General features: G+C 59.9%; 56 protein-coding genes and 1 pseudogene (2 of these 57 cut by a window edge). 38 read left to right on the forward strand and 19 right to left on the reverse strand.

Annotation, left to right across the window (positions count from 1 at the left end; all coding sequences use genetic code 11):
* The 18 genes from JNL86_02370 to JNL86_02455 all read left to right on the forward strand — a co-directional run.
* Positions 1–557, forward strand: the 3' portion of a protein-coding gene (locus tag JNL86_02370; GenBank protein MBL8041746.1) for a hypothetical protein. The gene continues 292 nt to the left of window position 1, outside the view; the window shows 557 of its 849 coding nt (coding positions 293–849); its start codon lies beyond the left edge, outside the window; the stop codon is at positions 555–557.
* Positions 554–1,249 (forward strand): hypothetical protein, encoded by a 696-nt coding sequence (locus tag JNL86_02375; GenBank protein MBL8041747.1) that lies wholly within the window; start codon positions 554–556, stop codon positions 1,247–1,249. Before JNL86_02370 ends, JNL86_02375 begins: the two co-directional genes overlap by 4 nt.
* Positions 1,250–1,415: 166 nt before the next feature.
* Positions 1,416–2,690 (forward strand): DUF4157 domain-containing protein, encoded by a 1,275-nt coding sequence (locus JNL86_02380; protein ID MBL8041748.1) that lies wholly within the window; start codon positions 1,416–1,418, stop codon positions 2,688–2,690.
* Complete coding sequence (locus JNL86_02385) at positions 2,687–4,732, forward strand: DUF4157 domain-containing protein (GenBank protein ID MBL8041749.1); 2,046 nt, start codon at positions 2,687–2,689, stop codon at positions 4,730–4,732. Before JNL86_02380 ends, JNL86_02385 begins: the two co-directional genes overlap by 4 nt.
* Before the next feature lie 38 nt (positions 4,733–4,770).
* On the forward strand, positions 4,771–5,421 hold the full coding sequence (locus JNL86_02390) for a hypothetical protein (protein MBL8041750.1): 651 nt from the start codon (positions 4,771–4,773) through the stop codon (positions 5,419–5,421).
* A 35-nt stretch (positions 5,422–5,456) separates the two neighbouring features.
* On the forward strand, positions 5,457–5,816 hold the full coding sequence (locus JNL86_02395) for a LysM domain-containing protein (protein MBL8041751.1): 360 nt from the start codon (positions 5,457–5,459) through the stop codon (positions 5,814–5,816).
* On the forward strand, positions 5,809–6,933 hold the full coding sequence (locus JNL86_02400) for a hypothetical protein (GenBank protein MBL8041752.1): 1,125 nt from the start codon (positions 5,809–5,811) through the stop codon (positions 6,931–6,933). Before JNL86_02395 ends, JNL86_02400 begins: the two co-directional genes overlap by 8 nt.
* On the forward strand, positions 6,930–7,445 hold the full coding sequence (locus tag JNL86_02405) for a baseplate assembly protein (GenBank protein MBL8041753.1): 516 nt from the start codon (positions 6,930–6,932) through the stop codon (positions 7,443–7,445). The genes JNL86_02400 and JNL86_02405 overlap by 4 nt, the downstream gene beginning before the upstream one ends.
* 159 nt (positions 7,446–7,604) lie before the next feature.
* Positions 7,605–7,928, forward strand: coding sequence for a hypothetical protein (locus tag JNL86_02410; protein ID MBL8041754.1), 324 nt, complete (start codon positions 7,605–7,607; stop codon positions 7,926–7,928).
* Between the two features lie 2 nt (positions 7,929–7,930).
* Positions 7,931–8,296: a GPW/gp25 family protein gene (locus JNL86_02415; GenBank protein MBL8041755.1), complete on the forward strand. Its 366-nt coding sequence runs from the start codon at positions 7,931–7,933 to the stop codon at positions 8,294–8,296.
* Complete coding sequence (locus JNL86_02420; protein ID MBL8041756.1) at positions 8,293–10,776, forward strand: putative baseplate assembly protein; 2,484 nt, start codon at positions 8,293–8,295, stop codon at positions 10,774–10,776. The genes JNL86_02415 and JNL86_02420 overlap by 4 nt, the downstream gene beginning before the upstream one ends.
* Entirely contained in the window at positions 10,773–13,586 is a 2,814-nt protein-coding gene (locus JNL86_02425; GenBank protein MBL8041757.1) for a putative baseplate assembly protein, read from the forward strand. The genes JNL86_02420 and JNL86_02425 overlap by 4 nt, the downstream gene beginning before the upstream one ends.
* Positions 13,583–15,664, forward strand: coding sequence for a hypothetical protein (locus tag JNL86_02430; protein MBL8041758.1), 2,082 nt, complete (start codon positions 13,583–13,585; stop codon positions 15,662–15,664). The genes JNL86_02425 and JNL86_02430 overlap by 4 nt, the downstream gene beginning before the upstream one ends.
* Before the next feature lie 52 nt (positions 15,665–15,716).
* Complete coding sequence (locus tag JNL86_02435; protein ID MBL8041759.1) at positions 15,717–19,034, forward strand: right-handed parallel beta-helix repeat-containing protein; 3,318 nt, start codon at positions 15,717–15,719, stop codon at positions 19,032–19,034.
* A 29-nt stretch (positions 19,035–19,063) separates the two neighbouring features.
* A complete protein-coding gene (locus JNL86_02440) occupies positions 19,064–19,390 on the forward strand; it encodes a hypothetical protein (GenBank protein MBL8041760.1) in 327 nt (108 codons plus the stop codon).
* Between the two features lie 30 nt (positions 19,391–19,420).
* Entirely contained in the window at positions 19,421–21,961 is a 2,541-nt protein-coding gene (locus tag JNL86_02445; GenBank protein ID MBL8041761.1) for a DUF4157 domain-containing protein, read from the forward strand.
* Positions 21,962–22,008: 47 nt separating this feature from the next.
* Positions 22,009–23,178, forward strand: a complete 1,170-nt coding sequence (locus JNL86_02450; protein MBL8041762.1) for a DUF4157 domain-containing protein — start codon at positions 22,009–22,011, stop codon at positions 23,176–23,178.
* Between the two features lie 51 nt (positions 23,179–23,229).
* Entirely contained in the window at positions 23,230–24,435 is a 1,206-nt protein-coding gene (locus JNL86_02455) for a DUF4157 domain-containing protein (GenBank protein MBL8041763.1), read from the forward strand.
* A 213-nt stretch (positions 24,436–24,648) separates the two neighbouring features.
* Here JNL86_02455 and JNL86_02460 read toward each other — a convergent pair whose 3' ends face one another.
* From JNL86_02460 to JNL86_02470, 3 genes are all read right to left on the reverse strand, one after another.
* Positions 24,649–25,713: a radical SAM protein gene (locus JNL86_02460; protein MBL8041764.1), complete on the reverse strand. Its 1,065-nt coding sequence runs from the start codon at positions 25,711–25,713 to the stop codon at positions 24,649–24,651.
* Positions 25,714–25,722: 9 nt separating this feature from the next.
* On the reverse strand, positions 25,723–25,998 hold the full coding sequence (locus tag JNL86_02465; GenBank protein ID MBL8041765.1) for a hypothetical protein: 276 nt from the start codon (positions 25,996–25,998) through the stop codon (positions 25,723–25,725).
* A 268-nt stretch (positions 25,999–26,266) separates the two neighbouring features.
* A complete protein-coding gene (locus JNL86_02470) occupies positions 26,267–26,455 on the reverse strand; it encodes a hypothetical protein (GenBank protein MBL8041766.1) in 189 nt (62 codons plus the stop codon).
* A gap of 372 nt (positions 26,456–26,827) precedes the next feature.
* Between JNL86_02470 and JNL86_02475 the strand changes: the two genes are divergently transcribed.
* A complete protein-coding gene (locus JNL86_02475) occupies positions 26,828–27,106 on the forward strand; it encodes a hypothetical protein (GenBank protein MBL8041767.1) in 279 nt (92 codons plus the stop codon).
* A gap of 332 nt (positions 27,107–27,438) precedes the next feature.
* Positions 27,439–27,873 carry a DUF1353 domain-containing protein gene (locus JNL86_02480; protein MBL8041768.1) on the forward strand — a complete coding sequence of 145 codons (435 nt, stop codon included), beginning with the start codon at positions 27,439–27,441 and terminating at the stop codon, positions 27,871–27,873.
* Positions 27,874–28,041: 168 nt separating this feature from the next.
* On the opposite strand, the gene JNL86_02485 is transcribed toward JNL86_02480, so the two are convergent.
* On the reverse strand, positions 28,042–28,500 hold the full coding sequence (locus tag JNL86_02485; protein MBL8041769.1) for a hypothetical protein: 459 nt from the start codon (positions 28,498–28,500) through the stop codon (positions 28,042–28,044).
* A 646-nt stretch (positions 28,501–29,146) separates the two neighbouring features.
* On the opposite strand from JNL86_02485, the gene JNL86_02490 reads away from it, so the two are divergent.
* Entirely contained in the window at positions 29,147–29,485 is a 339-nt protein-coding gene (locus JNL86_02490; GenBank protein ID MBL8041770.1) for a hypothetical protein, read from the forward strand.
* Positions 29,486–29,498: 13 nt separating this feature from the next.
* Here the strand turns inward: JNL86_02490 and JNL86_02495 are convergent, their stop codons facing one another.
* The gene (locus JNL86_02495; protein MBL8041771.1) at positions 29,499–30,512 is read right to left on the reverse strand and encodes an AraC family transcriptional regulator; all 1,014 of its coding nucleotides are present in this window, start codon (positions 30,510–30,512) and stop codon (positions 29,499–29,501) included.
* A gap of 191 nt (positions 30,513–30,703) precedes the next feature.
* On the opposite strand from JNL86_02495, the gene JNL86_02500 reads away from it, so the two are divergent.
* Both JNL86_02500 and JNL86_02505 read left to right on the forward strand, forming a co-directional pair.
* Entirely contained in the window at positions 30,704–31,525 is an 822-nt protein-coding gene (locus JNL86_02500) for a class I SAM-dependent methyltransferase (GenBank protein MBL8041772.1), read from the forward strand.
* Positions 31,526–31,558: 33 nt separating this feature from the next.
* Positions 31,559–31,906 (forward strand): carboxymuconolactone decarboxylase family protein, encoded by a 348-nt coding sequence (locus JNL86_02505; GenBank protein MBL8041773.1) that lies wholly within the window; start codon positions 31,559–31,561, stop codon positions 31,904–31,906.
* A gap of 215 nt (positions 31,907–32,121) precedes the next feature.
* On the opposite strand, the gene JNL86_02510 is transcribed toward JNL86_02505, so the two are convergent.
* On the reverse strand, positions 32,122–33,348 hold the full coding sequence (locus JNL86_02510; protein ID MBL8041774.1) for a PAS domain S-box protein: 1,227 nt from the start codon (positions 33,346–33,348) through the stop codon (positions 32,122–32,124).
* A gap of 146 nt (positions 33,349–33,494) precedes the next feature.
* Here JNL86_02510 and JNL86_02515 point away from each other — a divergent pair, with 146 nt between their 5' ends.
* Positions 33,495–34,400: a hypothetical protein gene (locus JNL86_02515; GenBank protein MBL8041775.1), complete on the forward strand. Its 906-nt coding sequence runs from the start codon at positions 33,495–33,497 to the stop codon at positions 34,398–34,400.
* A 54-nt stretch (positions 34,401–34,454) separates the two neighbouring features.
* Positions 34,455–34,850, forward strand: a complete 396-nt coding sequence (locus JNL86_02520; protein MBL8041776.1) for a hypothetical protein — start codon at positions 34,455–34,457, stop codon at positions 34,848–34,850.
* A gap of 85 nt (positions 34,851–34,935) precedes the next feature.
* On the opposite strand, the pseudogene JNL86_02525 reads toward JNL86_02520, so the two are convergent.
* A pseudogene (locus JNL86_02525) lies at positions 34,936–35,553 on the reverse strand (DUF2959 domain-containing protein).
* 351 nt (positions 35,554–35,904) lie between these two features.
* On the opposite strand from JNL86_02525, the gene JNL86_02530 reads away from it, so the two are divergent.
* Complete coding sequence (locus JNL86_02530) at positions 35,905–36,351, forward strand: SRPBCC family protein (protein ID MBL8041777.1); 447 nt, start codon at positions 35,905–35,907, stop codon at positions 36,349–36,351.
* Positions 36,352–36,354: 3 nt separating this feature from the next.
* Here JNL86_02530 and pyk read toward each other — a convergent pair whose 3' ends face one another.
* Entirely contained in the window at positions 36,355–37,779 is a 1,425-nt protein-coding gene (pyk, locus tag JNL86_02535) for a pyruvate kinase (protein ID MBL8041778.1), read from the reverse strand.
* Positions 37,780–38,265: 486 nt separating this feature from the next.
* Here pyk and JNL86_02540 point away from each other — a divergent pair, with 486 nt between their 5' ends.
* A complete protein-coding gene (locus JNL86_02540) occupies positions 38,266–39,474 on the forward strand; it encodes a threonine ammonia-lyase (GenBank protein MBL8041779.1) in 1,209 nt (402 codons plus the stop codon).
* A 65-nt stretch (positions 39,475–39,539) separates the two neighbouring features.
* Here the strand turns inward: JNL86_02540 and JNL86_02545 are convergent, their stop codons facing one another.
* The 4 genes from JNL86_02545 to JNL86_02560 form a co-directional block, all read right to left on the reverse strand.
* The gene (locus tag JNL86_02545; protein ID MBL8041780.1) at positions 39,540–40,226 is read right to left on the reverse strand and encodes a carbonic anhydrase; all 687 of its coding nucleotides are present in this window, start codon (positions 40,224–40,226) and stop codon (positions 39,540–39,542) included.
* 174 nt (positions 40,227–40,400) lie between these two features.
* Positions 40,401–40,682 carry an antibiotic biosynthesis monooxygenase gene (locus tag JNL86_02550; GenBank protein ID MBL8041781.1) on the reverse strand — a complete coding sequence of 94 codons (282 nt, stop codon included), beginning with the start codon at positions 40,680–40,682 and terminating at the stop codon, positions 40,401–40,403.
* Positions 40,683–40,761: 79 nt separating this feature from the next.
* Positions 40,762–41,280: a hypothetical protein gene (locus tag JNL86_02555; protein MBL8041782.1), complete on the reverse strand. Its 519-nt coding sequence runs from the start codon at positions 41,278–41,280 to the stop codon at positions 40,762–40,764.
* Positions 41,281–41,436: 156 nt separating this feature from the next.
* Positions 41,437–41,796: a VOC family protein gene (locus JNL86_02560; GenBank protein ID MBL8041783.1), complete on the reverse strand. Its 360-nt coding sequence runs from the start codon at positions 41,794–41,796 to the stop codon at positions 41,437–41,439.
* Positions 41,797–41,824: 28 nt separating this feature from the next.
* Here JNL86_02560 and JNL86_02565 point away from each other — a divergent pair, with 28 nt between their 5' ends.
* The 3 genes from JNL86_02565 (at position 41,825) to JNL86_02575 (ending at position 44,275) form a co-directional block, all read left to right on the forward strand.
* Positions 41,825–42,127 carry a hypothetical protein gene (locus JNL86_02565; GenBank protein ID MBL8041784.1) on the forward strand — a complete coding sequence of 101 codons (303 nt, stop codon included), beginning with the start codon at positions 41,825–41,827 and terminating at the stop codon, positions 42,125–42,127.
* A 21-nt stretch (positions 42,128–42,148) separates the two neighbouring features.
* Positions 42,149–42,412, forward strand: coding sequence for a hypothetical protein (locus JNL86_02570; GenBank protein ID MBL8041785.1), 264 nt, complete (start codon positions 42,149–42,151; stop codon positions 42,410–42,412).
* Positions 42,413–43,246: 834 nt separating this feature from the next.
* Positions 43,247–44,275 (forward strand): hypothetical protein, encoded by a 1,029-nt coding sequence (locus JNL86_02575; protein MBL8041786.1) that lies wholly within the window; start codon positions 43,247–43,249, stop codon positions 44,273–44,275.
* Between the two features lie 271 nt (positions 44,276–44,546).
* On the opposite strand, the gene JNL86_02580 is transcribed toward JNL86_02575, so the two are convergent.
* The 7 genes from JNL86_02580 to JNL86_02610 form a co-directional block, all read right to left on the reverse strand.
* Complete coding sequence (locus JNL86_02580; protein MBL8041787.1) at positions 44,547–45,065, reverse strand: hypothetical protein; 519 nt, start codon at positions 45,063–45,065, stop codon at positions 44,547–44,549.
* A gap of 159 nt (positions 45,066–45,224) precedes the next feature.
* The gene (locus tag JNL86_02585; protein MBL8041788.1) at positions 45,225–45,656 is read right to left on the reverse strand and encodes a DUF393 domain-containing protein; all 432 of its coding nucleotides are present in this window, start codon (positions 45,654–45,656) and stop codon (positions 45,225–45,227) included.
* 543 nt (positions 45,657–46,199) lie between these two features.
* The gene (locus JNL86_02590; GenBank protein ID MBL8041789.1) at positions 46,200–46,910 is read right to left on the reverse strand and encodes a phosphatase PAP2 family protein; all 711 of its coding nucleotides are present in this window, start codon (positions 46,908–46,910) and stop codon (positions 46,200–46,202) included.
* 332 nt (positions 46,911–47,242) lie between these two features.
* The gene (locus JNL86_02595) at positions 47,243–47,470 is read right to left on the reverse strand and encodes a hypothetical protein (GenBank protein MBL8041790.1); all 228 of its coding nucleotides are present in this window, start codon (positions 47,468–47,470) and stop codon (positions 47,243–47,245) included.
* Between the two features lie 198 nt (positions 47,471–47,668).
* On the reverse strand, positions 47,669–48,949 hold the full coding sequence (locus JNL86_02600) for a dicarboxylate/amino acid:cation symporter (protein ID MBL8041791.1): 1,281 nt from the start codon (positions 48,947–48,949) through the stop codon (positions 47,669–47,671).
* A gap of 193 nt (positions 48,950–49,142) precedes the next feature.
* Positions 49,143–50,438: a class I SAM-dependent methyltransferase gene (locus JNL86_02605; GenBank protein MBL8041792.1), complete on the reverse strand. Its 1,296-nt coding sequence runs from the start codon at positions 50,436–50,438 to the stop codon at positions 49,143–49,145.
* 83 nt (positions 50,439–50,521) lie between these two features.
* Positions 50,522–50,854, reverse strand: a complete 333-nt coding sequence (locus JNL86_02610) for a helix-turn-helix transcriptional regulator (protein ID MBL8041793.1) — start codon at positions 50,852–50,854, stop codon at positions 50,522–50,524.
* A 116-nt stretch (positions 50,855–50,970) separates the two neighbouring features.
* Here JNL86_02610 and JNL86_02615 point away from each other — a divergent pair, with 116 nt between their 5' ends.
* From JNL86_02615 to JNL86_02650, 8 genes are all read left to right on the forward strand, one after another.
* Positions 50,971–51,849 carry a pirin family protein gene (locus tag JNL86_02615; GenBank protein MBL8041794.1) on the forward strand — a complete coding sequence of 293 codons (879 nt, stop codon included), beginning with the start codon at positions 50,971–50,973 and terminating at the stop codon, positions 51,847–51,849.
* Positions 51,846–51,956, forward strand: coding sequence for a DUF2630 family protein (locus JNL86_02620; GenBank protein ID MBL8041795.1), 111 nt, complete (start codon positions 51,846–51,848; stop codon positions 51,954–51,956). The genes JNL86_02615 and JNL86_02620 overlap by 4 nt, the downstream gene beginning before the upstream one ends.
* 103 nt (positions 51,957–52,059) lie before the next feature.
* Positions 52,060–52,683 (forward strand): NAD(P)H-dependent oxidoreductase, encoded by a 624-nt coding sequence (locus tag JNL86_02625; GenBank protein ID MBL8041796.1) that lies wholly within the window; start codon positions 52,060–52,062, stop codon positions 52,681–52,683.
* A 49-nt stretch (positions 52,684–52,732) separates the two neighbouring features.
* On the forward strand, positions 52,733–53,194 hold the full coding sequence (locus JNL86_02630; GenBank protein MBL8041797.1) for a DUF5069 domain-containing protein: 462 nt from the start codon (positions 52,733–52,735) through the stop codon (positions 53,192–53,194).
* A gap of 46 nt (positions 53,195–53,240) precedes the next feature.
* The gene (locus JNL86_02635; protein MBL8041798.1) at positions 53,241–53,804 is read left to right on the forward strand and encodes a thioredoxin domain-containing protein; all 564 of its coding nucleotides are present in this window, start codon (positions 53,241–53,243) and stop codon (positions 53,802–53,804) included.
* Between the two features lie 286 nt (positions 53,805–54,090).
* The gene (locus JNL86_02640) at positions 54,091–54,801 is read left to right on the forward strand and encodes an SDR family oxidoreductase (GenBank protein MBL8041799.1); all 711 of its coding nucleotides are present in this window, start codon (positions 54,091–54,093) and stop codon (positions 54,799–54,801) included.
* 35 nt (positions 54,802–54,836) lie between these two features.
* Positions 54,837–56,030 (forward strand): efflux RND transporter periplasmic adaptor subunit, encoded by a 1,194-nt coding sequence (locus JNL86_02645; GenBank protein MBL8041800.1) that lies wholly within the window; start codon positions 54,837–54,839, stop codon positions 56,028–56,030.
* A protein-coding gene (locus tag JNL86_02650) for a multidrug efflux RND transporter permease subunit (GenBank protein MBL8041801.1) crosses the window boundary here: on the forward strand, positions 56,027–57,671 show its 5' portion. 1,538 nt of this gene lie beyond the right edge of the window; 1,645 of the gene's 3,183 nt are visible here — the first part of the coding sequence; it begins with the start codon at positions 56,027–56,029; the stop codon falls past the right edge of the window. The genes JNL86_02645 and JNL86_02650 overlap by 4 nt, the downstream gene beginning before the upstream one ends.

Here is a 57,671-nt window from a genome sequence, read left to right on the forward strand (position 1 = left end):
ACTATCGTCGTCGCCCCAAGCTTCATGAGGCCTTGAAGCTCGTGGCCCAATCGGCGGGGACCACTGTTGCGCTGGAGGATCTGCGTGAACTGGGCGCGCTGTTGGGAAAGGATACGGTTCACTTTGTGTCCGCCGTGATGCGGCCGGGAAGACCGATGTACTACAAACTCTATTTTTCTCAGTACGTCACGCCGGACTCGTTTCAAGCGGTTTTCATGCGATTGCAGCGGGCCCTCCACCGATTTGCCGGACAACCGGAGGCCGAGGCTCGGTGGGCGACTTATCACGATCGATTGTCGTCACGTCAACTCGCACATACGCTCTTTGTGTCTCTCGCGGTCTCCGAGGACGGGACGGATCCATCGTTGAAGATCGATTATCCGGGAGTCGTTCCGATCGTCGCGGCGGGCCTCCTCGATGGACCTCGTCTCCAGCAGGCGGAAGCCGGGTTGCGGAATCTCTGCGAGGCCGCCGGTCGTACGGACTTGTCCTATCTCGGGGTAAGAATTTGCTCCGAGGGAAATCCAGTGCTGAAAGGATATGCGGATTTCCGATGAGTCGCTGTGTTGTCCAACGGCTCCGTTGTCCCAACTGCGGTGTGGAGCAGGAGGAGAAGGTGTTTGTGAGCGTGAACGGGGCACGCATCAGGACCGCGGTGCAGCGGATCACCGAGGGGAACTGGGGTGAAGTGTCTTGCCTGGCTTGCGGACAACGCTACCTGGCGGATCCGCCACGGTTGTACAGCGATCTACCGGGCGGTGTCTGGCTGGTGCGATATCCGTTGGAGCAGCGAGGGCGGTTTAGTGGATTGGAAGCCGAGGCGGACAGGATTTTTTCACGCGAATTTCTCGAACGTCCACCTGCGGTGATTCGTGAACAGGCACAGGCCGTGCGCCGGCGGATTTGTTTCGGGCGGGAGCAATTTGTGGAGAAGCTGCTGGCCTTGCGCCATGCCATCGATGACCGTGCGTTGGAATGTCTGAAGCTGGGCCTCAGTCGCGATCTCATCGGACACCTCTTCATGCATGGACCCTGGGAGTGGTTGACGGTGGCGATCAATGAGCAGGGGATCGATCTGATCGCTGTGACGATGGCTGATCAGCGCCCCGTTCACCGCACCATCGTGCCGATCGATGCGGTACGACGCATAGAGGCGAATCTTCAACAGTATGCAGGGCTGTTCCCGGAGTTGTTCAATCAGCTCTACGTGAACGCTTCACGGTACGTGACGGAGCAGGTGCGTGCATGAACAGGCGGAACTGGAAGCTGGCCGCAGTACGATTGCCCGGGACACATCATGGGCAGGGCCAATGAGAACAGAAGCAAATCATCAGCAGGCTGACACTGTACGGAGCGGGGCAGGGCGTGTCGGTCTGCTGCAACGTCAGTGTGCCTGCGGTGGGACGAGCAGCCTCATGGGTACGTGTTCCGAATGTGAAAAAAAGAAGATGCTCGGCCAGCCGATGCCTGCCAAGTTGCAGATCAACGAATCGGGTGATGAAGATGAACGAGAAGCGGATCGGGTCGCGGCGCGGGTCATGGATATGCCGCACGGACAGCGTGAGGGCAGTACGGCACAGTCTCAGCCAGGTCCGCTCGCACTGCGTCGTACGGGCTGGTCATCCTCCGCTTTCGCAATTCCAGCGCCTCCGTTGGTGTCGAATGTGCTCGACGCATCTGGAGCGCCGCTCGATACGGCAACCCGCGCGTTCTTCGAGCCTCGTTTTGGTCATGATTTTGGAGGTGTGCGGGTTCATGCTGATCGGGAAGCGGCCGCGTCTGCCCATGCCGTCAACGCTCGCGCCTATACGATGGGCAACCACATTGCATTTGCTGACGGCCACTACAGGCCAACGACCAAGCCAGGCCAACGACTTATGGCCCATGAGCTCAGCCATGTCCTGCAGCAACGAGCATCCGCCGCAGTAGGAACCGTTCAGCGAAGTACCACTGAACAACCAGCAGCGGCCCCGGTAGAGCCGACTCATGCGCCACCGACAGATGCCGGTGCGAGGCAGGAGATCACGATCGGTGGGGAAACGTTCCGCCTCGTCGCGATCACCGAATCCTTGACTCCCCAGTCTGCAGCGTGGCGGTATCGCGTCGACGTACAAGATTACCTCAGCGCTTATCCGAATCTTGGAAGCGGTTGGTGGGCCGTGATCGTCAGGCCGGTGGATGGAGCGTTCTGTAACATCGGAGGCAACTGCCTGGGTTGGGCACTCGGCAACTTCGGTTTAGTCGATCCACCAGATCAGGTCTGGGGACTTGTGCCCACCTACCTGGAGTCGATCCGCCGTTCCGTCGCGGGACATCGATCCGCGCAGGAGACCTATCTGAAAGAAGTCGAAAGAGGGAAGATCGTCGCGCCGGCCATTTGGGACTATTTCATGGCTCAACAGTTTCAGGCCGTTCCCGTCGAAAGTGAGAGTGCCGCGAATTTGGCTCTCTATGGCAGTGGATTCAGCAGCCCGATGGATGGTCCCTCTCACATCGCGTTTCGCACTGCCGGCGGTGAGCTCTGGCTGTCCAAACCGAGTCCCTCGAAACCTCCCATCGTGCATGGGACCGCTGCGCAACTACGCGGAGGCCAAACGGGAGACGTGTTGCGACTCTATGCATGCGCTTCCGGTCCTCCGAACCAGATCGCGATCTCGCAGGGGCAGGGCCAAGGGAGTCCGACACCATGAGAAGCGTCGCGTCGGCTCTTAGCCGACCAACTCAACAGGGCGCCGGTTGCACGTCGGGCGAGACCAGACCCTCGTTGCTTCAGCGCACCTGCGCGTGCGGTGGCTCGGCAACGCTTGGCGGGGAGTGTGAGGCGTGCAAGACCAAGAAGTTGCTCGGTCAACAGGTCCAACCCAAGCTCACCATCGGGAGCCCACACGACGCCTATGAACAAGAAGCCGATCGTGTGGCCGAGCAGGTCATGCGAATGCCAGACCATGGTGCTCAGCTTCACGAGAAGGCACGTTCCGGCATTGCACCGCAAAGGGTGGCCAGGATGCCGCTCCTGCAACGGGAGAGCCAAGGGGACAGCCAGCCACCCGCCGAACCGGCCAAGCCGAAGGAAGAAGAGAGCTCATGCCCCAGCTGGCGCGCCGATCCTGACAGTATTTCGAAGCGCGCCGCCGAGTTCTACGCACGGAATCACCTGACGCCGCCGACGCAAGCCACCGTCGAACGCATCAACTGCGAGCCACCGGTGGCGAACGGGAACTATGGCTGCTACGTGCATTTTAGCGACGGCCTCGTGCTACGCGTGCTCGTTCGGCAGACCGATATCGTCGTCGGCACTGGTCCGGGCCCGATCACCACAGAGCATCCGCCGGCGGCCACTCCGCTGTGCTTCTACGACTACTCATGTCCTGAAGGAGCACTCGTCTTGACGGTGAAGCGCTGTCAAAGCGCCAAAGCCAGCCGCTCCGTCGGACCGCCCGCAGTGGCGCAACGGACTTCCGCTTCGGCATCGGCCGGCCCCCCCACGGCTCCGCCGGTGGTCCACGATGTGCTGGCGTCCGCAGGACACCCCCTCGATCACGCGACACGCACATTCTTTGAATCCCGGTTCGGCTTCGACTTTGGACACGTGCGCATCCATGCGGATCACAGCGCTTCGGAGTCGGCCCGCTCCGTCAAAGCCCTGGCCTACACCGTCGGGCACGACATCGTCTTTCGATCGGGACAATATGCGCCGACCTCACTGGCAGGCCGACATCTCCTCGCCCATGAACTGACTCACGTCGTGCAGCAGGGAGGCGCCGCGCATGCACTCCAACGTGACCCCGAGGACGAGGAGTCGTCGACTGAGAATTCCTCGAGTTGGACGGACACGGCCAAAGCCATTTGGGACAATCCCAGCGAAGAATTGGGCAAGCGCGCCGAAGAGGCTGCACTCAATCAATTGGATCGACTCGCGAACTCCCCCAGCACTCAATCTGCGCGATGGTCCGAGCCGGGCTGTCCCGCGACGTTTTGCCAGCCCTTCGCAGACGTGAATCGTGCCAAGGCGGAGTTGCTGTGGGCTCGACCAGTGTTGCTCGAAGGGATCAAACGCAAGGTCGATGCGCGAGTGGTTCCATTGTGGGAGACGTATCTCAACGGCGGGTCTCCACCGGTGGACCTCACCGCTTCTTTTGGGGCAGATTTTCAAGGAGCAGGCGTGACGATGTCCTCTGCCCAATACCTTGTTGGCGCGCTCCGCCGCCATCTCGAGCAGGCCCCTGCTTCGATACCGGCTGGCCCATCACGCGCCGTCGATTTCACCACACAACTATCATCCGAACGGCAAGATCTTGACCGGCCCAAGGGCGCCAGGGAGATGAACTTTGTGTCAGGCATACCGGGCAACCTGGCGGGCGGAGTGGGAAAAGACCAGCTCTCCAACCCAATCGGAGCGACGGCCTCGCCGCAAAACGATGCTCGGGATGCCACGATCCATGCCGATCTGGCAACCAATCCCGACGGAACGATCACGGTGACTCCTTCCGTTCGATTCACGGTGAAGGATACGGTCGACCTCTGTCCCGGCCATTGCGGCGGCATTCCCGAACAAGTCGCCACGGTTCCACTCTCTCGCTTTGAAGCCACGGCACTCACGGGGGATGTGCCCTTTGTCGTCGAATTCGACGCGCCGGCCATGGCGCAACTTTCATTTTCGATTCAAGGCCCGGCTGCTGGACAGACACCCGCCGGACAGGGGCAACCGCAACCCTCCAATGGAATGGGCTGAACGATGATGGGCGACAGACGAGAAAGGATCGGCCAGGGATGAGCAGCTTTCCCGGTTCCCCAAGACTTCTGAAGGGTGGCATCGTGTTGATCGACTCGGCCACGGCGCAGGTGCAACGGATCATCGCCCTACAGTACAACCCGGAGTCGCTTAGCCGGACGTTGCAAGTACAGGGGGCAAGCGAAGGTGGAGACCGGTCTGAAGCGCTCCGGCTGAAGGGGCCGGCGGTGGAGACCATCAAGCTGGATGCGGAAATCGACGCGACCGACGAGATGGAAGCCGGCGATCGCACGGTCGGAGAAGCCGGAATTTCTCCTCAGCTCGCGGCCCTCGAAACGCTGCTGTATCCCAGCACGGGACAATTGACCACGAACCATACGCTGTCCAGCCTGGGGACGCTCGAAATTTTGCCGATGGAGACCGCGTTGCCGCTGTTTGTCTTCGGGCAACATCGTGTCATCCCGGTCCGGTTGACTGATTTCAGTGTGACCGAGGAGGCCTTCGATCCGAACCTCAACCCCATTCGCGCGAAAGTCAGCCTGGGCATGCGGGTGCTGTCCGTCGACGATGTGGGGTTTACGCATAAGGCGGGCAGCTTGTTCATGAGTTATCTGCAGCAGAAGGAAGGGCTGCGCGCGAAGGCGCAGAGCGGCACCCTTGGTGCGCTCGGGCTGACGGGGATTCCGTGACGACTCACGCGCGCAGAGGATAGGAGGCTGAAGGAATGGCCGATCCATTACAGACACTCTTAGACAGTGCACTCAAGCCCAATCCCTTTCCGCCGACGAGCCGGTATTACGGGGTGAAGACCACGTCGGTCGTCGGGAGCGACGGGACCATGGTGGTGCATTTGCGGCGGCGCTTTGTGCCGGCGAGTGACCGATTTACCGTCGTCCAGGAGCATCGGGTGACGGCCGGCGAGCGGCCGGACCATCTCGCCAACACGTATCTCGGCGATCCGGAACAATATTGGCGCTTGTGCGATGCGAACGATACGGTGCGGCCTGACGCGCTCGTTGAACGGTTGAACGCGGTCGTGCACATCGCCTTGCCGGAAGGCGTCACGGGGGTTTCCGGTGCTTAACGGTGTTCATCTGACATTGTTGGCGGGACCGGTGGTCCCGTTTCCCGTCCCTCAGCCGGTGCTGGACGCCCTGACCGAGGTGCAGGTGACCAGCGCGACCGGCACGCCCGGCGGATTCCAACTGCAGTTGACGATTCAGAACAAGTCACCCCTACAGCAGGCATTCCTGGTTGCGGCGACGCGGACACCGATGATGCGAGTCATCCTGGTGGCAACCATCAACTTGATTCCTCACGTGCTGATGGACGGAGTGATCACCAACCAGGAGATCACCTCCGGCGACAAGCCGGGAGAATCGACGTTGACGATCACCGGCGAGGATCTCACCAAAGTCATGGACCTGCAGGCGTTCGACGGCTTGCCGTTTCCAGCCATGCCGGCTAACCTGCGCGTCACGGCTATTCTGGCGAAGTATGCGATCTTCGGCGTGATCCCACTCGCGATCCCGCCGATCGGCTTCGATGTGCCGATTCCGACGATGCGGATTCCGTCGCAGCAGGGAACCGACCTCAACTACATCCTCCAATTGGCCGAGGCAGCCGGGTACGTGTTCTACGTCGATCCGGGGCCAGTGCCCGGTACCAATACGGCCTATTGGGGGCCTCAACTGAAGGTGGGCATTCCGCAACCGGCGCTCAATGTCGATATGGATTTTGATCGCAATGTGGAGTCGCTCAGCTTCCAGTTCAACTCGACGAAAAAGGACCTGCCCATCGTGATGATTCACAACGCGTTGACGAAGGTGCCCATTCCCATTCCGATTCCCGACATCAACCCGTTGCAGCCGCCGTTGGGCCTGGTCGGTCCGCCGGTGACGAAACTGTCCATGTTGAAGGCGACCGGGAAACTCTCGGCGCCCGAGGCGCTCAATGAGGGACTGAAGGCGTCGAGCGAATCAATGGACGCGGTGACGGGGAGCGGCTCCCTGGATGTCGCGCGGTACGGTCGGCTGCTGACGGCGCGCGGGTTGGTCGGGGTGCGCGGGGCCGGGTTGGCCTTCGACGGGTTGTACTACGTAGACAGCGTGACCACGACCATCAAGCGCGGGAGCTGCAAGCAGAGTTTCCGTCTCACGCGGAACGGATTGGTCTCTATCACCCCGCTGGTGCCGGTATGAGTGACGCGCAGAAATATTACGGGAAGTATCGCGGCACGGTCTTGAACAATATCGACCCCATGCAAATGGGGCGGTTGCAAGTGCAGGTGCCGGACGTCGCCGGGTTGATTCCGACCTCCTGGGCCATGCCCTGTTTTCCCGCCAGCGGCAAGCAGATGGGCGCCTACATGCTGCCGCAAATCGGCGCGGGCGTCTGGGTGGAGTTCGAGCAGGGCAATATGGATTACCCCATCTGGAGCGGCTGCTGGTACGGCAGCGTCGCCGAAGTACCGGTGCTGGCGCTCGCTGGTATTCCTGCTAGTCCCAACATCGTGCTCCAAACGACGGCGCAAAACGCGATTGTGATCAGCGACGTCCCGGGCCCGACCGGCGGCATCATGTTGAAGAGCGCGACCGGCGCCACACTCATCGTGAACGATACGGGAATCTATATTCAAAACGGCAAGGGGGCGATGGTGACGTTGGTAGGACCTGCGGTCACAATCAATAATGGCGCCCTCACAATCATTTAGCAGGATACTGAAAATGACCCCCAGCGGCGTTCTCGTGTCATGCAGACCCTCAACGTACGACCAAGAATACGCTTCGGGCCTGCATTCACTGCGGCCTTGCTGTTTGCTCATGTTGAGCATCCAGCGACGATCTACGATTTATCAATGGAGCGAACACTGATGCCTGGTTTTCTCTTGCACCTCGGGGCGACCGTCATGTGTGCGCATGCGGGGCAGGCGACGCCGGTGGCCCCGAACCCGCGCGTGCTTGTCAGCGGGCAACCGACCGTGCCGATGAACAGTCTCTACGTGGTGGCCGGCTGCACGCTGCCACCGCCCACAGCCGCGAACGGCCCCTGCGTCACCGCGCAGTACATCACGGCTGCCACCAGAGTGACGAGCAACGGCCTGCCGTTGTTGCTGATCGATAGTCAGGCGATATGCGCGCCCTCCAGCACGCCGCTGCTCGCCTCGGTCACTCAAACCAGGGTCATGGGAGTGTAACGATGACGCAGGTGGATTTTCCCTATCGGTTTGATGCGCGTGGCCGCACCGCCGGCACGTCCGACGCCGACCACATTCGTGACCTCATCGAGCAGGTGCTCTTCACCCACCCCGGAGAGCGCGTCATGCGGCCGGATTTCGGGAGCGGCCTTTTGCAGTTGGTCTTTTCGCCCAACAGCGTGGTGCTGGCTGCCACCACTCAGATGCTGGTGCAGAGTTCGCTGCAACGCTGGCTCAGCGAATGGATCCTGGTGGAATCGGTGCAGGTGGAAGTCGTGGATTCAACGTTGCGGGTGACGGTGCAGTACGTGATCAAACAGACCGGCGCCCGCGTCGTCGGGACCTTCGTGCAAGGAGGGAGCGCGTGACGTATTCCTGTTGCGACGAGTTGCGTCGTCAGGTGGTGCGCAACCATCCGACCCTCAACGGAATCGATTTTCTGGAAGTCATTGATCATGCCGCGCCGACTGAGGCCGAGCGGCAACGGAAACTCGAGCTCCATTTTGTGAAGCCGTTGGGATCGCTGACATTGACGGTGAGCAACATCACGCTCGAAGGTGGAGAGCGCATCACCACGTTCCATGTACTGTCTGCCGTTGCGGGGAGCGGGCCCGCCGCCCATGTCCTGACCGTCGAAGTGGATCAGCCGGGTGACTTCTCTACGTACACTCTGCGTCTGGTGACCGATGCCTTGAATGATGCGGTGCCGTCCGGGATCGATCCGCAACTCTCCGCGATCGAGTTTTCGTTCAAGGTCGAATGTCCCAGCCCCTTCGATTGTGCTCCGCAACCGCACTGTCCGGAAGTCCCCGAACCGGCGCCGGTGATCGACTACTTGGCGAAGGACTATGCCAGTTTTCGCCGGGTCATGCTCGACCGGATGTCGGCACTGATGCCGGAATGGACCGAGCGTAGTCCCGCAGATCTCGGAGTCATGCTGGTCGAAGCCTTGGCCTATACCGCCGATCAATTGAGTTATCAGCAGGATGCGGTCGCGACCGAAGCCTACCTGGGGACCGCGCGGCGCCGCGTCTCTATCCGGCGTCATGCTCGTTTGATGGACTACTTCATGAGCGAAGGGTGCAACGCCAGGACCTGGCTGCACGTCCAAGTTTCCGCCGACGTGGTCCGGGTCGACCCCGCCAATCCGGCCATTCCCATCGGCACGAAATTTACGACATTTATCCAGGGGCAGCCGACCGTCATTGCCGACGATCCGCGGATCTACGAACAAGCCGACATGCTGTTTGAGGCCATGGAGTCCCTGCAGTCTCTCTATGCCGATCACAACGAGTTGCGATTTTACAGTTGGAGTGATCAACGCTGTTGCCTGCCGAAGGGATCGACCTCGGCTACTCTCGCTGGCCATCATCCGCAGCTGAAGCCGGGTATGATCCTCATGTTCGAGGAAGTCCTGGGTCCGGAAACGGGGTCATCCTCGGATGCCGATCCTACCAGACGTCATGTCGTGCGGCTGGATCAAGTGGTAGCAACGGCCGAGGGTGGCGGGCCGCTCACCGACCCGGTCACGAACCAGCCGATTACCGAACTCACCTGGCATCAAGAGGATGCCCTGCCGTTTCCATTCTGTGTCTCCGCCGCCACGAGCGCCGGCTATCGTGATGCCGTCACGTTGGTTCGCGGGAACCTCGTCCTGGCCGATCATGGGGTCACGCTGGCGGAAGAGTCGCTGGGCTCCGTGCCGGAGCCGTTTTTGGTCATGCCTCGATCGAAGGAGGCGGACCGATGTGCTTCGCTCACTCGTGAGTCGGTTCCAGTACGTTTCCGGCCGGGTCTGTCCCAAGGACCGCTCACGCATGCGGGGCCGGCCTACGACCATGCGAAATCGGCCGGGACTGCGCTGCAGTGGGACTTGCGTGAGGTGCAACCATCCATCAGCCTGACGGGAACCAAAGGCGCGGAGACGACGACTTGGACGGTGCGACGCGACCTGCTGAACAGCAGCGCGGAGGCGGATGAGTATGTCGTTGAAGTGGAGAATGACGGCAGCGGCACGATTCGCTTCGGAGATGATGTGCACGGTCGCCGGCCGGAATCGGGCACGGGGTTTACTGCCACCTATCGAGTAGGCAATGGACGAGCCGGGAACATTGGGGCGGATTCCCTGATCCACATCGCGCTCGCCCTTCCTGAAATCACCCTGGTGCGGAATCCGTTGCCGGCCGTTGGTGGGCAGGATCCGGAATCGTTGCAGGACGTGCGCCAGCGCGCGCCGGTGGCCTATCGGGTACAGGAGCGTGCCGTGACCGAGGCTGATTACGCCGAAGTGACCGAACGCCGAGCCGACGTGCAGCGGGCCGCCGCCACGTTTCGCTGGACGGGCAGCTGGCATACGGTCTTCGTGACGGTCGATCGTGAAGGAGGCGCCGTAGTGTCGGACGAGTTCGAGACCGACATCCGCGCCCATGTCGAGCGGTATCGCATGGCCGGTCATGACGTCGAGGTCGACGGCCCGCAGTTCGTGTCGTTGGAAATCGACCTGCATGTCTGTGTGCAGCCCGACCATTTCCGGAGCGACGTCGAGCGCGAACTTCTTGACGTGTTGAGCAATCGGGACTTGCCGGACGGCCGCCAGGGCCTGTTTCATCCGGATCGCTGGAGTTTCGGGCAGCCGGTGTACCTGAGTGCGATTTACGGGGCTGCCCATCAGGTCACGGGGGTGGAGTCCGTGGAGGTACGCACCTTCCAGCGGCAGGCTGTGCCGGAGAGTGCGGGATTGGATAGTGGACGTCTGGACATGGCCGCCCTGGAGATTGCCCGTTTGGACAATGACCGCAATTTCCCGGAGCATGGCCGGTTGACCGTCACCCTGGGAGGCGGGAAATGAGTCAGGATGCTCGGAACGAATGCGGCTGCTGCGCCGGCATCGAGGCTTCCACTCCCGGCCTGCTCGTCAATCGGCCGGGTCTTTCGGCGATTGCCTATCGCGTGGGGACCTACCGGACGTTTCGCCAAAGTCTCCATGCGCGCCTATCCGACGGACGCTGGCCGGTGTTGCGGGGCCTGCGAACACGCGACGACGATGACTTCACCATCGCGCTGCTCGACGCCTGGGCCGTCACCGGCGACATCCTCACGTTCTACCAAGAGCGTATCGCCAATGAAGCCTATGTGCGGACTGCCACGGAGCGGCTCTCGATTCTGGAGCAGTCGCGCCTGCTCGGATATCAACTTGGTCCAGGTCTGGCTGCGTCCACGCATCTGGCCTTCACGCTGGAAGACAATCCCGGCCTGCCGGCACAGGCGGCTCTGCCGATCACTTTGGCGGTCGGGACGAAGGTGCAGACAGTTCCCGGGCCGGATGAGCAACCCCAAACCTTCGAGACGGTTGAGGCCATCGAAGCGAGACCGGCGTGGAACGCGCTCCTGGCCCAGCAGACCTCCACGCAACCGCTGAGTTGGAACATGCCGGAGTTGTGGCTGTCGGGCAGTAACCTCGGCCTGACGGTGGGGGAGGTGGTACTGGTTGTCGTGGAAAGCGGCAGTGGTTTTGAAGCCTCAATCCGCCGCGTGACCAGGGTGATATCAGACCCTGATCGCCGCAGCACGAAGCTGTTACTCACAACCATGTCCACCAGTGCGAAAACTATCGCGGCGACTAAGCCGGGGGTCTATGTCCTACGAAGCCAGGCTTCGCCCTTCGGGCACAATGCGCCATTGCAGCCGCAATTCAATAGTAGCGGCGTGTTTCAAGGCACATTCAGTGAGTGGGCGTTGGACGCCGATGAGACGGTGACGCGCCTCACCCTCAGCAGCCGGAACGACAAGATCCTCAAGGATGGTTTCGTTGTCATCGAGCAAGACGATCCGGCGAACGGCACACGCATTTGGACGTTTGCCGTGGCGACCGATGTCGTCCATCGTTCAGTCGCGCGATACGGCATTGCCGGGAATGGAACGAGACTCAGTTTGAGCGCAGGTTGGACGAAAGCTTCGAGTTCGAAGTTGGATCTGCTGCGCACCATGACGGTCTCTGCTCAGAGCGAAGAACTCACCACGGCCGCCTTGCCGCTTCTATACCCGGTCTACGGTGAGATGCTGGCATTCGATCAACTGGTGGACGGTCTGATACCGGGGCGTCCTCTTGCCGTGACCGGTGTTCGCCAGGCGATTCGCCTGAAACATCCGGCCCCGTCACCATTCAAAGGGCACAAGGTCCCATGGGGTGGGCCTCAACCACCACCGGCTCTGGTGTTGGACGACGGGAGCTCAGTGTTGCTGCTGCCGGGCGATGTGCTTGGCATGACCGGCTGTCCGTCAATTGTGGATGGTTCATCGGTTCTTCCGTTGACGCCGGAGGACTTCGGGGCATCGCTGACGCAGGCTCCCTCGCCGTTGCTGCGGTTGCCGCTGATGGATCGGGACGGCCGTACGGGGCTCTTGGATATCGGCGCAGAGGAGATCGAGCTGGTCTCGTCGGATCCCGCCACTGAGACGGTGTCTGAAATTGTCCTCATCGACGAGGCGATTGGGACCAGCATCACCCAGGATCGCGATCGCACGACCGTGCAACTCGCAACGGCGTTGGTCAATGTATACGAGCGGGCGACGGTCCGCATCAACGCCAACGTTGCCGCAGCGACCCACGGAGAAAGCGTGAAGGAACCCTTGGGCAGCGGCGACGCGTCCACGCCGTATCAGCAGTTCATCTTGCGCCAACCGCCTCTGACCTATGTGAGCGCCGATACGCCGACCGGTTCAGCCTCGACGTTGAAGGTGTATGTCAATGAGGTTCTGTGGGAAGAGGTCCCGTTTTTCTACGGACACGGCCCCACCGAGCGTATTTACATCACGAGGCGAGATGACGAAGGCCGCACCACAATCCGCTTTGGCGACGGGATTTCTGGAGCGCGGTTGCCGACCGGCCAGAACAACGTGCGGGCCGAGTACCGCAAGGGCATCGGTCTTGGCGGACTCGCCCGGACCGGGCAATTGAGCCTCCTGATGAGTCGACCACTCGGATTAAAAGGGGTCCTGAATCCGGAGGCTGCGCAGGGAGCCGAAGATCCGGAGTCGAGAGACGACGCGCGTACGAACGCGCCGCTTACGGTGCTCACGCTCGATCGCGCGGTGTCGTTGCAGGATTACGAAGATTTCGCGAGGACGTTCTCCGGCGTCGCCAAGGCCCAGGCCGTCTGGGTCTGGGATGGCCGCAAGCGGAGCATTTTCCTCACGGTCGCCGGACCGGCTGGAGAACTGTTGGAGGAAGACGGCTCCGTCATCACGAAATTGAAAGCGTCATTGCGTACGTACGGAGATCCCTTTGTGGTGTTCACGGTGAAGCCGTACCGGCAGGCCTGGTTCGAAGTCGAAGGCACGGTCACGATCGATCCGGACCATGTGATCGAGGTGGTGATGGATGCGATATCCGCCGGCCTTCAGCAGCGGTATGCGTTCGAGGCCAGGGCCTTTGGGCAGCCGGTTGCGCTGAGTGAAGTGATCGCCGCAATCCAGGCGGTTCCCGGTGTCGTGGCGGTGGATCTGGACCGGTTCGCGCGCACAGACCAGTCGCTGCCGTCGATTCAGCCGCGCTTGATTGCCGATCGTCCGGCGATGGGTGCGGACGGGGTGGTGCCGGCGGCGGAACTGTTGTTGCTCGATCCCGAATCATTGACTCAACTGAAGGCGATCCAATGAATTCAGAAGCAGACAAACTGTATCAGCTTCTTCCCGCGATCTACCGCATTCGTGATGCGGAGCAGAACGGCGCGCTGCGTGCCTTGTGCGAGGTGTTGGCCGAAGATATCGCCGCGCTTCGGGAGAATCTCGATCAGCTCTACGACGATCAGTTCATAGAGACCTGCGCCGACTGGGTGGCGCCATACATCGGAGACTTGATCGGCTATCGAACCTTATACGCCGTTACCGATCGCACCCGCAGTGCCAGGGCGGAGGTGGCCAATACCATTGCCTACCGTCGCCGGAAAGGAACCGCGACCGTCCTGGAACAACTGGCCAGGGATGTCACCGGCTGGAATGCGCGGGCGGTGGAATTTTTTCAGTGGCTCGAAACCAGTCAATATATGAACCACCTGCGCCCGACCAATCTCGCGTCCGTGGACCTGCGGAATTGGGAAGCCTTGGAGCGGCGGGACACGGCCTTCAATGCGATCGCGCATTCCGTCGACATGCGGCGTATTGAGACACAGCAGGGACGCTACAATATTCCCAACGTCGGCCTGTTCCTCTGGCGCTTGGATGCGTTTGCGGTGCGCCGCTCGCCCGCCTTCCGCGTCGACGACGAACGGTTTCTGTTCAGTCCCTTGGGGAACAACCAGCCGCTCTTTACCCGACCACAGTCGGAGACGGACATCACGCACCTGGCCGAACCGTTGAACGTGCCGGAGCCGATCAGCCGCAGGGTGTTGGACACGTATCTTGCTCAATACTACGGCCCGCAATTGAGCCTGTTCCTCGAGGCGGACAATCTGGATACGAGCCTCGGGAAGGTGCAGGTCTGCAATCTGGCGGATAACGGTGCCACCTGGGCGCATCTTCCGGTGAGCAAGGTCTCGGTCGATCCGGTGCTGGGGAGAATCGCCGTTCCGCCTGGTACTCCGCCGGTCAATCTGCGCGTGACGTATCACTATGGGTTCAGCATGCCGACCGGCGGGGGATCGTACGAGCGAGGGAAAACCTTTGCGCTTGGCGGCGGCTTTGCGACGGTGACCCAGGGCCAGAGCCTGCAAGCCGCACTGACGGCAGCCCAGGCCGGCGGCATTGTGCAGATTGCCGACAGCGGGCGTTATGCAGAAACGTTGAGCGTGAACCTTCCTGCAGCCGCGAAGGTAGAAGTGCGCGCCGCCAACGAACATCGCCCGACGCTGGAACTCAACGGCGACTGGACGATCACCTTGGCGCCGGAGACGGAACTGACCTTGAACGGCCTGCTCATCACCGGCGGGCGGCTGCGCGTCGTTGCGGCGGGTGCCGTCGGCACTCGTATCCTGCGACTGCGCCACTGCACGCTGGTGCCGGGGCTGAGTCTGACCAGAGAGGGCGAGCCGGTGTCGCCGTCCGTGCCGTCGTTGGTGATCGAACGGGAGGGGGCCACCATCGAGATCGATCACTGCCTGCTGGGCGGCATCCGCGCGGTGGATAATACCGAAGTCTCAATGACCAATACACTCGTTGATGCGGCCTCGCCGACCGGCGTGGCCTATGCAGCTCTCGACGGCCAGGGCCCCGGCGGGGTGCTGAGCATCGTGAATTGCACGGTGATAGGCAAGGCGCATACGAAACGATTGGATCTCGCGTCGAATACGATCTTCGCGGCCGCCCTCGCCCCTGGCGACAGCTGGAGTCATCCTGTCTGGTCGGAGCAAAACCAGCAAGGCTGTTGCCGGTTTTCTTTCGTGCCGCTCAATTCGATTGTCCCCCGCCGGTACCGCTGCCAACCGGATTTGGCCGTGGAGGCGGCCCTGTTGGAAGCCGACCAGCCGAAGGGCAGCCTCACCGCTCCGCAAACAGAGGCTATCACGCTGGCGACGCAGGCGCGTGTCCGGCCGGCCTTCACCGCTCGCCGCTATGGGCAGGCCGTTTATGGGCAATTGGCAGGACATTGTCCGGAGGAAATCCTTCGTGGGGCGGACGATGAATCTGAAATGGGAGTGTTCCACGACGTCTTCGCTCCGCATCGGGCAGACAATCTGCACATTCGATTGCAGGAGTATCTGAGGTTCGGGCTGGAGGCAGGCATCTTCTATTCGACGTAACCTCCGGTCATGACTATGGAAGTGAAACGAACGATCTAGCAGGAGAGCGCACATGAGTGGCGATTACAGCCGTAAACGATTCAACCCCGAAAAGCTGTACCAGGGAGTGCTTCGGCAGCAGGGGCGCGTGGACCTCGATGCCGACTGGAATGAGTATGTGGATCTGCAGGATCGTCGCTGGCGCGCGGAGACCATCGATGTGGTGGGACGCTGCGGCGTGCCGGATGAGACGCCGGACGGATTCAAGATCGAAGTCAACGGCGGAGAATTGACCGTCGGACAGGGGCGGATGTATGTCGACGGATACCTGGCCGAGAACCATGGGACTGCGCCGGTACTCGATGCGACGATCGAAGAACAGTACGGCACCGCGGCGCTGCCGGTGAAGGATCAGCCCTTTGGAGGGCCGGTGACGATTCCGTCTCAGGTGCGGTCGCTGGTCTACTTAGACGTGTGGCGCCGGGAAGTCACATATCTGCAGGCGCCGGACCTTATCGAGCCGGCAGTGAACGTGGATACAACCACCAGGAACCAGACCGCCTGGCAGGTCAGGATACTGGGTGGCATCCCGGCGGAGGTCAATTGTGAGACGCCCTTGGAGGATGTTCCCGGTTGGCCGGCGAGAAATCGCCCCTCGTCCGCGCGACTGACGACCACCACGGTGGCCGTCACCACGGAGCCAGACCCTTGTCTCGTGCCGCCGACGGGCGGGTACCGCGGCCTGGAGAACCACCTGTATCGCGTCGAAGTGCACAGTGCGACGAACACGACGGCCAAGGTGAAATGGTCGCGTGAGAATGCGCATGTTGCGACCGCCCTGGTCGAAATCATGGCCGGCCGGACAACCGTGCGCGTGGAAAGCCTGGGGCGCGACAATGTGCTGCGGTTCAAGACCGGAGACTGGGTGGAATTGACCAGTGATGCGCGCGAGTTCGCCGGCTTGCCTGGTGAGATGCGCAAAGTGACGGTCGATGACACCAACAAGACATTGACGTTCACCCCGGCCTTGCCGATCGCCGATTTCCCCCAGGGAGTGGCCGATGCGACGAAACATCTGCGCGTGATCCGGTGGGATCAAACCGGGATAGTGCGCAAACCCGACGGATCGCAATTGGTCAACCTGGACCTCACCACCGACGGGTTGATCGAATTGTCTGCAGCCAATCCCAGTTTCCTGTTGGAGCATGGGGTGCAAGCGACTCTGACGGTCCAGGCAGGGGGGACAGCACAGAGCGGCGATTACTGGTGTTTCGCGGCCAGGACCGCGGATGCCGATATCGAACGTCTCGATCTGGCGCCTCCGCTCGGGCTGTATCACCATTATTGTCATCTCGCGATCATCGAAGCCGACGGAGACATTCACGATTGCCGGACCGTGTTCCCTCCGCTCACGGAGCTCACACCCGGCTGTTGCACGGTGGTGGTGCGGCCCGGTGAGGATATTCAGGCCGCCCTCGATTCCCTTCCGGAAGCGGGCGGATGCGTCTGTCTCAAAGTCGGCGAGCACGAAATTGAGGCGCCGATCCGGATCGAACAATCCAACGTGTCCTTGCACGGGGAAACCGTGGGGGCGCGAGTCGTGCGCAAGAACGGCACGGAGCTTCTGCACATCGGGCATCCCGACGGGTTGCTGTTGGAGCATGTCACCGTGTCGGGGGTGTCCTTCAAATTGGCGACCAAACCCCAGCAAGGACAAGGGCTGCAAGGGATGGTCACGGTGGACCGTTGCCGCGAGACCACAATCGAGCGCTGCGTCCTGCACGCGCAGACATTGAACCAGGTGGCCGGTCTCGTCATCAGCCGCAGCACCGATGTGCAGGTCATGCACTGCGTGATCGACAACGTGCAGTACGGAATCTGGACACTCGCCGACACGACCGGCCTCGTCGTGGTCGGCAACAGTTTCGATGCCGCGAACAAGCGCCAGAGCGACGGGGGTCTGGTGGCGCTGCTGTTACAGGACCTGTCGTTCCCGGCGCGCATTGAAGACAATCGTATCCTGGGTTTCGTGTTCGGTATTGTGCTGAACAACGGTCTTTTGACCGGCGCGCCTTTTTCGCTGGCCGCAGGATCGACCATTACCGGGAACTACATCGTGCGATTGGGTGTTGCATTAGAGAATGCCACCATCAAGGCCTTCGGGATCGATGTGGCCGCCGATGGCTGTGTCATCAGCGACAATATTCTTCTCTACAATTCTCCCGAGTACGGTGGCATCTCGGTGAGCGGCCGGAACGCAGTCGTGGAACGCAATCAACTCCGTTCGATGCTGAAAGAAGCCGGAACAGTCCGCCCCATCGCGCTGCTATTGGCCAAACTTGGCGCGAACGGCAGTCTCGGATCAATCGGGGGGAGGCTGTCGGGCAATCTTCTCCTCGGGGTCCAGGATGGGATTGTGGTGATCGGCAATGAAGGGGCCGAGCTGCTCGATAATCGAGTGGAGAGTGAAACGCAGGAAGTGGGATTCGGGATTCTGTTGGTCGCGTCCAGTCGCGCGCGTCTGCAGGGGAATCGTCTCACCAATACGACCTGGCCCATCGCGACCAGTGGTGGCACGGCCAATGTGCTGGTCGACAACAGTCTAATGCGAGGGGGCGGAGGCATCACGGCCGTCTTTCATACCTCCTTCACGTGCAGCCAGAATCGCGTGGAGGACATGCGGCATTGGGGCATTCTGAGTCTGGTCGGGTTTGCCAAGTGTGCCCTGACCGAGAACCGGGTGTTGAACTGCGGTTACCAACAGGCGCCGTCGATCGGCATCGGCGCTTCTCAGCAGCTTGGCGAATTGTGTGTGGAATCCTGTGAGGTGATGAATACGGGCGTGTCGCCCGACAACGCGACGATCAGCGCGCTCTCGTGGGGTGTCATCGCGGATTTGATTTTGGAGGCGCGCGTGCAGAGCAATTTGATCACCTACGCCAACGCTGCCTTGTTGGATGCCAATCTGGAGCACCGCGCGCTGTGGATGCGCGGCTGGTTGGAGCAGGCGATCACGTTGGGCTCGGGCCAGCTTGTCTTTGGATTCAGCGCGCAGATTCTCGACAACAAATTCCTGGGGCCAGGCCGGACGGCCTTAGTCGAGGTCGCCCAACAGAATGTGAGCGACAATCTGTTTCGCCGCTTCGAACGGCTCTTCTTCAGCAATAATTTTTGTTGGCATTTCAGCGTGGCCGCTCAAGGAACGGCTACGGTGTCGCTCTCGGCCAGGAGCGCGATTGTGATGGGCAACCACATCAAGACGAATGTGCCGATCCCGTCCGTGGATTTCCATGGCATGAAGGAGGCCGTCTATATGGGGAATCTGGCTCAGGCCAATCCCGTGAATTTCGGCGGCCTTCCGTCGCCGATCTCCGGCTTCAATCGACCATAGGTCTGGCAGGCAGCTAAAGGAGAATACAGATGGCAACCTTGAATCAGATGGTAGCAGAACAGGCGAAGGTGATCGGCGAGGCCAGGGCGTCCCTGGAGGCGGCATTCAAGAAACCACCGACCCAGGTCGCCACGATTGCGGCAAGGGAGGCGACGGTGGCCGAGTTAAAGACGCGGGTCGCCAATCTCGCCGAGGCCAAAGCCACCTTCACCCGGCAGATCGATCAACAGTCGACGGGATATCAGGCAGAGATCACGGCGTTGGAAAAAGCGATTGAAGAAGACAAGAAACGGTTCGGCGATCAACCGACGCCGACGCCTCCTCGCCCGATTCGGGGAAAGGGGCGGGGGAAATAACGGCTGCGGCTGCCTTGGTATGAGACGTCGATGGAGCGGGTCGAACAGGCCAGAACAACGTCCGTGCAGAAGCCAGGCACGCCGACACTGCGCCGGAACGCATCGCTGTCCGGGCCTGCCGGCGACAAATCTTCATCAGGCGAGTCGGCAGACTCGATAGAATCGCTTTCCATTTCCTCTCAATTCTTCCACCACCCGAACCGGTTCACGATCTTTCCGCAAGGACCGGCTTCGACCGAAGCCGCGGTGAGTGCGCCAGGTCCGATTCCATACCGGGCCGGCATGGAGCGGGCGTTTGCGGCTGATTTGTCAAGCGTACGGGCCTATTGCGGCGCCTCCGCTCTCCTGGCAGACAGCGGTGCCCGTGCCGCCGCTTGGCCGGAAACGATCGCCTTTGCGTCTGCCAACCCCGCTCCACCTGTGGTGGCGCATGAAGTCGCGCACATCCTGCAGTATCGCCGGACTGCGTCTCCGTCGATCGGCCGTGGTCGAGAGACAAGCCACCGCGATGCGGCGGAGCAAGAGGCCGGTCGCGCTGCGGCAAACTTCAAGGCCGGTGCGCCCATTCGCCTATTCGCCAGTCCGGTCGTGGCGCCGATGTTCTACACCGATGAGGAAGACCTCGATTCAGAGGAATTTCTTGCGGAACGCCCGCCACAGTTTGTGGATCAGGAGGTGGGAACCTGGGGCAATACGTGGCCGGCAAGTTTAGTCGCGCGCGAACGATTGCCTGTGAGCGTGCCCGCCACCCAGCGCAGTCATGCCATCGTGGAAGCTATTGCCCGGAAGGAGCCGATCGTGATTCTGCATGAATACGATCGACTCTGGCTCTATCGGCTGGAATGGGAAGGGCTTTCCAGCCGCTATTCTCGCTTCACCAACGCGGAAACGATCTTCCACGAAGGGACTGCGGAACGGGGAGATTACTCGGTGTCCAATGTTCAGGGGCGACCGGAAGTCGAGGCCTTCGTGACGGAGGATGGCGGTGTCCTGTCACCACCGGGCGCCGGCAAGTTGTTTGCCCACACCGGCGGAGAGTTCGAAGATCCGCTGGTGTCGACGTTTCAAAATGCGTCGGCCTTCCTCGGCGGAATGTACAAGGGGTTGGAGGCCGCCGATTTCGAGGCCTTGTCGGCAAAACTGCGTCGCATGGCGGCGCTCAATACGATCTTTCCGACCCCGTTTGCGATCGGCGCTGTTCGCGGCCTGGCCGACCAAATGCTCGGCTATGTGCAGTTGTTGAACCCCCGGCAGTGGGCAGCTCTCGAAGCGGCCGCGCGTGAAACAATCTTGATGCTGAACGATCCGGACGGGGAGGACCTGGCTACTACACTGGGGAAAGAGTTCGGACGAACCCAGGCGGCCACGGTGAACACCTTAGTCCAGCAGAGCCTGCCGGTTTTCGCTTACGAAGTCGGGAAGTTGATCGGCCCGACGATCATCGAACTCCTGCTCGCTCTGGTCGGCATTGAAATCGGCCCGGTGGCCATGCTCCAAAAATCACTGGCCGCCATGAAGCAGGTGCCTCGAGTCGCAGGTCTTGTCCGCGACGTGGCCCTGGTCCTGCCTGATCTTCCCATTGGTCCCTCGATGTCGTCGAAACTCATTCCAGATGAGGCACCGGTCGGCCAGGCTCTCACTGAGGCGCTTTCCCCGGAGGGCCTGCCGGTGCCAAGGCCGGTCCCGCGCGGGCTTCCCGATCTGTCATCGGAAGAACTGGCGTTTTTGGCCAAGACCGGCAATCCGACGGAGTTTCCCTCAGGCTTACCGCAAGAGCTGGCCGATCAGGAACTGGCAATCGTAAAACGTTCCCGGAAGGAGGCCATCAGCGGGGGCGATGGAACCTATGTCAACGAGGTGGATCTCGGGAACGGACACCGGTGGAGAGAGCAGCCCAATGGAACCTGGTGCCGGTTCTCAAATCGCCCCGCCAATTGCACCGTGCTGATCCAAGAGCTCGGCCACCAGGCGCCGGGGACCGTGGTGGCGTTTGCGGCCAGGAAGAGCAGCCTGCGAGACCTGTATTTCAGCTGGGCGGAAAACAGGGCGGGCGCCAAGGTTGAGGTGGCCTTGCTCCGGAGCAGAGGAACACCGGACTATCCGGAAGGGACGTATGTGGTGGTTGTCGGCGGCGCAGATGAGTTCGTCTATCCGGGGGACAAGAGCGAGCAATGGATCATGATCGCCCACAGTCATCCTGGTGCATCGGTACAGCCCGGTTATGCGAATCCTTCGGGCGTCGACATGCGGTTGAGCTTGCGCGGAACATTCGGCCAGACGAAGGGGCGTATCCAAAAATGGATCCATTCCCAGGCGCCGGACGGCACGTGGCGCGAGGTGGAATATGGATTAGATCTGGATCGTGAACAATACTACGTGCAACCCACCGGCGGAGCGCCGATCTTCTTCGATGAGCTCACTCCTGAAAACCTGCCGCGAGATGCCGCCCTCAGGTATTGGGAGCTGGAGAAGAGCGGGATGGAACGCGCGCGGATCGATTTGATGATCGAACAGAACGGCATCGAGTATTATCTCGGCTGGTATGCGCGGCAATTCCGATTTGAGCAGTAGGGCAGAGTGGCTGGACAGGCCGTGGATGGTGACTTCGGAGGTGTGTGATGACACGAAGGTTGCAGACCCAATCACGTCCTTCTGCGGGGCGCAATACACAATCCTGCTCCTGCGGCAATACCTGTCAGGATTGTCGCGCCAGACAGAACAGTACATTGCTGCCGCATGCCTGGACGGGTCCGGTGCCGTCGCTGGTGCCAGAAGTGCTCGCGTCGCCCGGAGCGCCGCTGGAGTCCCGACTCCGCGGGCAGATGGAGTCACGGTTCGGCCATGATTTCGGAAAGGTGCGTGTGCACCAGGATGGACGGGCTGCAGCCTCAGCCGCGGCAGTTCAGGCGAGGGCCTACACGGTCGGGCACCAGATTGTGCTGGGATCAGCCGCGGCCGGAATGATGGGCAGCGATACCATGCCGCTGCTGGACCACGAATTGGCGCATGTCGTGCAACAGGACCGGGCCGCGGGTACTTCGCATTCCGTCGGTGTCTTGCAACGTGCCGGTCTCGATGAGCCGATCGTCCAGGCTCCGTCCGCCTCTGCTTCGAGTGCGCCGGAGAACCAAGCCGCGGGATTGCCCGAGCCGGACTGCAACACACGCGTGGCCGATCTGTTCCTGCTCGGCGCCATTTCGTGCCCGCAGCGATCGGAATGTTGCTTTGCCCAAATCCATGACCGGAAGAATAGAAACCTCACGGGCATCTTCCGCGCAGACCATCAATTGGAAGGCAGGCCCGACTGCGAGTACGGGGACCAAAAACACCACGATTTCTGGCTGGCCAATCACTGGCGGATTGTCGAGATCACGACGTCGGCGCTGACGGTGATGAACATGTGCGGGCGCGAGGAAACGTTGGATGTGGAAGGGATCGGCACGGTCAAGGGAGAGCCGGCTTCGGCTACCGTTCCCGCTCGTGCGCCCTCTTCGGCGTCGCTGCCGCCGCACATTGTGGACCATACCCAAGGCATGTGGGGCAAGTCGCACAAGATCCACTACGATGATCAATGCAATGCGGTTCATTTCGTTCCCAATGAGCCAGGAAAAGAGACCAAGATGTATCGTTGGGACGCGGCGCAGCAGAGCTTTGTCAATGAACACGATCCCACCGATACCAAAACACCAGGTCAACTCGAGAAATTCGCGGGGGTGGTGTTGAAGGAGTATGTAGACGGCGAATGGCAAGGAACCAACTGTGGCGACATGCCGAGGTGGGCGTTGTGATCTCCGATCGAGGCCAGGTTCGCTGAACGAAGAGGAGTGGAATCAAGCACGATGCGAAGGACGGACCATTTCCACGGGCCTATCTCGATTTCCTCGGCTCGTGACGGGCCGGAGAGATCAACTCTTCCGCCAAGGGCACGTGCGGCGGCCAGGGATCTGACGGGGGCGCTGCCCGGACTCGGCATTCAGGCCGGGTATGAGTTTGGGCGCATTCCGATCTTCCCGGTGAGCCGCGAACGCCATCGAGTTCCGGATGTTTCCAAACCGACCGACCACGTGGAACGGGAAGCAGAGCAAATGGCACGCGCTGTTTTACAGCAGCCGGCCGGATTTTCCCGGCAGCAAGAGGGGCTAGGCATCCGGGACACCGCGACGACGTCCGACGTGCATTCGGCCGACACCAGCGGACAACCGCTGGCCCCGGCTACGCGGATGTTTTTTGAAACACGTTTCGGTGTCGATCTTGGTCGCGTGCGAATTTTTTCAGACTCCCGTGCGGCGCGCGAGGCCGAATCCATCAACGCGAAGGCCTTCACCACCGAGGAGCGGATTGTGTTTGGATCCGGAGCCTACGCCCCGGAGACCGCATCGGGACGTGGGCTCATGGCCCATGAGTTGGCGCATGTGGTTCAGCAGCGGACATCCCGGGCGCCTTCAAACCGACTCTATCGCAGCCCGCAGGACCATCCCAACGAGACGCAAGCCGAGGTACAACGACTTGCGGAGGAAATGAATCAGCTCGCGGTGAAGAACGCCTGGGCCGGGGTTGATCGCACCTATCGGCAGATCGAGACGCTGGGCGACGGTGCATTTGCTCTGGCGCAGGATCCGGCCGCGCTTCACTTTTTAGGGGCCCAGGCTGCCAGGAACCTCGGCGACATCCGGCGCTACAAGTCTCTGATCCAACGGGCGACAACGGCGCTGCTGGCTACGGGGCGTTCCCCTGATGATCAGCAGCTAGCCATGCTGCAGGGAGAACTGACCGCGATTGATCAGGCCTATGGCGCGGTGACGATCGCGCCACGATCCAAGCGGTCGGCAAATGCCAAGAAAGGTGAGTCGGTGGGACCCGAGTTGGTGCCGGCCGTGATGCCGTTTGCCGGAGATCAGCGCGTGAGTATCGAACGCGCGCGAGCGCAGATCATGGAGACCGGTTCATTTTCCGGGATGTTGCCGGCTGGAGCCTATACGCTCGGAACGGAATCGTTTGCGGTCATCGCGGGCACCAATGTTCCGCAAGTGCTCTGGGGACCGTAATTCAGCCGTCGTTCTCATGCCCTCCGGTTCCCCTTTCATTCTTGCCTGCTGAGAATGTGACTCGCGCGAAGGCGATGACGCATGAGTGCGGGTCAATCTGATGGTTGAACGGAATGCGGTGGAGTAATGTCTCAGCGGATACGCGCGTGACTTGAGCGTTGATCAGTTGCGGTAGCGGGCGGCGCTGTGAAGGAGCGGCTTGCGAGCGATGTGCTACTCACTGAGCTCGGAGGCACAGGTCTGCATGAGCTGTTCGCGCACCTGCGCGGGAGGAAATTGCGAGGCTGCGGCGTACACCTGTTCGTACCAATTCAACACCGGCTCGTTGTCCTTGCGCACCGCCTGTTCGTAGACGAGGCGGCAGAGTGTGAGAAACGCCGCATAGTCGCGCGTGATCCATTCCGCAGCCAGGTCCGGTAGGGGACGGTCCTTGATGTTTCCCCAGGCCCAGGCGCGGGGAAACCCGTATTGCATGGGTGAGACAAGCCCGCTGGTCTCGATGACCAAGGGCGCGATGACATCGGCCACCGTCTGCGCGCCGCACAATGTCGCCTCCCGCACGAACACCCGCGTTGGATGTTCCAGCATGGCCGGAACCGTAGCCAGGTCGATCTGCACGTCCAGTTCTTCCCCATACAACTCACGGATGCGCCCTGCCTCGCAGAGGGCTGCCGCATTCTCTTCTCCGTCCGGATACGACTCACCCAGTCTGCACGTCGCCCGCCCTACCGGTTCCAATGGATGGAGTTGCAGCAGCGAGGCGCCTTGTTCGACGGCGAATTCCGCGACCCAGTCCAATTCGTGGACGTTGTGGAACGTCAGCGTGAAGATAAACCCGAAGGGAATCCCAGAGGCGCGCAGCGCGGGGAGGCGGGCGCACATCTCATCGAAGGCCCGCGGCGAATTGCGCATGAAGTTGTGTGATTCAGGAATGCCGTCCAGGCTGATTGCGACGAGGTCGCAATCAGCCCGTAAGACGTCCAACTGGCGTTGCTCGAGGAGCATGCCGTTCGTCGTGACCGTCGTCACGAGACCCGCGTCATGGGCTGCGTGCAACAGCTGCCCCAAGGCAGGATACAGCAGGGGTTCCCCGCCGGATACTGACATCACCTTGTAGCCGATGGCGGCCGCATCCGCGACTGCCGCCTGCAACAGATCGATGTTCAGCTGCTCGGACACCGCCGGTCCCGAATCCGAGTAACAATGCAGGCATTGTAGGTTGCAGCGTCTACCCGGATGGACCTGCAACGTCGGATATTGTCCGGCTGGTCCTTGCATGGCCGGCGATTAGCCCCGCAGCGTGAACTTGATTTGTGCGATATCCGGCCGAGGGATGCCGTTGATGAGGATGTGGAGATCCCGCAATTCCTTCAATTTTGAGAGGGTCCCCAGGTTGGCCTTGAAGTTGGCCACGCCTGTCTGCACGGTGCCGATGACGACTTCGGGGTGTGGTGTGCCGACCTCGTGCCAATCGATCACTTTGACGCCCTTCAGTCGTTTCTTGATGGTGCTTGCTGCTGCGCTCAGCTTCACAGACCCGCGCCCACTCGGTTGTTTGGCCATCGAAGCCCTCCTTTGTGTGGTAGTGGTTGTGCGCATTGTGACGCACGTGGTGATGAGATGACGGCACCATACAACTTCTTGTGAAAAACGACAAGTCCAACGGGCTCCCAGCCGGCGGGCTCGATCCTGGTGGGGCGAGCCTGCGGCGAGTAGTCAACCGGAACGATCACGGATGGTACGTAGGACTGCCGGCGAGTGGCCGTGACACAGCCAATCAGGGCGTTGAGCCCACCGTCAATTTGAAGGGGGTGTGTTCGGAACAGCCTGGTTAAGTGCCCATGGCGGCCCAGATTTTCTGGGCCTGTTCTCCGGTAAATGTCATGTCGTCCTGCGATGAGGAGCTGCGCTCGAAATACAAATGCAGTAAGCCGCCGCCATAATGCGCCTCGCGGACCAGATCGAGATTGATTGCAACTTCACCGGCACGTTCTTCGTCGTTCACCTTCACGAATCGCATGAGACCGTCTCCTTCCTGAAGAACTGTTCAGGGTTCCACAAGGGTACTGAACAGCGAGCATACCTCAGGCCGCTCAAACGCGTGAGCGAAGGTTGGAAACATGCGTGTTCCTGACGGGTGGCGAGGACCACGTCAGGTGGTTGGGACCCCCCTGGTCCGTATCAACCAGCGGAGTACAAGCCGTCTGTGACAGTGCATGATGTGTGGCGCCTGGAGGGCGACAGGCGTGAAGTCTACGGTAGGCCATGTATCTACGTAGGACAATTCGGCGCGGTACAAATGTGAGAGAAACTTGTGCCTGCCGCTCTTCCTGCTAGAGTGATGGTGAGGCGAGTGTCTTACCAATTACCCGTTACACAGTAAGGAGCGCATATGGCCGACTTGTTTGCAAAACATCCCAATACCGTCAAAGATGTGATTGTGACCGATACAATTTGTCCATTGCACAAGGAGCCGGTGAAGGTGCAGTTCGAAATGAACGGCGTACAGGGAAAGGTTACGGCCCGGGAGCAATGCTCCATTCTGCACGTAGGGGAAACCTGCAGCGAGGAATGCCGGAACAACCCTGAAATCCTTAACGCCGTGCATCGGAAAATGCAGGAGTTCCGGGACGAGTCGGCGCGGGAGATTCCGATCATCGCGACGCCATAGAAGAGAGGCTCAACGGCGACGGCGTACCCGTCTGGAAGCCGCGGCCATGAGTGGTGAGCCGCCTTCGCTCCCGGTGCGGAGGCGGCTGGTTTCGTATCCGGTCAGTGACTCCTCTTTCCCCTCGGCCACCACGTCTATCAATGATTCCGTTCATTCGTCGGTTGCATTCGACTCGCCTCCTTTCATAGAGGCACCAGCTGGTCGAGTGCCGTTCCTCAGCCTTCCTGCACCCCGATCGCTACGTGCTGTTGCTTGCCTACGCGGTCTCTGTGGACCACCAGACTTGTGCCGCTCGTGATGTGTGGAGCTGGTGTGGGACGCAGGTGGTCGGGATGGCGAAGCGATCAACCACTCCGGCTGCTGCTCCACTGCGATCGGCGCTGCCCAAGCCGGTCGTCACCTATGACGATCCGGAATGGAGACTGATCGACGATTGTTGTTATGGCGCGCTGGATGGCTCTGTCATTACTGCCAAACGAGGGCTTAGAAGCGACCTGGCCAGCATTCCCCGTCTCTTCTGGGCGATCATCGCCTCGCACGAATTCTTGCTCATCGTGCCGATCATGCATGATGTGATCTATCGATGCGGAGGGAAGGTGGGCGTGCCTCACGGTGAAGTCGAGCCGGCCGGCAGGGTGTTCGATCGAAAAGTCGCAGATGATGTGTGTCTTGAATTGATGACGAGGTCGAACATTTCCGATTGGAAACGGAATGTGGCCTATCTGGCCGTCCTGGCGTTTGGCCCGTCATCCTGGCGACAAGTCTGACGGGTGGGCAGAGACGCGTGTCAGCCTTGATCTGATCCTACCGGGGTGCGAGCCCTCAGGCGGAAACAATTTCCATGGTATGGGGGGACAAGCGGGAGGCGAGTCCCGGCTGTGGTTGGCGGGGCGGCTAGCGAGCGATATGCCTGGAACAGGCGAGGCACGGACCACTTATTTGATGAACGGCTGCCCGGACTGTTGCCACTCGTCGAGGCTCATGACGACGGCGGTGGTCTTCGTGAATCCCAATTCCGCGAGAGATTGTGCCGCGAGAGACGCGCGGTTGCCGCTTTGACACTGGAGGTAGAGTGGCTTCGCCATCTGTGGGGCGGCGGGTGACCCGACATGTTTCCAGATCTGAAACTCGAGGACCCCACGAGGAATATTCACCGCGCCGGGCACGTGACCCGCAGCAAATTCATGCGGCTCGCGCACATCGATGATGATTGCCTCGCCGGGACTGTCCACCACCTTCCGATAGTCTTCCATCCCGATCGTTGTGACGTGTTGCTGCGCGGCTTGAATTTTCTGCAGGACGGCCGGTGGGAGGGTTTGGGCGAAGGTGCCGGATGAAATTGGGCACAGGACACCGGCAAGGGCGATCAGAGAGAATACGATCAGTCGATGCATAGGGTGATCCTTTTCATTGGCAGCAAGCGGACGTGGTGAATAGTCTTGAGTGTTGACAGCAGGATTACTCTACGCCACTCGTGAGCGAGGCTCAAGCGCGGCGGGGAGTGCGAGACGCGTTGTGGTCGGGATAGAGACAGCCAGAAAAGGATGGGATGATGGGAGTATCATGATGTGCATCATGGTAGGTGCGTTGAGCGCTCATTTGTGGGAGAGGGAGCCGTGTAGGTGATTCACCAGAAGGAGTCTGTCTTCATGACGTGACGGAATCACACGAGAATCGTTCCGATGAGGAGCAACTGTATGAAGATAGTCACCGTCTTTATCTTACAGCAGCAAGAATGTGTGTTGGGCTGCTCTTGCGATAGTCGCGTGAGGACGGAGACGGATTGCGTGCACGGGCTTCGTTTTCGCACGGTACGTACTGAGCGAAACCGCTCGGCCCCAGTACGAACGCGTGGTGTCAGTCGGTAGAGAGGCTGAATTTTCGCGGGCCACCACTGTGAGCGGGTACGCATTTCGTGAGTGAGCTGGTGGCATGGGATGTGCTGACTCTCAGGTCACACCGAGGGGCACCCACAGCAAGATCATATGCTGGTGATGTGGATCGCCAATGTCGAAACAAAGTTTTGCAGAGGGAAGGGTCATGAAAATTCTGGTGTTCTGTGTGTGTATGAGTCTCGTGTTGCCGGTGGTGAGTGACGCGCGCTGTCGAACGGTGGGGGAGAGTGCCAGCTTGGGAAGTGAATACGGGACGTTCCCGCTCTATCCGGCGGAACGCCTCGTTGCGGCCGGGCAGAAGCGTGACAGTGTCGCGATGCAGTGGGCCGGGTATGGTATTGGGCTGCCACTGTTTGTCGTGGCGATGCCGTTTGCGATGGTCGGTGCGGTTGCCGGTGCCGTCGCACATCCGTGGACGACGTGTGAGGAGATCGAGGGGCGTCGCGAGTCGCCAGAAGATCGCCTCTCATGGGTGAAGATGTAAATTCGCGTGATCGCTACCTCGTATGGAGGCGAGTCGTGTTCCTACCGGGGATGGCTGTCCCGCCCGTGGTTCTCGACTGGCTACGGAATCTTGCCGGTGGCAGGCCGAACTCTCGTTTGAACGCACGATTGAAAGAGGGTTCGGATTCATAGCCGACCTCTCCCGCCACTTCAGCGACGCTCTTGGATGTCGACGCAAGCTGCTGAGCCGCCAATTGCAGCCGCCAACGCGTGAGGTATCCGATGGGGGTATCGGACAAGTAGTGTCGAAAGCGCTCGGCGAGCACGGAGCGGGACAGTCCCACCTCGACGGCCAGCGTGGCGATCGTCCAGGGTCTGGCCGGATCTCGATGCAGGCATGCCAGGGCTTTGCCTACGGCCGGGTCACGCAACCCGGCCAGCCAGCCGCTCTGGGTGGCGGGCAGTTGTGCCACATATCGCCGCAATGCTTCAACGAACAACACCTCGGATAGTTTCGCGAGCACCGTCTCCCCGCCGGGGTCTGCTGCCTCGGCTTGTCCCACCGAATAGCGGAGCGAATCCTCCAACCATCGCCCTGACGGTTCGTCGCGAATGTGGAGCTTCATCAGCGCAGGCAGTCCCGCAAGGAACACCTGACTCAGGTGCCGCTCGCACGTCAGGTACCCGCAGATCAACTTTGTCATCTCGCCGCCGCCCCCGTATTGCGAGAGCATCCGGCCCTCGGCCAGCACCTGTTGCAGGTGCGTAGAACTGTCGACCGGTTTCACTGGCGGGCCGTTCCCCATCACATGCGCATCACCGTGAGGAAAAATGACGAGGTCTCCCGCGATCAACGACAGCGGACGCGCCTCACTCTCGATACGAGCATGGCCGCGCCCTTCGGTCAGGAGATGAAAAATGATCACATGCTTCGAAGCAGCGGAGAGATACGAAGCCATTGTGTCCGCATCCGGTTCGCGCATACACCAGGGCGCGGAGAATTCTCCGTGGAAAAACACGGCGCCGTCGAGCTTTACGGCCTTCAACACTTCGGACAGGACATCCATGGAATATACGCTCGCCATGGGCCAGGTTTCGGCTAACCGGTTCGGACGCCGGGATAAGGACGAGTCCAGGGTACCATGCTCCTGCTAAGAGAGCCAGACGCGCGGATAAGACGCCCGCGCTGCATCTCGCTAGAGTGGTCCCACGACAGCATGGTGAGTACGCCAACACGACAGAGATCGAGGAGGACATCATGACGACCAGCACGCTGACCACGGAGATGGATGGGTTGAAGCAGACACTTCAACAGATTTGGACGGCAGGAGACTACGACCGTTTTTCACGCTACCTGGAAGGTGGCGCGCGCGAATTCTACGAACGGCTGCCGGTCGCGCCTGGTGCAATGCTGCTCGACGTCGGGTGCGGATCCGGCCAACTGGCGTTGATTGCCGCCAAGGATGGGCTCGAGGTTACGGGTGTAGATATTGCGCCAAACTGGGTGGAGCGGGCGCGAGCGCGGGCGCAGGCCGAGGGGCTACGGGTCAGGTTCGATCAAGGCGATGCGGAGGCGTTGCCCTATGCCGACAAGTCCTTCGATTTGGTGGTGAGCATTCTCGGCGCCATGTTCGCACCACGTCCGGATCTGGTCGCGCAGGAGCTGTTGCGTGTGTGCGTCCCGGGGGGCACGGTGGCGATGGCGAATTGGACGCCCCAGGGTTTCGTTGGGCGGATGTTCAAGATCGTTGCGAAGTTCATCGCACCTTCCGGGATGCCGTCGCCGGTGTTGTGGGGGGAGGAAGCCATGGTCCGCGAACGACTCGGGGCCGGTCTCTCCTCGTTGCACATGGCGAGGCGAGTCTACCGACTCGACTATCCGTTTCCGCCTGCTGAGGTCGTGGACTTCTTCCGCCAATACTATGGTCCGATCAATCGCGCCTTTGCTTCGTTGGACGAATCCGGTCAGGAGCGCTTACGGGCAGAGTTAGAACTGCTTTGGTCCCAACACAACCGGGTGCAGGGCGGGGCCACAGTGGTGGAGGCGGAATACTTGGAAGTCATCGGCACGCGGGCGTAGGACCTTCAGAGCAATCAACCAAGGAGGGGCATCATGTCACAGGCATTGACCAGCGTCGAACGGGAGCAAGCCGTTGGGCTATACGATCTGAGCAATATTAACAAGATGAAAGACCTCGTCACCCTGGCACCGGAAGCGATGACGGCGTTTATCGCGTTCGACAAAGCCGCCCTGGCCGACGGAATCATTCCCAAAAAGTACAAGGAGTTGATCGCACTGGGGGTCGCCTTTACGACGCAGTGCCCCTATTGCATCGATATCCATGCGAACAGTGCGCGGAAAGTGGGTGCGTCAGAACCGGAGCTGGCTGAAACTGTGCTCGTCGCGGCCGCGTTGCGCGCGGGCGGGGCCATCACTCATGGCACCCATGCATTGAAATGAACACGAATGGAGAAGTCTTGGCGGGCGAGGGAGCGTGGAGCTGATGTTCCGGCCGCATGCTCCCTCTGGGGGAAGGGGCTTATCGGATGTCGAAGGAGCATGTCATTGGTGTGCATTTGGCATGACGGTCGGGCCGATATGCTGTGAGAGACGTGAGGTCGACCCTGGCGTCCGATCGGTCAACGCGCTCCTGTACGACCGGGGGTGTGGCGAATTCAGGATCCCGGCGTTGCCTCGATGGTTGAGTGAGTTCCGAACAGCAACACGAATTCAGAGCCGCCGCCTTCCCGTGGTTGCACCCAGGTTCGTCCGCCATGCCGATGTGCAATTTGTTGGACGATGGCCAGTCCCGCGCCGGTGCCGTGCACCTCGCGTCCCACGGCGCGTTGGAACAGGTGGAAAATCCGTTGGGCTTGGTCCGGTTCAACCCCGATCCCGCGGTCCCGCACCGCGAGGCCGACTAGGCGGTCGGTGCCTTCCATGAGGCTATAGGGAGCCAAGTCGATCTCAGGGGCTTGCCCAGGCCGGTGAAATTTCAGCGCGTTCGCAATCAGATTGTAGAGTGCTTGCGTGACCCAGGTCTTGTTGACACGGTACGAAGGAAAGTCGGTGGCGACCTGGATGTGTGCGCCCGTGCGCCGGATGGTCTCATCGAGTTGAGTCAAGGCCGCTCTGACCAGATCTTGACCGCGGACCACCTCATAGGGCATCTCCATGCGTTGTGCCCTCGACAGCACGAGCAGATCCTCCATGAGTCGATCCATCCGCTCCGCGGCTCGAATCACGCGGTCGAGGTAATCGATGCCCTTCATATCCAGGCGGTCGCCGTATCGTTCGCGCACCAAGTGCGAGAAGTTCGAGATGGATCGCAAGGGCTCTCGCAGATCGTGCGAGCTGACGTACAGGAGGGTTTCCAAATCGCGATTGCGCTGCTGGAGCTCGGCCGTGCGCTCCTGCACGCGGTGCTCCAATTCTTCATGGGACCGTCGCAATGCCTGCGCCGCCTGCTCACGATCCGTGACGTCGCGCGCGATCGCGTAGAGGATCCCGTCCGGATGCGGCGAAGATTTCCACGACAGCAGCCGCCAGGAGCCATTCTGGTGTTGATAGCGGTTCTGAAACTCCAGGACCGGTTCACCCCTGCCGATCTGGCGTTCGACCTCAAGCAGTGTACTGGCTCGATCATCGGGATGCACGAAGTCGAGGAAAGGCCGGCCCATCAGTTCCTCGAGGCTCCAGCCTAACGTGCGGGTGAAGGCCGGGCTCAGCCGGATGAAATAGCCTTCGGCATTGGCGATGCAGAGCATGTCCAACGAGAGGTCGAAGAAGCGGTCGATGTCCGTTTCCGCCTGCCGGCGCGTAATCGATTCGCTGTCGAGTTTGCGACGGAGCAACTGCACATGTGGATTGTCAGACGGGGAAGGTGAGGAACTCGTCGTCATGGGAGAATCTTAGTAAAAATATCACGGTCGTTCAAGGCTGCTGGGCGTATCCAATTCCTTCCCGGTCTTGACTTCGTTCAGGCATCGCCTATACTCCGGTCGCAACGACGGGTCATGGCTGTTGGTATCCACAGTGGAGGACTGCGATGCGGAGAACAGGAGCTGGTTTCGCCGGTGTATTGATGCTCACGATGGCCATGAGTGCTATGCCGGATGCGGGACGCGCCGATTGTGTGGATGGTGTGCGCAACGCTACACCGGAAGAAGTGGCGTTTGCGGCCAAAGCGGAGGCGGCCCTGGCGGCGGCTTTGCCGGCACCCATTCCGAACAGCGAGCGGCGTGGCGGACCCTATGATTTCGCCCGGCAGCCGCGGCTCTCATTCTGTAAAGGCGATCAGGTGGGTGCGTTTGTCCCGAGTGCGGGTGGCGGGTATGTGTACAAGTTCCCCAAGGCGGAGGCCGAGCGCCTGTATGTCGAACGCAAGGCGGTGGAGAAGCAGATTGAAGAGGCGGAGAAATTGCCGCCGGACAAGGATGCTGAACATCAGCAGGTACTCGCGCAGATGAAAGCCGCCTACAACGCGGCCCCACGTCGCAGTCGGAAAGATCCTCCCTTCACGCCCGAGCAGCAAGCGCAGGTGGATCGTGCAATGGCCGAAGGAAATACACACGCAGATGCGGCGAAGAAGCTGGTCAGCGACCATGTCGCATCAGTGAAATCCCAAACCGACCAGCTACGCGCCCAAGCCAAGCGGTTGGAGTCCTATCCGCAGGAGTTTGCCGTACGCTTCGCGATAAACATGGAGCGCTTCCCGGAGTCCGTTCCGATGTTGGCGACATTCGGTGTGCCGAGTGCCCGCCGTAGCGGAGGCCTCGCCGTGCATAACGTTGTGATGGCAGTCGAGGGACCGGAAGGAGCGGCGCGTCAAGCCCTGTTCGATGCGGTGGACAAGGTCTACCTCCAGGGCCTCGTCGGTCAGCCGTTGCCCGAGGTCGAGGCATCGAAAGCACGGGCCGAGCGAAATAGTCAGGTTGCGCCTGCAGGGAAATAGACGTCGAATGGAAAAATCCTTGGTGCTCTCCCGGTCCCGGACTACACTGTGACCATGGAGACACAGCACCAGAGAGGCAGGGGAACCGGCGTCGGCATCTTCGCCGGGTTTCTTGTCGGTTTCCTCTGGTTTTTTCTCAGCTTCGCAGCCATGTTCAATGGCGTGTTTGTCTTCCTATTGCTGCTGGTTCCCGCCTACGCTCTCTCGGGAGCGCTTCTCGTGTGGATCTTCCGGCTTCCACCGTTTCATGCAGCCATGTCCCTCGTGGCTCCGGCGTTACCCTGGGTGGCCTGGTTGTGGCCCGCGACCATCTCGAGCTCCGGTTGGCTGAAGTCCCTCGCCTGGCCCGTTCTTGTAGGCACGGCCTTTGGGATGAGTCTACTCGGTGCCCAACGCGTAGCGGCCAGGCATCGACGCAAGCCGACTCAGCCCGATTCGGCTCTTGCCTAGCTGCTCATCGCTGCCTCGCCACCCATTCATCCCTACCGGGCTTCTGTCATGTGGTGAAGATCTGCAAGTGGGTACCCCCCGACAATCAGGCGTTTTCTTTTTCCATGGACGCAATGAAGCTATCTGCTTCGCTGATGGAGGCGTTGAGATCCTTGATCAGCGCGTCGATGTTTCCTTCCACTGTAGTCAATTCACTCTTGAGCGAAGCGATGGCCTGCGCATTCAGGTTATGCTTCAGAAACAAGACATGGTCTTTGAGCTTGGCCAAAACCGGGTCCATCTTCGCCTCCGCGCGTTTCATGGCCTTGATCAACTGCGCATACTGGGCTCGCGTCTGCGTAAGCTGCTTCTGGCTTTTCTGACGCAGCGACGCGTTGGAATATTGCTTTAATTCGCCTTCCCACTCTGCAAAGAGCGCCTCCGACACATCTTCTACTGAAGCGATGCGGGTACGTACGGCTTGCGCGCGCTTCTCGCTCTGTTGATACTCGTCATTCAACACATCGTACTTATCCTGCAACTCGCCGCCCTGGACGTTCAACGTTTTGGTAAAGCGATCGAGCGCCGACTTGAATTGTTCTTTGGCGTCCTGCTGGGCGTCCCGCGCTTTTTTGACATCACTGACCATCAGGTCGCGTTTGTGATAGCCGAGTTTTTCCATCGTTTCATAATAGGCGGTCTGACAGCCTGAACCGGTGAGGCCCGCGAGGACGAGTCCCCAAGTCAGGACGAAAGGAGCGAGTCTGCGAATGCCGACAGGATACCGAACGTTCATCATGTCATCCTTCTCCAGGCGATGCATTCCGGCCTCATGTCCGGCCTCATGCTGAGTGCCACCGCCGATCGTGGTGAGTCCGTTTGAAGAATATCCGCCAGGCTGATTGCCTGCCACCGTCACTGTAACAGACCGATCCTGCTTCTTCCATTGTTCTTGTGCCCCGCAGAGGCCTTGTCTGGACAGTGTGTGTAGATCCTGGCATGCTCCGCAGGACGAAAGATGAGCCCATCTCCCACGCGAGCGGGAACCAATCCCTTTGGAAAAGGAGTCAGGAGCATGCCGACCAATACCGTCCGACTTCACCGTGTGCTTCGCGCGACGCCGGAACGAATTTATCGGGCGTTCCTCGATGCAGATGCGATGGCGAAGTGGCTGCCGCCGAACGGGTTCACCGGGAAAGTGCATCACATGGATGCCAAGGTGAATGGCACCTTCAAAATGTCGTTCACGAATTTCACCACAGGAAAGAGCCATTCATTTGGCGGGACATACTTAGAGCTCACGCCGTACGAGCGGATCCGCTACACGGACGTGTTCGACGATCCGAACCTGCCGGGGGAGATGCATGTGACCGTTACCTTGAAACAGGTGTCGTGCGGGACCGAGATGACCGCCGTGCAAGAGGGGATCCCCGAGGTAATTCCCGCGGAAGCCTGCTACCTCGGCTGGCAGGAATCGCTGACCCTGCTGACGAAACTCGTCGAGGCGGAGATTCCCGACTAGACATCACGCGTCCGGCGGAAGGTCGTCCGACGGCACGTCGCGTATCTGAATTGAATCGACTCGTTGCTGCGCCAGCACGTCTGAGATAATGACGACCTTGTCTCCGGCCCGGAACTGCTCACGATCCTTGAGGATGCGGAATGCCGTTTGGAGCGTTTTTTCCGGGTCTGAACTGAAATCGATTTTAAACGGATAGACCCCGCGGTTCAGCAACATGGTCCTCCGGGGTTGGCTCATGTTGGTAAAGGCATAGATGTTGGTGGCGAAGGGGCGACAATTCGCCACGAGGTCAGCCATGATCCCGCGTCTGGTAATCACGACGATGCCCTTGGCCTTGACCCCTTCCGCAAGTTGCACGGCCGCTGCCGCCAGCTGCTGTTTATTGCCTGCATCACGCAAGTGTTTCGCAAATTGGAGTCCCGGTATCGTTTCAGATTTGAGCGCAATCCTGCGAAGATATTCGACGCACTTGACCGGATATTTGCCCACCGTGGTTTCGCCGGACAGCATGACGGCATCAGCTTCTTCGTAGATTGCGTTGGCCACATCGGTGACCTCGGCGCGGGTGGGGTGTGGATGGTGGATCATGGATTCGAGCAAATGTGTCGCCACGATCACGCGTTTACCGTACTCGGCGCAGAGTCGGACGATCGTGCGTTGGACGTTTGGGAGATCCTCGAGATTGATTTCTACGCCCAAATCTCCACGCGCCACCATGATGCCGTCCGATTCTTTGATGATGGATTCCAGGTTACGGACCCCTTCCTGATCTTCGATCTTGGCGACGATCTTGACCCGTCCGACCTTGTCGCCCATGAGCGCCTTTAGTTGCTCGATGTCTCCGGCCTCCCGGACGAACGAAAGCGCGATGAAGTCCACATCCCGCTCCAGGCCGAACAGGATATCCTTCGTATCCTTGGGCGTGATGGCCGGAAGATTGACGCGCACGCCGGGGAGATTCACGTGGCGTTTGCTTTTCAACAGCCCGCCGTCCAGGACGCGGCATCGCATGTGGCGTTCATGCTTCTCCAGCACCTCGAAATTAATCAACCCGTTGTCCACGGTGATCCGGTCGCCCACGTTGACCGCTTCGAGAAGGTCGGCATAATTGATGTGGATCGAGCTTTCCTCGACGTTCAAGGGTCCGCGCGTCGTGACGGAGACGATCTCCCCTTGTCGCAGGTTCAAGTCGTTGGAGAGATCCCCGGTGCGGATCTCCGGACCTTGTGTGTCCAGGAGAATGGGGATGGGGAACTTCACCTTCCGATTCAGGGTCTTGATGTGCTGGATGACCTTGGCGTGGGATTCGTGGTCGCCGTGAGACATGTTCAGGCGGGCGATGCTCATGCCGGCGTCGTAGAGTTTCTGCAGCATCTCGTAGGATTCTGTCGCCGGGCCGATGGTGCAGATGATGCGAGTCTTTTGCATGCAGTGCTCCGCGTGAGGTGAAGACACATAACCAACGCCGTCGATTCGAGGGCGATCAGTCAGGCGACGGCGACGTGATACTAGAAGAAGCGGGCTAACCGGGTCCATTCTACTTTTTCTCGCGAGACTCGTCCACGATTGCTGTCGCGACACGATACCATGGCGTACCCGGTGGATAGGCGCTGACGTCTTCTCGGAAGCGTTGACGGTTCACCATTTGGCCCCAAAGGCGTGCTTGATCCACCGGACGACTCTGGTATATGCTCCGCCTTCGTGAATTGTTTGCCCATGTGACGAATCGAACATGACCATCAATCGGCAGGGCATCGGCATTAGCATGGCGGCGGCGATGATGATCGCCAGCTCCGCCTGAGCCTGCCTGCCACCGAACGTCGTGCTGATGCAGCAGAGGCCCCTGGCGGATTCAACCCCACCAGGGGTTTTTTATTGTTGAATCAGGTTGAGCCAGCGAAAGGACGAACAGACATGGTGACCGCGCAGTCGATTGAGGCCGCGGCCTCGCGTATCCAACCGTCAATCTACGAATCACCACTGGTCCATTCCAGGACCTTGTCGCGGCTCACCGGCAACACGATCTTCCTCAAGCTCGAAAATCTTCAAATGACGGGGTCGTTCAAGGAGCGGGGGGCCCTCAACCGGATTCTCATGATGACCGATGAGGAGCGCCGCCGCGGCGTCATTGCGGCTTCGGCCGGCAACCACGCGCAGGGCGTGGCCTACCATGCGACCCAACGGAATATTCCTGTCCAGATCTGGATGCCGCGGTCAACGCCGTTGGTCAAACTCTCAGCCACGCGCAACCATGGAGCGGACGTTGTACTCCACGGCGAGAATTATGACGAGGCCTGCCAGGCGGCGATGGAGCGCAGTCAGGAGCGGCACGCAACCTTCATTCATCCCTTCGATGACGATGAAGTGATCGCCGGGCAAGGGACGCTCGGCTTAGAACTGCTGCGGCAGAATCCGACCTTGGAGGTGATCGTCGTGCCGGTAGGCGGCGGAGGGCTGATCGGGGGCGTGAGCTGCGCGATAAAGGAACGGGCGAGCCAGGTGGAAGTGGTGGGTGTGCAAACCGCCCGTCTGCCGTCAATGAGCGCGGCGCTGGGGAGCGGCGCTCCGGTCGAACTGCCGGCCGGCCCGACTTTGGCTGATGGGATCGCCGTGAGAAAAGCCGGCTCCCGGACGCTCCCGTTGGTGCAACGGTACGTTGATCAGATCCACAGCGTCGACGAAGACGAGATCGCGGCGGCGATCCTGACGCTGCTCGAAGGAGAGAAGACCGTGGCGGAGGGAGCAGGGGCCGTGGCGCTGGCGGCATTACTGCAAGGCAAGACGGGGCATCGTGGAAAAAACATCGCCGTGCTCGTATCGGGCGGGAATCTGGATGTGAATCTGCTGGCGCGCATCATCGAGCGGGGAATGGTCAGGGATGGAAGGCGGTTGCGGCTGCGCGTGCGGCTGCCGGACTATCCCGGCTCGCTCGAAGGATTGACCGCGGTGATCGCCAAAGCCAGCGCCAACATCGTGGAGACGTCGTACAACCGCGCCCACTATGGCGTCGGCCTGAACGAGGCGGCGTTGGACGTGACCATGGAAACGCGGGGTCGTGAGCATGCGTCGGAATTGCTGGCGGCGCTGAGCGGGTCCCGTTACGAGTTCAGCGTGATCGAGTAGCCGTTGCAGATGGCTTGCGGGCTCGCCTATTGCTCGATCCCCGCACGCCTGGCGCCGAGCGCCTCCTACCGAGCAATCGCTTGCGGTTGCCGGGCTTCGGCGAGCTGAACATTGACGTGGACCACTCCGTCATTCAAGTTTCGATAGGGATAGCGATCCGTGATCAGCGGCAGGTTATCAGCCACATCCTGGGTTGTGACAACCGAGAGCGCCGGCACATACCGCCCTGAAGGCACCTTGACCCCGATGATTTTGGCTCCCGGTTCGACCACGACACGATTGCCCAACTCCGCGCGAAAGACCAGCGCCTGCATCCCGACAAAGGTGTCATTGCCGACCTTGGCCGGCCCATGGACCTGCGATTGGTGAGCCAGCGACACGCGGTCTCCGATGTATACCGAATAGGGCTTGCCGTCCACCTCGACCTCGTTCTCCGGAAGTTCGTGGTCGCCTTCGAAGGTCTCCAGGCCATGAACCACGACTCCGTCCTGCACATTGCTATCGTTGCCGATATGGATGTGCCGCCCTTCATCACCACGGACCGACGCGGCGGGCGCGACGAACACGCGATCTCCGAGCGTCACCGAGCCGATGACGATGCCGAGGGGATGAATCCTGGTGTGATTCCCGATGACCGGCGCTTCGACGTCCGGCATGAACGTGGTCTTCACGCTGGGGCCGACATAGCCGGTGAGGATGAAGCCGAGCAGGATGAGATTAAGGGAGAGGGACAGTTTCAGGTAACGGTACATAGGTCCAGCTCTTTCCTGTGACAATGTTGTGATGCGGTGGTCTGCCTAAGGAGGGGTATGCAGGTTGTCCATAGGGAGAGTGTAGGCGTTGGGTCCTGAATTCACAAGAAAATGAAGTAGACATGAAAGAGAAGGGAGGCTGCAGCTTCTGCGATGACCGGTCCGCTCGGGCAGCTACAGCACGCCTCGTTCGATCTCGTGGAGATAGAGAAACTCGGGGGCTTTCACGCCGGCCTGTTTCCGGATTTCCACCAATTCGGGCGACTCGAAGAACCGACGCGCCTGCTCCAGGGACGACCACTCGGAGAAATGCACGATCGAGTTTGCGTCCCGGTCATGCCGGAGAAGTTGGTACCTGATCTCACCTGCGTGTTTTCTGATGTCGGCAGCCCTGTCGAACACGACTTTCCAGGCCGGGTAGGCCTCGACCTCATGAATGATCAACACGTGTGGCATCTGACATCCTGTAGTTCAGTGTCGTTGGGGCGCAGGTGGGTGCGGGGAGGGAATGAAACATACGTATCGCCCAGACCTGTCATCGGTTCTCGTCCTGGCGAATCCGCATGGGAGCGGTGACGGCCTGTTGCGTCAGATGGCCATGTTGCGGGGCGAGTTGCGAGAAAGTGGCCTCGTGGGCGTCCTGCACGGAAAAGCGATATTCTTTTCCCTTGGTGAATTGCGCTGGAACTTCAACGAGCACTTGCCCGACGTAGACCACGCGACCCGATTGGCTCTCGAAGACGAGATTGAGGTCTCCCCCGGTGCCGGATAAACCGGTCCGATAAAATCTTTTCATCAGATACTGCCCTGGCCGAAGCCGGGCGAGGAATGGGCGTTCCTGCCCGGCTCTGGCTTCCAATTGGTACCGAGAGACATAGGGGCTTTCTCCATTCGGGTCCCTCGGCTGCGTTTGCACGACATCGAACTCATACATCGAGGCCTGGTCGCTGGTCGCTCTTCCGCCGGCGGAGGTTTCCTGCGTGGACCTCACCAGCACGGAACCGATCACGATACCCCATTCGGGAGCAGGCGCTGCAATCCGTTCGTTAGACATGTCGAGAGACGAGGCGCAGGCGGCGAGGCTCAAGGCCAGAGGCGCTAGTATGGTAGAAAGAACAGGCCTCTGCAAAGTTGCGTGGTCAACAAATCTCATGCTTCGCACTATCTCTGGTTGAGCGGCCTCAGTCAAGAGATGGGAAGCGTCCAGCCATCAGGTTTCGCGCTCGAAGGCCTGTCGGATCGCCGCCAGATTGGGTTTCGACATGGTCAAGATCGCCTCCATCACGCGTTCTGCCCTGGCGGGATCCTTCTCCCGTAGCATGTCGTTCCAGTCCGGCGACACGATTTGCCAGGAGAGGCCGAACTTATCCTTCAGCCAGCCGCAGGGGCCTTCCTCTCCGCCGTCCGACAACTTAGCCCACATCTCGTCGATGTCGGCCTGGTTCCGGCACTTCACCATCATCGAAATAGCTTCGGAGAACCTGAAGAGCGGACCGCCGTTGAGCGCGACGAATTCCTGGCCATCCAACTCAGATGACCGATTACATCGCGTAGACCTGTCCGCTATAATGCGCCCGAACTTTTAGAGGAGGCCTGTTATGGCATTTAATCAGGTCGGAGATTTCTGGTTGGCGCCCGGTGAATCCACCCGTATCCATCTCGCCCTTGGGGGCCTGGTCAATGAAGCGGAGTGGGGAGGGTTCGATTTCGGCGCTCAATGGATCATGGCCGACGGCGTCGGGATCAACCCGGTGCGGCTCATGGTCAGCGAGCATACCAAGGAAAAGAAGCCCATTCGCCTGCATCCCGGTTCACCGAGTCCGATCGTCTATTCGGTCACGGTGACCAACATCGGCGAGGAGTTGGCCCATTTTACGATTCAGGGCGGCGGGAACGTGTAAACGTTTCGAAGGAGGGTGCACGTGAAAGCGAAGCGGACCATGCATGTGCTGACAGATAAAAAGGGCGCGATCGTGGGAGGCGGCTTGCTCACTCCCGGCAAGGATCACAAGGGCAAACCGGTGCACATCCGGATCGAGCCGATGAAAGGGCAGTCGTTGAAAGAAGTTACCGTGCCGGCCGAACTCGCGCGTTTGGAAGGAGCGGACTTCTTCAGCCGGTTGATGTGCGAGTTTCATCTGCCACGCGGCAAGAAGGAACTGGTACGGAAAGCCACCAAACGGTAATCCGGTGGTACTCGGCGCCAGTTCGGAGAGCTATTGAGCGACCCTGGCGTTAGGCCGAGGTCCCGCCATTCTTTGCCACAAAGGCTCCTACCTTCGCGATCAATATCGAAAGCACGGTAATCATACCGAACCTCACGATTCCGAGCGGCAAGAGGTTGCCGGGACCTTGTGTCCGCAGCATGCAGGTCATGTGTCCGGCGAGGGGCGCAGCTCCCCAACATCAGGGTGTGTTGGGTTCAGGGTGCCCAAGAACGGTGGACAGTGCACAGACCACCGCAAGGCCGAGAGGCCAATACAGATCGGAATGCAGAGCCTCGCGTCTATAAGAAACTCCCCAAAGGAGGACTCCACACGACGATCCCACCGGTCACCGCTGCCACATAGAGCCAGATATCACGCCTTATCGAGCGCCCCCTTGCCGAATATGAGCGAATGGCTCGATCCAGTCTCGTCGTCAGGCTCGCGGTCTTGCCGGATCGCTATAAGCATAGTGCGCCATTTGACGTTCAGGCCATCGATGTTGGGCAGCTGAACGAAGCACGGCAGCGAAGGTACTGAAGGTAATAGCCGCCAGCTCGACAGACTCAATGGGCGCACAGAGCGACCCGTGCGAGTTCGCTCAAAGTTCATGCGGCGGCGTCGCAATATCGAACAATTGTGCAACGCGTAGGCAGGCATACGGATTGCTCAGAAGCTGGTCGTAGACGACTTGCTTTCCGGTATATGCTGCGTATGTCTCATCAACGTCGACCATTTCCCATGCTCCCTTGCATCGTTGTACTGGTTGTGATCGTTCCTGGGCTCTCGTTCTGTCTTCTCGGCCTCTTGGAGTTGATGCTCGAAAGGGAGCATGCCAGGCAGTGGACGGAACTCTCGATGCAGTTCAAGCCATTCTATTGGTGGCATTTTGTGACTCATGATGGGCGAGACCTCGGGTATGAGCATAAGGGGCCGCTACAACTCGCACTACACCCGTTTGCGATTTACGCCAATTTGCCAAATCAGCATTCCGATCATTTTTCAACCGATGCACACGGTTTTCGAATCAGTGGAGGTGATCGATCACTCGATACGCCTGCGCGAGTGGTCTTGGTGGGAGGGTCCACGGCGTTCGGGACGGGCCTCGAGAGCGATAGAGAGACGGTCGCGTCTCAGCTTGCACAACGCCTGAACGTGGAGGTCATCAATGCCGCCGTGATCGGCCATGGCTCAGGACAAGAACTCACCTATCTGCTGACCGAGTTAGTGGATTTACACCCTGACGTGGTCATCGCATTGGATGGGTGGAATGACTATTACAAGCACCTTGAGGTTCGTGATCCGCATCTGCTCGGGATGAACGGGTTCGATGAGATCGAGGACCAGTTGGTTGCCTCGGCACAGCTCAGTGACTCCGCGCTGCTCACTCGTCTCTACGCCCTTCCCCGTATAGTGTTCCCGCGACTTGTCACTCGCGTACGACACTCGCGAATCGGACTCTGGATGGGGTGGTTCACGCGAGAGGAGATACCGCCGCAGCCGCTGGATCTGGCCGCAAGCCGTTATGCCGACAATCTCATCAAGATGCATAAACTTGGAGGCGCATTTGACTTTCAATTTCTTGCGGTCATGCAGCCGGACGTGGATCGCGGGGCAGACTATCAACGGTTCCGTGCGAGGGCCGAGTCTCTGTTGGCTCGTGAAGGCGTGAGGGTTTTGAACCTGGGGGAGCGTCAGGAATTTCTTCCCTCCATGTTCCTCGATACGATGCACCTTGACGGAGCCGGACACGGTCTTATGGCAGACCTCATTGCTCGAACGATTCGACACGAACATCTGTTGGCCAGCGCGCAGGGGACAATCGTCCCGGAAGTCATCCGGTGATCGACTCGTGTGAAAGCGATCCCTCAAGAGGCAGGTGCGCGTGATCAACGATCGTCAGGCAGTGTGAAGTTGCGCCATCCGTCTGGTTTTGGGAAGGGGCGGCCATAGGCGCTGAGAGAATATGCTCGTGGCCTGATGGGGCGAAGTTGGCTTGATACACATCCGGTTGCCCCGGTCATGCGTTGAAGGAGTCCTGCAACATTCGATGCGATGTCTCGGTTGAACCAAGCCGCAATACCTGCCGAACTCGCGCGAATGGAATCCGTTCCGCTCACTCGCGTACCCGTTCGGGCCTGAGGGCGGGACGTCCCCGCTGCAGGAGGAACCAGCCGTAGCACAGGAACAGCACCGTGAAGTTTGGGATGAGGATGGCCGACTGGTTCCATTGCCACCCGTCGAATTTCCAATCAAAAAGCGGCCAGAGAAACGGCGTCGGGAAGAAAGCAAAGGAATGGGTGGGAATGTCGACCAACACGTGCAAGCCCCAGGCGCCGAGCTCCCAGACCGGCTTCTTTGTGAGAGCCCAGAGCAGGGCAAAGACGGCAAGAAACAGCACGAAACTATGGGTGACATTGTAGAGATGATGCACATAGGGCGGGATGGTGGATTCCGGCGGTGTCCCATGGCTGAAATCCGGCTGCGGCGACAGCCCCAGCGCGGCGGCGACCCACAGGATGCCGAACGAGAACAGATCCGGCGCCAGACCGATTGCGAAGGCCAGCCAAAAGCTCGCGCGACTCTTCCGCCCGAAAGCCAACGCGCCCCATAGGCCGTGAGATACGATATCCATGCTTCGCCGCTCCTTACCGGATTAGCCGCGCACTCATTATAATGGGAGCTGTGACGATGAGGCCACTTCGCGATGGTTCTAACGCCGAAACGGGCGGCAGCGGCGAAATGTTCTCACGATCGTGGCCGCTCCCATCAGCGGCGCCATACCGCGAACGACTCAGACGAATCGGCTGCGTTCTTCGGCAGTGGGGACCCGGCAAGATGGGGCCTTGCCCATAAGTCGGTAGCGGTGGCGCGCCACATAGTTGTACATCACGTCGCGCAGGGGGCGGGGTATCAGGCAGAATAGCGAGAGCAACGGCCAGCCGCCGGAAAGTTGTCGGACGATTCTCAAGGCCGCGGTGGATTTGGTAAACACGCGGCCGCGTTCCAGCAGAACAAACGTCTCGAAATCCCGGGCGGGCAATTCGAGCAGCTTCAGCAACTCCTGGCCCTTATCGGATTGCAGGGTGGCGAAGTGAAAGCGGCCTCGGTCGCGAGCCATCGTGAAATTGATCCAGGCATTGCACCAGTTGCAGATGCCGTCGAAGACAATCACCCGCTCCAGCCCCGCCCATTCATGTGTCGTGGGATCGATTCTCAGGCTCATGCGCATCATTGTACCCGACTGAGCTGCAAAACGGCGGCGGCAGTTCCTGCGGGCTTCCTTGCCCATTTGGGGGTGAGGGCGTGCGTGATGGTTCCGTTCCTGTAGATATCTCTTACGGTACGGACGTCGCCCCGTCGTTGTCTTCCCCAGGAGGACTCGGCTGGAACGGTTTCGATCTGGGCTTTCATCTCTCCGGTCGTTACACGTTCGACACGGCCACGGTAAGATGGGGTTCGCCATCGTTTCCGAACTCCACGACTCCCATTCCCTCAACCGTGTTTGCCATCCATCCAGTCGTGGTTCGTTCCGCGAGCATGTCCGCCGGAGACTTCGGGACACAATTCCGACCAGGCATGTGTCGGCTACTTCCAGGCTTGGATGCAAATCTCCAACACCCCCGCGCATACCGTTCGCTCATATTTGTTCAAGCTCTGAGAGCGGTGCCACAGCGTGGAGTGCTTTCACCGGTTCCAGTGCGACTCTCATCTGGCATGCGGGAGGAAAAACCTGATGCGGAAGGCGAGGAAGTAGGCGCGGCGATACTCAGTGGACAGCGGCGGCCTTGACGAGATGCCAGAGATTCTCGGCGAGCCACCGTGAATCTTTAAAGAGGTGTGCCAGTTCAGAGGTCACGATGAAAAATGCGGGATAGAACAGGTGCGGGCTGGAGTGGCTCCACTTCAGGATGTCGTCGAGTAATGGTCGGCTCAGGCCGCGGCATTTCCAGGTTATGATCACGGCGGTCACGCCCAGCAGCGCTCCCGATAGAATATCGGTCGGAAAGTGGAGGCCGAGATAGACGCGCGGCAAGGAGACCAGCACGGCCGCGTGAAGAAACCCGAACAGACCGATCATCGGAGAGACCAGCCACAGGCCGGTTGCAAGGGCGAAAAAGAGGGACGCATGGTCGCTCGGGAACGAACTCCACCCTGCTAGGAAGTCGGCCGGCATGGAATAGGGAAGGGTGAACTGCAGGGTGGCAGTGTGAATCGGTCTGGATCGATAGGGCAGGGTGAGTTGAAGCAAGCGGGCGACTGCCACTGCGGACAGGGCGCCCACGATGGTGAGTAAGACCGTTCGTCGATCCTCCTCCTGTCTGGGACCACGAAACCAGGCCCACCAGAGCAGCGGCAGGCAGAGATACCCTTTCAACAGGTCGCTGTCGCTGATCGTCATGATCAGACTATCGACCGTCCAGGAATGCTGGGCGAACTGATTGAAGAAGCCGAGTATGGTCTGATCGAGACTATTCATCCGCACATGATACCAATCAGAGCCCTATTGCCAAAGAAAAAGTACGTAATCAGGATAGACCAGGGGGCGGAGTTCTTCGCCCGGGAGCGATAACATACGCGAGAGGGAGTGCGGTTGTAAATGTTTAAAGGTAAGGTCGTAGAGATTTACACGGTTATCGGGACGGGAGTTAGGCCGGTGTTCGGAGGGCGAACCGTTCCTAGTCCCAGCCGCATCCAAGGTCAGTCGTGGAGATGGCTGTCTCGTATGTGAGTGTTCAGCATGGTCTGTTCGATGCTGCGGGGTGAGGTATCCAGCGCCGTATAGGCATGCAGGCTGATGTCATACCCGAATCAGCTTCGGTAGACTGGCTTCAGATAGATCGTTCTGATGTGCGCCATGTCCTTGACGCTACAGATTACCGCCAAATCGACGCGCTGACTCACGGACGAAGAGCAGTAGCCATTTTCCAGATCTCGATAGAGATCGTACTCATTCAATCCCACCAGTTCGTTTTCGCCCTTGTTCAGAAACGTGCCGATGTAGCGGGCGTGTATCGAGTGGCGCCGTGTATCGATCAATCGGCGTGGCGCCTCAGCGTGACAGCATGCCTTTCCTGGCTGTGATGATTTCATCGGCATAGGCTTTCGGACAGAGTGCAGCAATATGCATGGGACACGATTCCTTCCGGTGTGGCACATTTGGAGAATGACACCCATGCTCGCTCGAGACAGTGCGCCAACGCTCACCCGAACGGGCGCGACGCACGACTCCGAGGGTCATCCCTTCTGCTTTCCATCCAGCAGACAACTCACATTCATGTCGCCCATGACATTGATCGCCGTCCGGCAGCGGTCGAGAAACCAATCCACCGTGAGCAGGACGGGAATGAACTGCACGGGCAGGCCGACGGCTGTGAAGACCATGGTCATCGTGACGAGGCCGGCCTCGGGAATGCCGGCAGCGCCGACTGAGGCAATCACGCTCGTGAGGACGACCATGAATTGTTGGTGTATGCTCAGGTCCATCCCGATCATTTGCGCAATAAACAGGGCCGCCATGGCCTCGTAGAGAGCGGTGCCGTCGTTGTTAAAATTCGCTCCGACCAATGCGCCCATGCTGGCGGATTGGTCGCGCAGGCCCACGCGATCTTTCAGGACCGCATAGGTCACCGGCATTGTGGCCGTTGAACTTGCCGTCGAGAAGGCCATGACCAGCGCGTCGCGTCCATCCCGAAGCAGTTCGCGCGGGCGCACCCACGATCCGAAGCGGATGCGGACGAGATAGTAGGTGGCCTGGATCGCGAGCGCGAGCAGCACGCTGAGCACAAAGACGCCGAGCGCCTGGAACTGTGCGAAACCCTCCGTCCCCACAATGCTCGCCACGATGCCGAACACCGCGAGGGGCACCACGGCGATGATCCAGTGCAAAATTTTAATCAGCGACTCCAGCACCAGTTCGACCAGGTGTTCGACCGTACCGAGGGGGCGGTGACGTTCCGTGCGCAGGGCCATGCCGAAGGCCACCGCGACGAAGATGACACCAATCACCTTCCCGTCGTCACCCAGCGGACCCAGCAGGCTTTTCGGCACGTTTTCAATAAATGCCACGAGTGGGTTGACCGTAGCTGTAGTTTCGACGGAAGGTTCTGACGGGGCGAGTCCCGCACCCCGCCCCGGTTGGATTACATTGGCGACGGTCAGCCCGATGGTGATTGCCACCAGCGTATTCATCAATAACAACCGTGGAAGGCGTACGGCTAGTGGTCCGCCGAGATGTGTTGTCATGAACGTGTGCACAATCGCCGCAAGAATCAGCGGCGGCGCCAGCGCGCCGAGAAGGCGAAGTACGAGCTTGCCGGGCACTGCCAGAAAGGCCGCCTGGTTTCCCAATAGAAGCCCGGTTGCGACGCCCAATATCACGCCGATGATGATACGTCCATACAGCGGGAGGTTGTGCCATGCTGCGACCAGGCCCGTGTGCGAAGTTACGACGGCCCTGTGCTCCAACGTGGGATCATCCACGAACTGGTACTCCGATGCGTGGTTCCTCAGGGACATGCGCAATCCGCTAATCGGATTGTGCCCAGATCTAGCCTGCTACGGTGTTGTGGATACTAGCAGATCTGATTCGGCCGGGGCGAAATGAATGGGGGGAGCCGCGATGGATGTCTCACATGTTGAAATATAACAATCGGCCGATGAATGTATGGGCGGGTGAGGCGAATTGATGAGTTGGTGCGCAGAAGGGCTGTTAGGGATGCGAATCAACCAATGCGTGAGTGGCATACCAGTCGTCCCGCGTGAGGGGCAGATCCGTCGCTCCATCCTGCGTTTTAGACAACAAGGTTTGATAGAGGTTGAGCCGGCCTGTGGCAAAACCATGAGCGGCGCTGGCCAGATACAGTCGCCACAGTCGCCAGGTGGACTCATCCATGGTGCGGTTGACGGGCGACAGGTTGCTCTCCAGGCGCTGTCTCCACCGCCGAAGCGTCAACACATAATGTTCCCGCAAACTTTCGATGTCCCTCACCTCAAAGCCGGCGGTCTCCGCCAGCCCGGTTGTTATGGAGATCGGCACCAGCTCGGCGTCCGGGAATACATACGTATTCACAAATGGCCCGAATGCGCAGCGTTCTCCGTGCCGAATCCCAATCCCATGATTCAGAAAGGTCCCGCCGGGTTTCAGTAAATTCCAGATGTGTTGAAAGTAAAGGGGGAGTTGCGACGCTCCTACGTGCTCGATCATGCCGACACTGACGATTTTGTCATAAGTCTCGGGGGTGTCCAGTTGACGATAGTCGCGGAGTTCGACCCGGCATCGATCCGTAAGGCCATGTTGTGTGATCAATGCGGTTGTGAATTCGGCCTGCTTCTCGCTCAACGGGATGCCGCAGGCATCGACACCATAGTGCCGCGCCGCATGCACGATCAGCGCGCCCCAGCCGCATCCCACGTCCAGCAACCGATCACCCCGCCGCAGACGCAACTTCTTGCAAAGATAATCGAGCTTTCGTACCTGCGCGGCATCGAGGTCATCGGTGGAGGAAAAATAGGCGCATGAATACACCATCCGTTGATCCAGCCAGGGGGCATAGAACTCTGCGGGATGATCGTAGTGGTGCGCGATGGCCTGTTTGTCCCGATGTAATGAATGCGAGGGACCAGTGACTCGTGCGGCCAGATCATGTGCCTTTGACGAGTGCTTCGAGGCCGAGCTCAATAATCTGAAGCCCAAGCGCAGCCGGTTTTCCCAGGTCATGGTTTGATGTGAAAGATATTCGGCCAGTGGAATGGCCGCCTCGAGGTCACCTTCGACCTCCAGTTCACCGGAAATGAAGGCTTCGGCCAATGAGAGTTCATCGGCTTGCCAGAGCATGGTTCGCAGGATGGACGGGTTTCGGATAATGAGCGTAAATTTGGAATCTACGCCAGAGTCAGTCTGCCGGATTATGCCATCCCATAGTCGGATCTGAAAGTCGCGCGGGTGATACTGCTCGAGAAGGTCTACGAGCAGGCCATCGGTATCGTGAGTCGTTGAGCCACGCATGTCGCCTCTCGACAATCCTACCGCAGGGAGGTCTCTGGTCTACTGGGCGAAGCCCTAGCGGGAAACGGTGGCGACAGACGCCGTTAGGCATCCCGGGATTTTCGTTTGGCATGCGGATGTGCGACGGCCCAATCATGCATGGCGACCAAAATGGGCTCGAGGGAGCGTCCTCGCGAGGAAAGGCGATATTCCACGCGCGGTGGAATTTCCTTGAAATCCAATCGTTCCACCAGGCCATCGGTTTCCATTTCACGTAACTGTTTCGCCAGCGTGCGGTGCGTGATGCCTTGGAGGTCGCGCTGTAATTGATTAAAGCGTCGCTCGCCCTTCAGCAACCAGTAAATGACCATCACTTTCCAACGACCGGAGATCAGGGCGAGCGTTCGCTCCGTCGGGCATTCGGTGTTTTTTGCCATGTGCAGTATCCCTGCGGACCGTACTTGAAAATCGTACGTACAAGCCTATATTACTCCTCAAGAGAAAATCAAAGATCGAGCGATTGGGATCACCCCGTATCGAGAAGGGAGCAGACATGAAGCAGATTGCAGAAGTCCTGCGTGCTCATGGCAGTCATTGGGTCGGTGACGGGTTCCCCGTCCGGTCGCTGTTTTCGTACCATCATGATAGCGCAGCGATCAGCCCGTTCCTGTTGTTCGATTATGCGGGCCCCCATCAATTCGATCCCACTGATGAGCCGCGTGGCGTCGGGCAGCACCCGCATCGCGGATTTGAAACCGTGACCATCGTCTATGACGGAGAGGTCGCACACCGGGATTCCGCCGGGAATGGCGGGGTCATCGGGCCGGGCGATGTCCAGTGGATGACGGCGGCTCGCGGCATCATTCACGAGGAATTTCACTCACCACACTATACCAAAACGGGCGGTCCGTTCAGGATGGTCCAGCTCTGGGTCAATTTGCCGGCCAAAGACAAAATGAGTCCGGCAGGGTACCAGGGGATCACCGACGCCGATATTCCGGTCGTCTCCTTTACGGGCGGACAGGCCAGGATCATTGCGGGAGAATTTCGCGGTGTTCGTGGACCGGCACGCACGTTCACGCCCGTCAATCTGTGGGATCTGCGTCTCCAGCAAGGCGCTGATCTCACGCTCACCCTGCCGGCAGGGCACAATGCCATGATCGCGGTGCTTACGGGCCAAGTCGTCATCAACGGCACGCAGACCGCCGGCGAGGCGGAAATCGTCCGGTTGGAGCGCGACGGCAGCGATCTGACCATCCACGCCGATCATGACGCGATCCTGCTTGTCTTGACCGGCGAGCCCATCGACGAACCGGTGGTTGGCTATGGCCCGTTCGTCATGAACAGCGCGGCTGAAATTCGGCAGGCCGCCGACGATTTCAACAACGGCCGCTTCGGCAACATGGACTCATCGCAACCGCTTGCCCGGTGAGTCCGACGGTCGAGCCATGGCAGCGTCGCGCGCTGCGCGAAGTCGGGGAGAACCCCAATGCCCCGCAGGTTCGTTCGCCGGAAATCGTTGAGAAATACCTGCGGTAGCGGGCAACACCACGCTCGACTCCCAGCCCGCTTCGGCTCATAGTTGGTGCAGGCGTTTCGGTTCAGCAGCTGTTCTCGGAATGTCTGCACTCAGGGGGATCCTATGCCGCATGCATCCGACACGATTCGCATCGTTATCATCAATGGCAGTGTCCGTCCGGGTAACTATACCAGCATGGCGTCCGCGCTGGTCCTCGATGAATTGAAGAAACACCGACAGGTCACGACCGAGGTCATCGATCCTGCCACGTTACAGCTGCCGCCGCCTGGGACGGATCCGCAATCCGCAGCCGCCACACATCTGCAGCAGAAGGTGGGAGAGGCCACGGGAGTCGTCCTGGCCACACCTGAGTATCATGGCAGCTTCAGCAGCGTGATGAAGCTCGTGATCGAAAATCTTGGCTTTCCGTCCGCCTTGTCGGGAAAACCGGTCGCATTACTGGGCATCGCCGGCGGCACGATCGGCGCCGTGAAATCATTGGAGCATTTGCGCAGCGTCGTCTCGCATGTCGGAGGACTTGTGTTGCCGCTGCCGATTTCGATCGCGAACGTCGGGGAGGTGTTCGACCGAGAAGGTCGTAGTCTTGACCCGGGTGCTGAGCAACTCATCCGCGGGGTCGGCACGAATCTGCTCACCTACATCGAGCAGAATGTCTGTCCCCGGGTGACACTTGAACGGCTACGGAGCGAAGGACAACAGGTGTCGCCGAAGATCATTGCGGTATAGCCGGTTCCAGAATGGTCGAGTGGAATGATGAAACGCAGAGGAGTGTTCAATGGCGCATGATCTCAAAAAAGTCGGTGTGCTGGCCAAAGACCTGCGCGTACAACCCCCGCGCAGTCCACGGGAGAAGCTCGCCGGATATGTCATCTTGGGGCGTAGTGTGGATAAGTGTCGCGCGTTCTTACTGGGCATCAACGGAGAATATAACTACCAGCCTTGCTCGCTAGCCGCGCAGTTCTTCACGTTCACAGGCATCACCGCGGAGCAACTCAAGGAGCTGGTCGCAGCCGGTGCGACCGATGCGGAGGTTGCGGAATGGGTCACCCGGCAACCCGGGCACAAGACTCCCATAGAGATCATCCGCTGGAACAATACACTCCGTGACATGCGGCTCAGCGAGATGGACGACCATGCCCAGGAATATTTGGAGGAGTATATCGAGCTCCACCTGCCTTCCGATAAGCCGGTGTACCGCTGGTTTGATGTCTATGACATCGAAGAGAAGCGACTCTGAGCCGTGCCGGAAGGATGTGATCGAGTACGTCACGTTGGAGGACATCATGACGACGTCCAAGCCATCTACCATGCCGTTGTCTCGGCCGGTCGAGGATCGTGATCATGCCATTGGTCAGGCCGATGCCGCGGTCACGCTGCTTGAGTACGGCGACTTCGAATGTCCGTATTCGCAAGAGGGGACCGCGATCGCGAGAGTCGTGTATGAAGAGTTCCAAGGGCGTCTGCGATTTGTTTTTCGTCACTTTCCGCTGACGAAACATCCTCATGCGCAGCAGGCGTCGGAAGCGGCCGAAGCGGCGGCGGCACAGGGAAAGTTCTGGGAGATGGCGGAGATCTTGTTCACAAACCAACAGGCGCTCACGACTCGGAATCTGATCAGGTATGCAGAGCAACTCGGACTAAATACGAAACAGTTTGAACGGGACCTCTCCGAACACCGGTATGCGGAAACCGTGCAGGCTGATGTCCTTAGCGGGAAAGAGAGCAGGGTCACAGGGACGCCCACGTGGTTCATCAATGGTGAACTGTATGACGGTCCGGACGATCATGAGACGTTGAGAGCGGTCCTGCAACGGCACCTTCGCACAGTCGAAGCCTGTGATCCGTGACGTGAGAGGGGGGCAATGGGCCGCCTATTCGGCTCACCGAGCCACGACTCGCTCCTGGAAGAGCAATACCGGAGAAGCTGGATCCACAAGCCAAGAGCGTCAAAACCATCGAGGCCAACATCAAGACATGGTCGATCAATACCAGTCATCAAAACAGCAGGCACGCCATGGAATCGGGACGATTTGTCGGCTGCAAGACCATCGGTTCGAAGCTGGTCGACGCAACGCACGTCAGTTCGATAACGAGCCGACGAAATAGAGGCGGATGCCTCAAGGAAACAGGACGATGTCATTGAAGGGAACAGTTGTGTTGATTGCCGGGGGATCCGGCGCACTCGGACGAACGGTCACACCGATCTTTGCGCGAGCGGGCGCCCGAGTCATCACCGCAGACCGCGATCCGCCGCCGGACGAGATCGCCGCCGGGAACGCAATGAAGACGGATGTCACTGATGAGGCGGCTGTGCGCCGCCTTGTGGATGACGTGATTCGAACCGCAGGCCGTCTTGATGTGTTGGTGAACCTCGTCGGCGGTTTTGCCATGGGGCCTGTCGTGGAAACCGATCTGTCGCTCTGGCAGCGGATGTTGACCATGAACGTGACCTCGGCGTTCCTGCTGTCGAAAGCCGTTCTGCCCCATATGATGGAACGCGGAACCGGTCGCATTCTGCACGTGGCGGCGTGGGCGGCAATCGAGCCGTTCCCCGGTGCCGCCGCCTATCTCGTCTCGAAATCGAGCTTGCTCGCGCTCATTCGCGTATTGGCGCTCGAACTGAAAGACTCGGGAGTGACGGTCAACGGGGTGCTGCCGACCACCATCGATACGCCCGCCAATCGCGCGAGTATGCCGAAGACCGATCCCTCCTCCTGGGCCAGACCGGAATCCATCGCCGAAACGCTGCTGTTTCTCGCCTCGGACAAAGCCGGTCAGATCACCGGGGCCATGATTCCCGTCGGCACCGGTGGCGGAACATCCGTCGGTAGGCGGTCATCATGAGACCGGATCATGAATCTCTCTTGGTGCGCATGATGATGAATGAGACTCCAGGCAACATATTCGCAGTCAGCATAATGCTGTTCATCGGTGCGCTCGCATTGTCCGGATGTAAAGGAGAGGCCGGTCCTCCGCCGGCGCCGCCGATGCCCGAGGTGCAGGTGATCGAGGCCTCTCTTCAGACTGTCCCCGACGAACCGGAATTCATCGGACAGGCCGAAGCCTCGAGTATCGTTGAGATTCGGCCACAAGTGACCGGTATCATCAAACACCGCTTCTTTTCCGAGGGACGCGACATCAAGCAAGGCGACCGTCTGTATGAGATCGATCCCCTTCCCTTCAGGGCGGCGTATGTCAGCGCGAAAGGCCGGGTTGCTCAAGCCGAGGCCCGACTCGTCCAGGCCAAGCAGAATCTGCAACGGGTCAAGCCGTTGCTCATTGAAGACGCCGTCAGTCAGAAGGACGTCGACGATGCGGTCGCCGAAGACCTCGCCGCTCGGGCTTCGCTGGATGCGGCGAAAGGCGATTTGGTCAAGGCCAAATTCGATCTGGATAACACGCTCGTGACGGCTCCGGTCGACGGCTTGATCGAACGGACGCGCTATCATCAAGGCCGGTTGGTGACGGCTCAGACCGACTTGTTGACCGTCATTCATCAAGTGGATCCCATGTATGTGATCGTGAGCGCCCCGGAGAGTTTTCTCCTGAAGCGCAGACGGGACACGCTGTCGAAACGGATTCAGCATCCCGGGATTTATAGTCTCACCGGCACCATCATCTTTGTGGACGGCACGACCTATGCCCACGAAGGCAAGTTGGATTTCACGGACATCAGCCTACGGACGGAAACGGGCTCCCGGCAGGCGCGGGTGGTTTTCCCGAACCCGGACCGCGTGCTCTTGCCGGGCCAGTTCGTGACCGTACGGTTTCACGGCGTGTCGAAACCCGATGCCATTCTGGTTCCGCAGCGGGCGGTGCAACAGGGGCCGAAAGGCACGGTGGTGTATGTGATCGGTCCAGGCGACAAGGTCGAAGTTCGCGACGTGAAGGCGACGGATTGGCAGGGTGATCGATGGCTGATTGAGGAGGGGCTTCGCGTCGGGGAGCGTGTGATGGTAGACGGATTTCAACGGGTCGTACCGGGGGCCCAGGTCAAGACCGTTCAGGTGTCCCCCGCAGCGAGCGCCGCCGGTTCCTCCGGTGTCGTCACCGAGACGGATCGGCACAAATGAACCTGAGTGTGTTTATCGATCGTCCGATTTTCGCGTCGGTTCTCTCCATCATCATCATCGTGGTGGGACTGGTTGCGATGCAATCCCTGCCCATCTCTCAATTTCCGGAAATCACGCCGCCGGTGGTGCAGATCGAGGCCGATTATCCGGGAGCCAGTGCGGAGGTCGTGGCGGAATCCGTGGCGCGCCCGATCGAACTGCAGCTCCCGGGCATCGATAACCTTCTCTACTTCGATTCGACGAGTACGAACGATGGGCACATGAGCATCCGGCTCACGTTCCAGATCGGGACCAACGTCGATATTGCGCAGGTCCAGGCCCAAAATCGACAGAAACTGGCCGAGCCACAGCTGCCGCCTGAAGTCGTGCGGCAAGGGATCACGGTCAAGAAAATGTCGCCGGACCTCCTGGCCGTCATGGTCATGCAATCGGACGATCCGCAACAGGATGCCTTTTTTCTCTCTAACTTTGTCACGCTGCGTATCCTCGACAACATCAAGCGCCTGCCGGGCGTCGGTGACGCGTCGGTGTTCGGGCAACAGAACTACAGCATGCGGCTGATCCTCGATCCGGTTCGCATGGCGCAGCTCAGTTTGACGCCGACGGATATCGCGAACGTCGTGCGCGAACAGAATCGGGATTTTCCCGCCGGCACGATCGGTCGGGAACCGATGCCGGTGGCCACCGAACTCACGCTCCCACTGATTACCGACGGCCGGATGTCGGATGTCCGCGAGTTCGAAGAGATGATCGTACGGGCCCTGCCGAACGGTTCCATGGTCCGGCTCAAGGATGTGGCGCGAGTGGAACTGGGCGCGCAGTCGTACGTTCTCGAAGGCCGCTATAATCGCAAACCGACCGCCCTCCTCCTCACGTTTCTGTCGCCCGGCGCCAATGCGCTCGACACCGTCAAGCGGGTCCGCGCCGAAATGGAGCGCATGAAGAGAGTGTTTCCGCCCGGTGTCACGTACGACATTCCCTACGACACCACGCGTTTCGTCGAGGTCTCCATTCACGAAGTCATCGCCACGTTGCGCGATGCCATGATTCTCGTCCTGCTGGTCGTGTATCTCTTCTTGCAAAGTTGGCGCGCCACGTTGATTCCCGCATTGGCGGTTCCGGTGTCCTTGATCGGCACGTTCGCAGGCATGGCTGCCCTGGGCTTTTCGATCAACACGCTGACGCTGTTCGGGTTGGTGCTCGCCATCGGGATCGTGGTGGACGACGCCATCGTGGTCGTCGAGAACGTGGAACGCCACATGGCGAACGGATTGTCGCCGAAAGACGCGGCGAAGAAAGCCATGGGCGAAGTCGCCGGTCCCGTCATCGCCATCGTGCTGATTCTCTGCGCCGTGTTTGTGCCGGTGGGGTTTCTCGGGGGTATTACCGGTCAGTTGTATAAGCAGTTCGCCATCACGATCGCGGTCTCCGTCATCATCTCGGGATTCGTGGCCTTGACCCTCAGCCCCGCACTCTGTGCGTTGCTCTTGAAGCCGAGTCACGAATCTCACCGAGGCCTGTTCGGACTCTTCAACCGCGCATTCGATCGGATTCAAATCCGCTATACGAGCGGCGTGAGCCTCATGTTGAAACATGGGGTGCTGTCACTGGTACTGTTCGGTCTGCTCCTCGTGGTCGCTG

The organism is Nitrospira sp. (assembly GCA_016788885.1).
Taxonomy (GTDB): Bacteria; Nitrospirota; Nitrospiria; order Nitrospirales; family Nitrospiraceae; genus Nitrospira_A.

Coding starts and splice junctions, on each gene's coding strand:
- JNL86_02390 (MBL8041750.1), top strand. CDS start 4,771: ATGAGCAGCTTTCCCGGTTCCCCAAGACTTCTGAAGGGTGGCATCGTG.
- JNL86_02455 (MBL8041763.1), top strand. CDS start 23,230: ATGCGAAGGACGGACCATTTCCACGGGCCTATCTCGATTTCCTCGGCT.
- JNL86_02600 (MBL8041791.1), bottom strand. CDS start 48,949: ATGTCCCTGAGGAACCACGCATCGGAGTACCAGTTCGTGGATGATCCC.
- JNL86_02510 (MBL8041774.1), bottom strand. CDS start 33,348: ATGACGACGAGTTCCTCACCTTCCCCGTCTGACAATCCACATGTGCAG.
- JNL86_02545 (MBL8041780.1), bottom strand. CDS start 40,226: ATGTACCGTTACCTGAAACTGTCCCTCTCCCTTAATCTCATCCTGCTC.
- JNL86_02630 (MBL8041797.1), top strand. CDS start 52,733: ATGGCGCATGATCTCAAAAAAGTCGGTGTGCTGGCCAAAGACCTGCGC.
- JNL86_02615 (MBL8041794.1), top strand. CDS start 50,971: ATGAAGCAGATTGCAGAAGTCCTGCGTGCTCATGGCAGTCATTGGGTC.
- JNL86_02385 (MBL8041749.1), top strand. CDS start 2,687: ATGAGAAGCGTCGCGTCGGCTCTTAGCCGACCAACTCAACAGGGCGCC.
- JNL86_02645 (MBL8041800.1), top strand. CDS start 54,837: ATGAATGAGACTCCAGGCAACATATTCGCAGTCAGCATAATGCTGTTC.
- JNL86_02530 (MBL8041777.1), top strand. CDS start 35,905: ATGCCGACCAATACCGTCCGACTTCACCGTGTGCTTCGCGCGACGCCG.
- pyk (MBL8041778.1), bottom strand. CDS start 37,779: ATGCAAAAGACTCGCATCATCTGCACCATCGGCCCGGCGACAGAATCC.
- JNL86_02565 (MBL8041784.1), top strand. CDS start 41,825: ATGGCATTTAATCAGGTCGGAGATTTCTGGTTGGCGCCCGGTGAATCC.
- JNL86_02380 (MBL8041748.1), top strand. CDS start 1,416: ATGGGTACGTGTTCCGAATGTGAAAAAAAGAAGATGCTCGGCCAGCCG.
- JNL86_02450 (MBL8041762.1), top strand. CDS start 22,009: ATGACACGAAGGTTGCAGACCCAATCACGTCCTTCTGCGGGGCGCAAT.
- JNL86_02635 (MBL8041798.1), top strand. CDS start 53,241: ATGACGACGTCCAAGCCATCTACCATGCCGTTGTCTCGGCCGGTCGAG.
- JNL86_02505 (MBL8041773.1), top strand. CDS start 31,559: ATGTCACAGGCATTGACCAGCGTCGAACGGGAGCAAGCCGTTGGGCTA.
- JNL86_02590 (MBL8041789.1), bottom strand. CDS start 46,910: ATGAATAGTCTCGATCAGACCATACTCGGCTTCTTCAATCAGTTCGCC.
- JNL86_02445 (MBL8041761.1), top strand. CDS start 19,421: ATGGAGCGGGTCGAACAGGCCAGAACAACGTCCGTGCAGAAGCCAGGC.
- JNL86_02435 (MBL8041759.1), top strand. CDS start 15,717: ATGAGTGGCGATTACAGCCGTAAACGATTCAACCCCGAAAAGCTGTAC.
- JNL86_02375 (MBL8041747.1), top strand. CDS start 554: ATGAGTCGCTGTGTTGTCCAACGGCTCCGTTGTCCCAACTGCGGTGTG.
- JNL86_02580 (MBL8041787.1), bottom strand. CDS start 45,065: ATGGATATCGTATCTCACGGCCTATGGGGCGCGTTGGCTTTCGGGCGG.
- JNL86_02395 (MBL8041751.1), top strand. CDS start 5,457: ATGGCCGATCCATTACAGACACTCTTAGACAGTGCACTCAAGCCCAAT.
- JNL86_02610 (MBL8041793.1), bottom strand. CDS start 50,854: ATGGCAAAAAACACCGAATGCCCGACGGAGCGAACGCTCGCCCTGATC.
- JNL86_02575 (MBL8041786.1), top strand. CDS start 43,247: ATGCTCGAAAGGGAGCATGCCAGGCAGTGGACGGAACTCTCGATGCAG.
- JNL86_02405 (MBL8041753.1), top strand. CDS start 6,930: ATGAGTGACGCGCAGAAATATTACGGGAAGTATCGCGGCACGGTCTTG.
- JNL86_02515 (MBL8041775.1), top strand. CDS start 33,495: ATGCGGAGAACAGGAGCTGGTTTCGCCGGTGTATTGATGCTCACGATG.
- JNL86_02495 (MBL8041771.1), bottom strand. CDS start 30,512: ATGGATGTCCTGTCCGAAGTGTTGAAGGCCGTAAAGCTCGACGGCGCC.
- JNL86_02480 (MBL8041768.1), top strand. CDS start 27,439: ATGGCGAAGCGATCAACCACTCCGGCTGCTGCTCCACTGCGATCGGCG.
- JNL86_02410 (MBL8041754.1), top strand. CDS start 7,605: ATGCCTGGTTTTCTCTTGCACCTCGGGGCGACCGTCATGTGTGCGCAT.
- JNL86_02475 (MBL8041767.1), top strand. CDS start 26,828: ATGGCCGACTTGTTTGCAAAACATCCCAATACCGTCAAAGATGTGATT.
- JNL86_02430 (MBL8041758.1), top strand. CDS start 13,583: ATGAATTCAGAAGCAGACAAACTGTATCAGCTTCTTCCCGCGATCTAC.
- JNL86_02625 (MBL8041796.1), top strand. CDS start 52,060: ATGCCGCATGCATCCGACACGATTCGCATCGTTATCATCAATGGCAGT.
- JNL86_02550 (MBL8041781.1), bottom strand. CDS start 40,682: ATGCCACACGTGTTGATCATTCATGAGGTCGAGGCCTACCCGGCCTGG.
- JNL86_02490 (MBL8041770.1), top strand. CDS start 29,147: ATGAAAATTCTGGTGTTCTGTGTGTGTATGAGTCTCGTGTTGCCGGTG.
- JNL86_02415 (MBL8041755.1), top strand. CDS start 7,931: ATGACGCAGGTGGATTTTCCCTATCGGTTTGATGCGCGTGGCCGCACC.
- JNL86_02440 (MBL8041760.1), top strand. CDS start 19,064: ATGGCAACCTTGAATCAGATGGTAGCAGAACAGGCGAAGGTGATCGGC.
- JNL86_02460 (MBL8041764.1), bottom strand. CDS start 25,713: ATGCAAGGACCAGCCGGACAATATCCGACGTTGCAGGTCCATCCGGGT.
- JNL86_02640 (MBL8041799.1), top strand. CDS start 54,091: ATGTCATTGAAGGGAACAGTTGTGTTGATTGCCGGGGGATCCGGCGCA.
- JNL86_02555 (MBL8041782.1), bottom strand. CDS start 41,280: ATGTCTAACGAACGGATTGCAGCGCCTGCTCCCGAATGGGGTATCGTG.
- JNL86_02520 (MBL8041776.1), top strand. CDS start 34,455: ATGGAGACACAGCACCAGAGAGGCAGGGGAACCGGCGTCGGCATCTTC.
- JNL86_02585 (MBL8041788.1), bottom strand. CDS start 45,656: ATGAGCCTGAGAATCGATCCCACGACACATGAATGGGCGGGGCTGGAG.
- JNL86_02425 (MBL8041757.1), top strand. CDS start 10,773: ATGAGTCAGGATGCTCGGAACGAATGCGGCTGCTGCGCCGGCATCGAG.
- JNL86_02605 (MBL8041792.1), bottom strand. CDS start 50,438: ATGCGTGGCTCAACGACTCACGATACCGATGGCCTGCTCGTAGACCTT.
- JNL86_02500 (MBL8041772.1), top strand. CDS start 30,704: ATGACGACCAGCACGCTGACCACGGAGATGGATGGGTTGAAGCAGACA.
- JNL86_02540 (MBL8041779.1), top strand. CDS start 38,266: ATGGTGACCGCGCAGTCGATTGAGGCCGCGGCCTCGCGTATCCAACCG.
- JNL86_02485 (MBL8041769.1), bottom strand. CDS start 28,500: ATGCATCGACTGATCGTATTCTCTCTGATCGCCCTTGCCGGTGTCCTG.
- JNL86_02470 (MBL8041766.1), bottom strand. CDS start 26,455: ATGCGATTCGTGAAGGTGAACGACGAAGAACGTGCCGGTGAAGTTGCA.
- JNL86_02465 (MBL8041765.1), bottom strand. CDS start 25,998: ATGGCCAAACAACCGAGTGGGCGCGGGTCTGTGAAGCTGAGCGCAGCA.